Genomic DNA, 57,339 nt, shown 5'->3' with positions numbered 1-57,339 from the left:
TCGCCGATGCCGCCACCGGCGCGCGCTCGCCGGCGCTCGTCCACCAGGGCAAGATCGGCGAGATCATTCAGGCCAAGCCCGAGCAGCGCCGCCGCGTGCTGGAAGATGCCGCCGGCGTCGCCGGTCTGCACGCCCGCCGCCATGAGGCCGAGTTGCGGCTGAAGGCCGCCGAAACCAACCTCACCCGCGTCGAGGACGTGATCGGCCAGCTCTCCGGCCAGATGGAAGGTTTGAAGAAGCAGGCCCGCCAGGCCGTGCGCTATCGCGAGGTTGCCGCCAAGGTGCGCAAGGCCGAGGCGACGCTGTTCCATCTGCGCTGGATCGGCGCGCATGCCGAGGTCAATGAGTCCGGCCGCACCCATGATCTCGCCGTGCGCGAGATGGCCGAGCGCACCCAGCACCAAGCCGAGGCCGCCCGCATCCAGGCGATCCGCGCCGCCGGCATGCCGGCGCTGCGCGATGCCGAAGCGCGCGCCGCGGCAGGCCTGCAACGGCTGACCAACGCACGCGAGCTCCTCGACCGCGAGGAAGAGCGCGCCAAGGAGCGCGTCACCGAGCTCGAGCGCCGGTTGGCTCAGTTCGAGGGCGACATCGCCCGCGCGCAGCAGCAGACCATGGATGCCGACGTCGCGCTTCAGCGGCTCGACGCCGAGGATCTGGAGCTGAAGGAAGAAATCAAATCGCGCGTCGAGAAGCGCTCCGGCGTCGATGAGCGCGTGTCCGAGGCCGAGGCGACGCTCACCGAGACCGAACAGCAGTTCTCCGAGCTGACCACGGCGCTTGCCGACCTCACCGCCAAGCGCAATCAACTCGAAGCCAATGTCCGCACCCACCGCGACAAGCTCGCGCGGCTCGATCACGAGATCGCGAATGTCGCGGCGGAAGAGCAGAAGCTTGCGGAGGAGACCGGCGGCTTCGGTGATCTCGACGAGCTGACCGCGGCCGTCGAGAATGCCGAACAGACTCTGGCGGCCTCGGAAGCTGCAGCCCAGGACAGCGAAGCTGCGCATGTCGCGGCTCGCCAGACGCTGGAATCCTCGCGCTCGCCGCTGAACGAAGCCGACAAGCGCGTGCAGCGACTTGAAACCGAGGCGCGCACGATCTCCAAGATCGTGAACGGCGAGACCAAGAATCTGTGGCCGCCGATCATCGACGGCATCACCGTCGACAAGGGTTTTGAAAAGGCGATCGGCGCCGCGCTCGGCGACGACCTCGATGCGCCCGTCGACCCCTCCGCGCCGATGCGCTGGACCAATGCCGGTGTCACCGAAGGCGATCCGGCGCTGCCCGAAGGCATCGTGCCGCTCTCAAACCACGTGCAGGCGCCGATCGAGCTGGCGCGCCGGCTGGCGCAGATCGGCGTGGTGCCGCGCGAGCGCGGCGCCGAGCTTGTCTCGCAGCTCAAGACCGGCCAGCGGCTGGTCTCGCCGGAAGGCGACGTCTGGCGCTGGGACGGTTTTGTCGCGGCGGCTCACGCGCCGACCGGCGCCGCGCGGCGGCTCGCCGAGCGCGCCCGTCTCGTCGACATCGAGAACGAGCTGGAGCAGGCCCGCATCGACGCGCAGATCAAGCGCCAGGCGCTGGAGAACGCGGAAGCCGAGTTGCAGATGGCCGCCAGCACCGAAGGCGCCACACGTGAGGCCTGGCGCGCTGCACAGCGCGAGCTCAATGCCTCGCGCGAGCGCCACGCCACCGCCGAGCGCGAGATCAACCGTCACGCCGCGCGCAAGTCGGCGTTGTCGGAAGCGCACAGCCGCCTCGCCGCCGACCGCGCCGAGGCCGAGGCCGCGCACGAATACGCAGCGGCCGCGATCTCAGAGTTGCCGTCGAGCGAAGACACCGAAGTCCGGCTCGCCGCCGTGCGCAGCGACATCGAGGGTCATCGCCGTATGGCCGCCCAGGTCCGCGCCGAGGCGCAGGCGCTGGCGCGCGAAGCCGAACTCGCCGACCGCCGCGTGCAGGCGATCCTTGCCGAGCGCACCGAATGGCAGAACCGCAAGGAGAGCGCGGCCTCCCATATCGACACCATCCAGGCCCGCATCACCGAGGTCTCGATCGAGCGCAGCGACCTCGAGAATGCGCCCGCCGTGTTCGCGGAGAAGCGCAGCGCGCTGATCAACGAGATCGAATACGCCGAGAATGATCGCCGTGTCGCCGCCGACGCGCTCGCCGAAGCCGAAACGGCGATGGCCGAAACCGATCGCGTCGCGAAGCTGACGCTCGAAGCGCTGTCGAGCGCCCGCGAAGCGACCGCGCGCGCCGAGGAGCGCATGGAAGGCGCACGACGCCGGCTCGAGGATATCGAGCGCGAAATCCGCGACATGCTCGAGGTCGAGCCGCAGGCCGTGGCCGGCCTTGCCGAGATCGAGCCCGGCGCAGAGCTGCCGCCGCTGCACGAGATCGAGGAAGACCTCGAAAAGATGCGCCGCGACCGCGAGCGCCTCGGTGCGGTGAACCTGCGCGCCGAGGAAGAGCTGCGCGAAGTCGAGGGCCAGCATACGGGCCTCACCACCGAGCGCGACGACCTCGTCGAAGCCATCAAGCGGCTGCGCCAGGGCATCCAGAGCCTCAACAAGGAGGCCCGCGAGCGGCTGCTGACCTCGTTCGAGGTCGTCAACAACCACTTCAAGCGGCTGTTCGTCGAGCTGTTCGGCGGCGGCGAGGCGGCCCTGCACCTGATCGAGAGCGACGATCCGCTCGAGGCCGGTCTCGAGATCATCGCCAAGCCGCCGGGCAAGAAGCCGCAGACGTTGTCGCTGCTCTCGGGCGGTGAGCAGGCGCTGACCGCGATGGCCCTGATCTTCGCGGTGTTCCTCACCAATCCTTCGCCGATCTGCGTGCTGGACGAAGTCGACGCGCCGCTCGACGACCACAACGTCGAACGGTACTGCAACCTCCTGCACGAGATGACCAGCTCGACCGACACGCGCTTCATCATCATCACGCACAATCCGATCACGATGGCGCGGATGAACCGGCTGTTCGGCGTCACCATGGCCGAGCGCGGCGTCTCGCAGCTCGTGTCGGTGAGCCTGGCAGAGGCGGTGGACATTCTCGATCAGAACGTGGCGTGAGGCAGAAGTCCTCCAACACCCATTGACGACATCATCCGCGAAGGCGGATGATCCAGTACGCTGCGGCCTCTCGGTTGAACCGCGCTGTCTCGGAGTATTGGATGCCGCGCCTGCACGGGGCATGACGATGGAAGATGATCACTCCCACCCTCCCCGCCGAACTCAAAGCCGCGCTTGACGCCAAGCTCGTCGGGGTCTCGCGCACGGATGCGGCGCGGCGCTCTACGCAAATCTCCACCACCTATCGTGGTGGCGGCGGCTCCGGCATGATCAAGACGGAAGCCGATGCACTGGCTTACGCGCTCGCTCGCATGCCGGCGACCTATGCCGCCGTTGCGGCGAGCCTGAATGCGCTGACGGAGATCGCGCCGGAGCTTGCTCCGGAAAGCCTGCTCGATGTCGGCGCGGGGCCGGGCACCGTGAGCTGGGCGGCCGCGGAAGCCTTTGCCTCGCTGCAATCCTTCACCCTGCTCGACGCAAACCGCACGTTGAGCAGCCTCGCACTCGAGCTGGCGCGGGATAGCACGCGACTGGCCGACATCAGCTATTTGCCGGGCGATGCCGGCGCGAATCTTGCGGAAGCCGCGCCGGCCGATCTCGTCGTCGCGAGCTATGTGATCGGTGAGCTCAGTGAGCACGACCAGCGCGCGCTCGGCGAGGCCATGTGGGCGAAAGCCCGCCACGCGCTCGTCGTGATCGAGCCCGGCACGCCCGCCGGCTACGCGCGCATCCTCGCCCTGCGCCAGCAACTCATCGCTGCGGGCGCACATGTCGCGGCCCCCTGCCCGCACGGCAAATCCTGCCCGCTGACAGCGCCCGACTGGTGTCATTTTTCCCAGCGCCTGCCACGCTCGCAGGCGCACCGGCAGCTCAAGGGCGCCGAGGTCCCCTTCGAGGACGAGAAATTCATCTATGTGGCGCTGACCCGCGCACCGGTCGCTGCGCGCTTTTCGCGCGTGCTGGCAGAGCCAGATATCGGCAAGGCCGAGATCACTGCAAAACTCTGCAGCGAAGAGGGCGTTGAGTTTGCGAAGGTGCCGCGCCGGGACAAGACGGCCTATGCCAGCGCCCGTCGCTGGCGCTGGGGCGATGCCGTCATGGCCGAAAGTTAACCTCGATCAGTGCTTTTCCCTTGAACTGGAATGGGTTCGCACCCGACCAAGCCTTACTTGCCTTTTGCTTGCCTTTTGCCTCCCTTCGCGAGCCGGCCTGCCGCCCGGCATGATTTTGGTCTACGCTACCCGCCTTCTTTCCCCTTCAGGAGTTCTCCATGTCGACCGGCTGGATCGTTCTCGGCGTCATCGTCGTCCTCGTGCTGTTCGCCTTCGGCGCCTACAACCGCCTGGTGGCGCTGAGCCAGCGCGTGGGTCAGGCCTTTGCCGATATCGACGTGCAGCTCAAGCAGCGGCATGACCTGATCCCGAATTTGGTCGAGACCGTGAAAGGCTACGCCGCGCATGAGCGCGGCACGCTCGACGACGTCATCAAGGCGCGCAATTCGGCGATGTCGGCGCAGGGGCCGGCGCAGGTGTCCGCGGCCGAGAACCAGCTTTCGGGCGCGCTCGGCCGGCTGATCGCGCTGTCGGAGGCCTATCCCGACCTCAAGGCCAACGCCAATTTCCAGCAGCTCGCGAGCGAGCTCTCCGACCTCGAAAACAAGATCGCGGCGAGCCGCCGTTTCTTCAACAACGCGGTCCAGGAATACAACACCGGCATCCAGCAGATGCCTGCCGCCTTGTTCGCCGGCATGTTCGGCTTCACGCGCAAGGAGTTCTTCGATCTCGGCGCGAGCCGCACCGAGGTCGAGGCGGCACCACAGGTCAAGTTCTGATCTGAAACGATAGACCGGCAGGACAGCGCGCCATGGCCGCGTATGGTCTCTACACGCATATCGCCTCGAACAAGTTTCGTTCGATGGTGCTGCTCGCGGGGCTGTTCCTGCTCATCTACGTGCTGGTCTATGCCGGCGCGCTGGTCGCCGAGGTCGTCATCAACGGCAATCAGTCCGTCGCCTATTACCTGACCCGCGCCTTGGCTGACCTGATCAAGGCATCGCCCTTCGCGACGATTGCCGCGATCGCCTGGATCGTGATCGCCTATTTCTTCCACCAGTCGATGATCGACGCCGTCACCGGCGGCCACGACGTGACAAGGCAGGAAGAACCCCGGCTCTACAATCTTCTCGAAAATCTCTGTATCTCGCGCGGCATCACCATGCCGAAGCTGAAGATCATGGAAAGCCCGGCGCTGAACGCATTCGCGACCGGCCTCAATCCACGGCAATATGCGATCACCGTCACCACGGGCCTGATGAAAGCGCTGAACGACCAGGAGATCGAGGCGGTGCTGGGCCACGAGCTGACCCACATCAGGAACGGCGACGTGCAGCTGATGGTGGTCGCCGTGATCATCGCCGGCGTCGTCGGCTTCTTCGGCGAATTGTTCTTCCGCATGTTCACGAGCTTCCGCTGGAGTTCCGGCTCCGGCGGCTCGTGGTCGTCGGGCTCGTCCTCCTCGTCATCCTCCCGCTCCTCCTCGTCCGGCGACAGCAAGAGCTCGGGCGGCGGCGCGGTGGTGGTCATCATCATCGCGGTGGTGCTGATCGTGGTGGCCTGGCTGGTGTCGCAGGTGGTCAAGCTGGCGCTGTCGCGCTCGCGCGAATTCCTGGCCGATGCCGGCTCGGTCGAGCTCACCAAGAATCCCGACGCGATGATCTCGGCGCTGCGCAAGATCGACGGCCGCGGCGAGCTGCCGGGCGCGACCTCTGCCGTGATGGAGCTCTGTGTCGACAATCCCCGCGAGGGCTTTGCCGATTTGTTCGCGACCCACCCGTCGGTGGACTCACGGATCAAGGCGCTGGTCAATTTTGCCGGCGGCCATGATCCGGGCCCGCTGCCGCCGCCGGCCGACGACGCCGAGGAATCAGGCACGCAAGCGGAACGGCAGGACAACCCGCCGGCGCTCCCGACCGGCCCGTGGAACGATTCCGGCACGCCGGCTGACGCCACGCAGGATACCGCGCCCAGCCGCTCCGGAACCCCCGTTGGCAATCCAATAGGGCCGTGGGGCCATCACTGATCGCACAATTTGCCGCCTCTACGAGGCCGGTCGTGGACAGATTTTGCTGCGATTGGGAAAAACCGCGAGAATTGCCGCAACGAGGCGCGGAGGAATTGAATTCTCCCTTGTTTCTGCCATGTTCGCGCCCAACAGCAGACTTGGGCAAGTCGGCTGGGAAAGTCGATTTGGGACCTGACCGATCGTGCATCGCGATCGGGGGCGCGCGTTTAGGGGACGTCAATGGCAAAGCCGGCAGTGGTTGTGGTGGGCGCGGACAAGGGCGGGGTCGGCAAGACCACGGTATCGCGCACCTTGCTCGATTATTTTTCCGCCAACAACGTGCCGACCCGCGCGTTCGACACGGAATCGCCGCGCGGAACCCTGAAGCGCTTCCATCCTGACATCACCGAGATCGTCGACATGACGACGACGGCCGATCAGATGAAGATCTTCGACACGCTCAATGCGGTGAGCCCGTCGGTGACCGTGATCGACGTCCGCGCCGGCCTGCTCTCGCCGGCGCTCGCCTCGCTGCGCGACATCGGCTTCCTCGACGCCGCCAAGGCCGGCCAGATCACCTTCGCCGTGTTCCACATCCTCGGGCCCTCGATCGCCTCGCTGGAGGAGATCGCCGAGACCGCAGGCTTCATGACCGGCGCGAAATATTTCCTGGTGAAGAACTTCATCAACGACACCCAGTTCTTCCAGTGGGACCAGGCGACCTACAATTCCTACTTCCACCGCATCAAGGACGCGACCGAGCTGACGATCCCCAAGCTCAACGAAATGGCCTATGAGCAGGTCGAAGTCTCGTCCGTCCCGTTCCTGAAGTTCGTCGCCAACAAGGGCACCCACGACGAAGCCGCGAACTATTCGTTCGTGCTGCGCGGCTATGTCCGGCACTGGCTGGCGAACGTCTGGAGCGAGTACGATCGCATCCGGCTGACCGACATCGTCGGCTCCAAGCCCACCGCCCGCAGCAGCGAAAAATAGTTGCGGGCAAGCCGCGGATGCGGCTGGATTGGGCGCCGGACCCGCCTGATATAGCTGCTCATGGCCGTCACGCCCGTCTACATCATCTGCTCACCCCGACCGCAGGTCGGCAAGACGCTGCTCGCGCGCCTGCTGACCGAATTCCTGCTGCTCAAGAACGGCGATGTCGCGGCCTTCGACGTCAATCTGAAAGAGCCGACACTGCTCGACTATCTGCCGAAGGTCACCGAGACGGCCGACGTCATCGACACCTTCGGCAAGATGCAGCTCATGGACCGCGTCATCGTCGATGACGGGCTTGCCAAGGTGATCGACCTCGGCTTCCACGCTTTCGACGAGTTCTTCAAGATGGCCGATGAGATTGGCCTCTTGAAAGAAGCCGCCCGCCGCCACGTGGCGCCGATGATCCTGTTCGTCGCCGACACCGACCGCGTCTCCGCGCGCGCTCACGAGATGCTGCGCGACCAGATCCCGCGGATCAACCTGATCACCGTGGACAACGAATACGTCGTACGCGGCGAACTGCCGCCGGCCATGGCCGGCGGCCGGCTGTTCCGCCTGCCGGCGCTGCCGGGCTTCCTGAAGACCTATATCGACCGGCTGACCTTCTCCTTCACCGGCTATCTGCGCCAGGAGAAAGACTCGTCGACCGAGCTGCACCAGTGGATCCGGCGGAACTACCTCGCCTTCCGTGAGCTCGAGCTCAGCCTGATCCTGCAGCGCTCCTGATTTATTTTACCCGGATAATATTGACCGGCCGGCTGGCCGCTTGTATGACCTCGCGCGACACCCTCCCCTCGCGAGACCCAAGCCCATGAGCATCGACCGCAAGGCCGCAATCGCCGCTTACAAGGAGCGCAAGACCGTCGTCGGCATCTACGCCGTCCGTTGCGCGGCGACAGGCGAAGCCTGGGTCGGCCACGCGCTGGATCTTGAGAAAGTCCCCAATCGGATCTGGTTCACGCTGCGCCAGGGCGGGCATCGCTGCCGTAGCCTTCAGGCCGCGTGGAACGCGCATGGCCAGGCGGGCCTCAGCTTCGCCGAATGCGAACGATTGGAAGAGGACGAGACGGAGGCGGCCTATATCCGCGATGCGCTTTTGAAGGAGCGCATGCTGCAGTGGCTGTCAGAGCTGAGGGCCGAGGCGATCTGAGCGCGGCGCGACGGCCGCTCAATGCCCCTCGAACGTCATCAGCGTGCGGACCGGCACGTCCATGGCGCGCAGCTTGGCAGCGCCGCCGAGTTCGGGCAGGTCGATGATGAAGCAGGCCGCGATCAGGTTGGCGCCGATCTGCCTGAGCAGCTTCACCGCGCCCTCCGCGGTGCCTCCTGTCGCAATGAGGTCGTCAACCAGGATGACGCGCTCGCCGGGCGCGACCGCATCCACATGCATCTCCATCTCGTCGATGCCATATTCGAGGGAGTAAGCGATGCGCACGGTTGTGTGCGGCAGCTTGCCCTTCTTGCGGATCGGCACGAAGCCGGCCGAGAGCTGGTGCGCCACGGCGCCGCCCAGGATGAAGCCGCGCGCCTCCATGCCGGCGACCTTGTCGATCTTGTTGCCGGCCCAGGGATGCACGAGTTCGTCGACCGCACGGCGGAAGGCGCGCGCATCCGCGAGCAGGGTCGTGATGTCGCGGAACATGATCCCGGGCTTTGGATAGTCCGGGATGCTGCGGACGCTCGCCTTCAGATCGTAGTCAAAAGTCATTGGTGCCTCTCAATCGACGCCCGCATTCAACCGAAATGCGTTCTCGACAATTCTTAAACCCACCTCGCCGCCGAGCGACATCAGCGATTCCGGGTGGAACTGCACGCCGGCGACCGGCAACGACTTGTGCTCGAGCGCCATGGCGACGCCATCCTCGGTGCTCGCCGTCACGGATAGAACATCCGGCATGCTGTCGCGTTCAACATACAGCGAATGATAGCGGCCGATCACGATCTCGTTCGGCAGGTTGCGCATCAGGCGCCCGCCCCGCACCTGCACCCGCGAGGGCCGGCCGTGGGCGGGATGCGTCAGTTGCCCAAGCTCGCCGCCAAAATATTCGCCGATCGCCTGCACGCCGAGGCAGACGCCGAACACCGGCAGCTTCTTCGCAAGCGCCGCGTCGATGGTCTTTTTGATCCCGAAATCTTCGGGCCTGCCCGGTCCAGGCGACAGCACCAGCAAATCCCATGTCTTCTGCTTGAGCATGTCGAGCGCATGCACATAGCGGACCACCGTCACGCTGGCGCCGACCTGACGGAAGTAATCCGCGAGCATGTGCACGAAACTGTCGTCATGGTCGATCAGCAGCACGTTCTTGCCCGAACCGGTCGCATCGGGCGCGAACGTCGACAGCGGCTTCGGCGGATCGCCGCGCAGCGCCTGAAACAGCGCAGCCGCCTTCACCTGGCATTCGCGGTCTTCCGCGGCGGGATCGGAGTCGAACAGGCAGGTGGCGCCGACGCGAACTTCGGCGAGCCCATCCTTCATGCGGATGGTGCGGATGGTCAGCCCGGTGTTGATGCTGCCATCGAAATTCACCGCGCCGATCGCACCCGCATACCAGCGGCGCGGCGAGCGCTCGTGATCCTCGACGAACTGCATCGCCCAAAGCTTTGGCGCGCCGGTGACGGTGACGGCCCAGGCATGGGTGAGGAACGCATCGAGCGCATCGAAGCCGGGACGCAGCATGCCTTCGACGTGGTCGACGGTATGGAAGAGTTTCGAGTAGGTCTCGATCTGGCGCCGTGCCAGCACCTTGATGGTGCCGGGCACGCACACGCGCGCCTTGTCGTTGCGATCGACGTCGGTGCACATGTTGAGCTCGAACTCGTCCTTCTCAGAGTTCAGGAGCTGGCGGATCTGCTCGGCATCGCCGATCGCATCGGTACCGCGTGCGATGGTGCCCGAGATCGGGCAGGTCTCGACGCGACGGCCGTCGGAGCGCACGAACATCTCGGGCGAAGCCGACACCAAAAATTCGCCCTCACCGAGGTTCATCAGCGCGCCGTAGGGCGACGGGTTGATGACGCAAAGACGCTGGAACACTTCAGCCGGCGAGCGCTCGCAGGGCTCGGCGAAGAGCTGTCCCGGCACGGCTTCGAAGAGGTCGCCGCGGGCAAACGCCGCGCGGGCGGTCTCCACCGTCGCCTGATATTCGCCAGGCGCATGATCGGCAAAGCCCTGCCGCGGCGTCTTGAGATACGGGCTATCAGCGGTCTCGCGCGGCAGGCCCTCGGTCGACCGGCCCTTCCAGGCGAAGTCGTAGCTCAGCACCACGCCGCGGCCGGTGGCGCGGTCATAGGCGAGCAGGCGATCGGGCACATAGAGCACGATGTCGCGCTGGTCCTTTTCGCGCGCGCGCTTCTGCACGAGGTCCTCGATCTGGAAGACGAGGTCGTAGGCAAAAGCCCCGAACAAGCCGAGCAGGCCATCGTCATTGGCGGAGAAGGCGGCGATGAGATCGCGCACCAGCGACATCACGCTGGCGCGCCGCGTGCGCTGGTCCTCCTCGACCGGTGCATCGCCGCGGACGATGTGGCCGGCAAGCCGCGAGGCCGTCTTCTCGGAGATCACCACGCAGGGCTCGCGGAGAACATCGGCAAGGAAGGCGATCAGCACCTGCCCGCGCGCGTTCAGCGCTTCCAGCTTGAAATTGACGCCCACGGTCTCGAGCTTGAGCGGCGGATCGGAGAAGCCGAGGTCGAAACTCTCGTAGCGGCCAGGCACGGTCGTACCCGACGACAGCACGACGCCGCGCCGACGGTCGAGCAGGTTGACGAGATCGTCGAGCCTGCTGGCGCCGCCGCTGAACTGCTCCGCCACGCGCGTGATCGCAAGACCCGCGCGGGTCACATAGTCGCTTCTGGCCGGGAGGGCAAAGACTGTCCTGTTCATGTGATCCTCTTGGGCTCCTCTTACGAGACTTGCCGAGGGAACGCCACACAGGACAAACGATCAGGCCGCCGCACTGCGTTGGCGACCTTCGACGATTTGGGAAAAAGAAATCGCACCGGCCACCTCTTAGGAGGTGCGCCACCAACGACGGGATGGGCGGACGACGGTGCTCATGGGGGAACTACAGACCATGGTGTGGGGGCGGCGTCAAGGGTGGCGAGGCCACCTTCGATCGCCAAAATGGGGAGGTGGCGCCGCGAAAATGCATCATGCCGGGGTCTGAATGCTGTCGCGGCCAGCGGTCGCCTCTGCTGCATGACGCTCGATTTCGGCGCGTGTTACGGTGAGCGCGGCGTTGCCGTCGGATCCGACGATGTCGGCGCGGTCGCGTAACGTCGCAACCATAGTGGCGGTCGTTCCGGAGACTACGAACCATGCCGCCCATTCATCGCCCACCTCAACTGCCGTGATCATCGCGGCTGGACCTAGATCCGACCTTCGCAGGAGCAAATCGATGGCTTCGGCGGCCAGGTTATGGTCTGCAATCCTAGAGAAATTCCCGACAGTGTCCGCACCCACGACAGATAGTCGCGCACCGACGACTGGTGGCTGGAATTTCTTCAAATTCTCAAGCTTCACTTCCTCAAGCTTCGGAATCGGGCTGCGCACGGAATATTCATAGAGTCGTCCCCCCGTGTCTTCAAAAACGCATATCCGCGATCCCTTGTCGGTGTTGACTCCGAAGGCCATACATTGCTGCCCCTCCACGTCCATGTAGCTGCCCGCCCCGACCCCGAGTTTAAGCTCCGCTGCTGCTCCGCATGCCGCGGCGATCGTGATTTGTAAGCGATCAGTCATCTGAACGCGTATCTGATGCACGCTTTGCCAAATCCGGCGCCGCGCCAGATGTGGTTGGAGTTGCGCAAGCCGGTCGATTTCGGAAGCATACTGCTCTTGCGTTACGGCGCGCAGTTCCGGCCAGCTCGTGATCCATTTGGCCGCGAGTGCGGTCATCGGCTGCTGTTGTTCCGCCGCATAGAAGCGCCTATCAAGTTCATCGAGGGGTGCAGCGCGCTCGGAGAATCCGTCCTGCGCTGCGGCCTCGCCGGGGTTTGCTTCCACCCAGGCGACCATTTCTTGCAAGATCTGATATTGCGCGCTCGCCCCCATTGCCTTCAGTGCCGCGAGCGCATCTCCAGACGTCGTTGGAAGCTGCTGGACGCCCGTGTTGCCGATGAACTGGCTATGACCGCCGTTGTCGACCTGAGCGAGATAATAGTCGGCGTGGTATGCCTGCATGGCCACCGCCGGCATTTCATGCCGCGCGTAGATGCCGACACGTTGAACTGCGTTGACGAAATCGACGACAGCACAGGTCAGATAATAAGCCTTCTCAGGGTTGCCGGCCGCTTCCAGCGCATCGCAAGGCACAACAACAGTCGACAAACGTCCTTCTACAATCATCGCACACTCCATTGCCGGCCCCTGGTCACTCGTCATCTGGCTCCGGTAACCAGTCGAATTTGCGCTTCTTACGGTCCCATTGAAGGACGCCCCTGCCGTCGCAATCCATGCACGACCAGACGACAATCGTGTTGTCCTTCCCCTTCTGGAGGGCGCCAAATTGATGATCGGCCTGCGCGGCACTCAAAAATCTGATCTTGGCCTTCCCGTCGGCAGGTTGGTCGAGGATCAGGACAAAGCTGCCCTTCTTGCCAGCACACTCCTCATAGACGCCCACCAGGGCGATCTGCTTCGTGGTCGAGCCGTCGAAACGACCCTCCACCGCGAAGGACATTTCGGCAGCCTGCATTGCATCGACGCCGCTTTCGTCGATGAGCAGCTCCTTCGGAATGAGGTCCTTGCGAAACTCCGTTGCCTTGCACCAACTCTTCCGGATCTGGCTTACGGGAATGCCGCGAACCTCCGTTGTGAACGGATGGAAGTCGGCAAGGACCCACCAAGCGGTGCTCTTGAGATCACCCTCAATCGTCACGAATGCCGGCTCAGCCCCAGCGTGGGCGATCGCAAGCAGAAAAAGGCTGGCCAGAACAACGATCCATCGCGACGCGACACCACATACGTCACGCGCAATACTTAAGACTCCAAGCATGGCCGTCCGATGCCTTTCTCGATCAGAAGATGAGGGCACACTTATCCAGCGCCCTTCAGGTCGTCAACGCGCGTCCCGCAAGGCCCGCGTACTCCCCACCCTAATACGCCCCGACCTCATATCCGATGGCCTTGAATCCGGTGTCGGGGACATAGCGGAATTCGAAGGTGAACTCGGAATTCGTGTCGTGCCAGGTCAGCGCACAGCGGCCATCGGGCAGCGACAGGAGCTTTGCGGTGTGCAGATGCTTGCGCATGAAGGGGGTGAACAGCGTGTCGTAGCGCTGCAGGAATTCAGCCTCGCTCTTGACCGGGCCGCTCTGAACGTCGTGCTTGCCTTCACCCGACCAGTACTCGACGGGAAAAGCAATCAGCTTGACGATGCGGCTCTTGTCGTTCGCATTCGCCGCGCCTTCGAAGTCGGTTCGGAAAGTCCCGAATTCCGGTCCGTCACAGGCGGGATCCTTGGCCCAGCAAGGCGCCACAAGGCAGCTGGTGAACAATGATGCGATCAGGAAGGCTTTCATGGGGGTGCCCGGCGCCAATGCGTTGGCTCCGACGCGGCAAAGTACGTGACCGCGCCAAAGCAGCTGCCCGATAGCGGGCGGCTTGCCTTGTGTCGCATCAGCGCGCCGCTGCGTTCATCCCAGATGCTCCTTAAGACTCCGTGGCCCGATTTTAGGCAAGCCCGGCGGCTTCGTGTCGGGCATCAGGACAATCATGTCAGCTCATCCGGTCCGGGCGTGTCCCGACGCGCATGACGAACGTGAACAATCACCCAGTTCGTCACCGACCACGCGGTGGTAGATCAGATATGGAAATCTTACGATCGGAAGCACCCGCACGCCCGGGATATCGGTCTCGCGCCCCAGGCCGGGATACTGCGAGAGCAACTTACTGGTCGACCGAATCCGCTGAACGACGGCTTTGCTGCGCGTTGATCGTGTCGCGCGAGATAGTCATGTATGTCGTCGATATCAATGTACGCACGCCGAGCGTACCGCAGCTTCATAGGCCGCACTTCTTCCAAAGCGCCGCCATTTCCTCGTCGCTCGCGAATTCACCCCGCTCGGCCTGTTCAACACCTTCGAGCACCGCTGCGCGATGCTCCGCGGGCACGGCAAACAGACCGCCGTCGGCTGCGACGATCTGCTCCAGCACCTCGGCAACGTAGGCCTGCCGATCCTCCGGCAGTTGCCGCACCTTTTCGATAACGTCTTCCAGGCTCTTCATCATAGGCGGAATATGTATGATAACCCGTGCCGCAAACGCCCCTACCCCAGACGCTTTTTGAAAAATTCCGTCGCGCGGCCCCAGGCGAGTTCGGCGGCTTCGCGGTCGTGCACGGCCTGGCGCTGCTCGTTGACGAAGGCGTGCTCGGCGTCATAGCGGAATAGCTCGAGCGACTTGCCGGCCGCCTTCATGGCCTTCTCGAACGCGTCGACCACCTGCGGCGTGCACCAATCGTCCTTGTTGGCGAAATGTGCCTGGAGGGGGATTTTTACGTCGGCCGGCTTGGCCGCCTGCTCCGGTGGAATGCCGTAGAACACGACACCGGCCGCAAGCTCCGGGATCTTGGTGGCGCCGATGATGGTCACGGCACCGCCGAGGCAGAAGCCGGTCAGGCCGACCTTGGCGCCGTTGCGCGCCAGGAATTGCGCGGCGCCGCGCACGGTCTGGGTGGTAGCGTCCATGAAATCGAGCGAGTTCATCTCGCGGCCGGCGGCGTCCGTGTCGTGGTAGGGCACCACCTTGCCCTTGTAGAGATCAGGCGCCAGCGCATCGAAGCCGGCGAGCGCGAAGCGGTCGCACAGGCCCTTGATCTGGTCCTGCAGGCCCCACCATTCCTGGATCACGACCACGCCCGGCGCGTTGCCGCGTGCGGCATTGGCGAGATAGCCCGAGGCATCCTTGCCGTCCGGACGCTTGAAGCTGATGACGGTGCCCATGTTTTCCTCCGACGAGTTTCTGGGGTCGTTGCGGGTATTTTGGCTGTTGTATGCGCGGGGCGCAATCCACACTCCCGTCATTCCGGGGTACGCAAAGCGCGAACCCGGAATGACGCCAACATTAAAAAAGCCCCCTTGCGGGGGCTTTTTCGTTTCTCGCGCTATCCGGCCGCTCAATGCGCGGCGGCCCAGACCTTCTTCTTGGTGAAGTACATCAGACCCGCAAAGATGATCAGGAACACGAACACCTGGAAACCAAGCTGCTTGCGCGCCTCCATGTGCGGCTCCGCGGTCCACATCAGGAACGTGGTGACATCCTTGGCGTATTGCGCGACGGTGGTCGGCGAGCCGTCGTCATAGCTGACCTGGCCGTCATTCAACGGCTTCGGCATCTTGATCGCGTGGCCCGGGAAGTACTTGTTGAAGTAGGAGCCTTCGGGGATGGTCACGCCTTCCGGCACCTTGTCCTCGAAGCCCTGAAGCACCGCCGCAACGTAGTCCGGGCCCTGCTCCTGGTACTGGGTGAAGAAGTCGAAGATGAACCAGGGGAAGCCACGGCCGTAGGAGCGCGCCTTGGTAATCAGCGACAGGTCGGGGGGCGCCGCACCGCCGTTCGCCGCGCGAGCCGCCTGCTCGTTCGGGAAGGGCGACGGGAAGTAGTCCGCCGGCCGGCCCGGCCGCTCGAACATCTCGCCCTGGTCGTTCGGACCGTCCTTGATCTTGTACTCGGAGGCAAAGGCCGACGCCTGCGCCGCGGAATAGCCGGGGCCGCCGGCTTCCGCGAGGTTGCGGAAGGCGACATAGGACAGGCTGTGACAGTTGGAGCAGACCTCCTTGTAGACCTTCAGGCCACGCTGGAGCGCGCCGCGGTCGAACTTGCCGAAGGGTCCGGCGAACGACCACTTGATGCCCGGCGGCTTGTCGCCGCCTTCGGCAGCGCGGGCATCGCCGAGCGTGCCGACCAGCAGCGCGCCGGCCGCAACCAGCGCGACCACGACGGAGGCCACGACCTTGCCACCCTTCGCCAGCACCGCGTCCGCGATCGAGTTCGGCACCGTCCGCGGGGTCTCGATGCGCGAGAGCAGCGGCAGCACGATCAGGAAGTAGGCGAAATAGCAGACCGTCAGGATACGGCCGGCGATCACGTAGATGCCCTCCGGCGGCTGCGCGCCGAGATAGCCGAGCAGGACGCAGACCACGACGAAGATCCAGAAGAACTGCTTTGCGAGCGGACGATACTTCGACGACCTCGTCTTGGCGCTGTCGAGCCAGGGCAGGAAGCACAGGATGATGATCGCCGAGAACATCGCGATGACGCCTGCGAGCTTGTTCGGGATCGAGCGCAGGATCGCGTAGAACGGCAGGTAGTACCATTCCGGCACGATGTGCGGCGGCGTCACGCCCGGGTTCGCCGGGATGTAGTTGTCGGCGTCGCCGAGATAGTTCGGCATGTAGAAGATGAACCAGGAATAGAAGATCACGAAGCAGGAGACGCCGAACAGGTCCTTGATCGTCGCATACGGCGTGAACGCCACCGTGTCCTTTTCCGTCTTGGCTTCGACACCATCCGGATTGTTCTGGCCGGCAACATGCAGCGCCCAGACGTGCAGGACGACGACGCCGGCGATCACGAACGGCAGCAGATAGTGCAACGAGAAGAAGCGGTTCAGCGTCGGGTTGCCAACGGAGTAGCCGCCCCACAGAAGCGTCACGATGCTCTCGCCGAAATAGGGAATGGCGGAGAACAGGTTGGTGATCACGGTGGCGCCCCAGAAGCTCATCTGGCCCCACGGCAGCACGTAGCCCATGAAGCCGGTCGCCATCATCAGCAGATAGATGATGACGCCGAGGATCCACAGCACCTCGCGCGGCTCCTTGTAGGAGCCGTAGTACAGGCCGCGCAGCATGTGGACGTAGACGGCGAAGAAGAACATCGATGCGCCGCAGGCATGCATGTTGCGGAGCAGCCAGCCGTAGTTCACGTCGCGCACGATCAGCTCGACCGAGCGGAAGGCGAGATCGGCATGCGGCGTATAGTGCATCGCCAGGATCACGCCGGTGACGATCTGCATCCCGAGCATGAAGGACAGGATGGCGCCGAAGGTCCACCAGTAGTTCAGGTTACGCGGCGTCGGATAGGCGACGAACGAGGAGTGCATAAGACCAAAGATCGGCAGCCGCCGCTCGATCCATTTCAGGGCTGGATTGCTCGGCTGGTAGTCGGAGGGTCCGCTCATGATGCGATCCTGAGGAAATAAACGACGCGACGGCTCGAAGCTTCGGGCGCGGGGTCCGAAGCTCAGCCGATCTGGATTTTGGTGTCGGAGACGAACTGATACGGCGGCACCGTCAGGTTCGCGGGCGCCGGCCCCTGGCGGATGCGGCCCGAGGAGTCGTACTGCGAGCCGTGGCAGGGGCAGAAGAATCCGTCGTAATTGCCTTCATGGGCGATCGGAATGCAGCCGAGATGGGTGCAGATGCCGATCACGACCAGCCACTGCTCGTGGCCGGATTTGACCCGCGCCTCGTCGGATTGCGGATCGGGCAGGCTCGCGACGTTGACCGCGCGCGCCTCTTCGATCTGCTTCTTGGTGCGGTGGCTGATGTAGATCGGCTTGCCGCGCCAGAACACCTTGATGTCCTGGCCCTCGGCGACCGGGGTCAGATCGACCTCGATCGGCGCGCCGGCGGCAATCGTCGAGGCGTCCGGATTCATCTGGGAAATGAACGGCCAGAGCGTCGCAACGCCCCCCACTGCCGCAGCTGCCCCCGTTGCAACGAAAAGGAAATCACGGCGTGTCGGATGGTCCGCCGAAGACGCTGTCGTCACGATTCCAACCCTTTCTTCTTATGCGACCGGCGGAACCGCCCCAGGGGGCGCCCAAAGGTCCCCCGAACAGGCTGCCGGCGCCCGCGGCCCCCCGCGGCGGCAGAACTTTGCTTGATCCGCGCCAAAACGAGCGAAACAGCAGTCCAGAATCGTTCTATTGGCACCCTTGCCGGGCGAGCGCAAGCCCGCTATCGGCGCGGAAGCGTGCAATGCACGAATTCCGGGCCCACCGATGTTTTGTTGAGACAATTCCAAACGCAACCGACGCGCCGTCACGCCATGCAGATCGCACTTTTCCAGCCCGACATCCCCCAGAACACCGGCACGATTCTCAGGCTCTGTGCCTGCCTGGACATGGCCGCCCATATTATCGAGCCGGCGGGGTTTCCGGTCTCCGACCGAGCGTTCCGCCGGGCGGGAATGGACTATCTGGACCAGGTCAGCGTGACCCGTCACGACTCCTGGTCGAAATTCGAGGGCTGGCGCAGGGAACAAGGGTTCCGCCTGCTGCTGTTCACCACCAAGGGCGCAACCAATTATCTTGATTTTCGCTACCAGCCGTCGGACATCCTGCTGCTCGGGCGCGAGAGCGCAGGGGTCACCGACGAGGTGGTCGCGGCCGCCGACGCGCGGCTCGTCATCCCGATCAAGCCGGGCCTGCGCTCGCTCAATGTGGCGATGACTGCGGCAATGGCCGCAGGCGAAGCGCTGCGGCAGGTCCGCGATATTCCAATCTAGCGTTTCAAGGAGAGCATGGTGAGTTACGCGGTCAAGGAAATCTTCCTGACCCTGCAAGGTGAAGGCGCCCATGCCGGGCGGGCCTCCGTGTTCTGCCGCTTTGCCGGCTGCAATCTCTGGAGCGGCCGCGAGGCCGACCGGGCCGGCGCCGTCTGCCAGTTCTGCGACACCGACTTCGTCGGCACCGATGGCACGCTGGGCGGACGCTACGCCACCGCCGAGGACCTTGCGGCCACGATTGCCGCGCAATGGACGGGAACTGACGGTAACCGTTATGTCGTGCTGACCGGCGGCGAGCCGCTGTTGCAGGTAGACGCCCCGCTGGTTGATGCGCTACACGCGAACGGCTTCGAGATCGGGGTCGAAACCAACGGTACGATCCTCCCGCCTGACGGACTCGACTGGATCTGCGTCAGTCCGAAAGCGGGAAGCGATCTCGTCGTACGGCGCGGGCACGAGCTGAAGCTGGTCTATCCGCAGGCACAGGCGCTGCCGGACGCTTTCGAAGACCTCGCCTTCGAGCGGTTCTCGCTGCAACCGATGGACGGGCCGGACGTGGCCGAGAACACCGTCCGCGCCATCGACTATTGCCTGCGCCACCCGCAATGGCGGCTCAGCGTGCAAACACACAAGACGCTCGGCATCAGGTAGCTCGGCATCAGACAGGACTGACGTTCACAAGATGTGGGAATTGACCAAATCATTTCGCTTCGAGGCGGCGCATACGCTGTCGGGCACGACCTTTGGCGAGGCCAGCGAAGAGATTCACGGCCACTCCTTCCGCGCCGAGGTGAGCTTGCGCGGCATGCCGGATCCCAAGACCGGCATGGTGGTCGATCTCGGCCTGCTCCAGCGCGCGATCGAAGACGTGCGGCTGACGCTCGACCACAAGTTTCTCAACAAGATCGAGGCGCTTGGCACCCCGACGCTGGAAAACCTCTCGCGCTTCGTCTGGGAGCGCCTCGAGCATCTCGGCGGACTGACCCGCGTCAGCATCCACCGCGACAGTTGCAACGAGAGCTGCACCTATTACGGTCCGCAGGGTTGAAAATACGTAGGGTGGACAAAGCGAAAGCGTGCCCACCTCTTCGGCGCCGCAATGACGGTTGCAGAAGTGGTGGGCACGGCGCAAGAGCGCCTTTGCCCCCTACGCGACACTCCGCTTGGCTAGCGACGGGAATTGCATATGGACGTTTCGCTGATCGAGGATCGCAAGGCACGCGCGCGGAGCTGGTTTGAGTCTCTGCGCGACGACATCTGCGCAAGCTTCGAGCGGCTCGAGGACGACGCGCCGCAAGAGCTCCATCCCGGCGAAGCCGGCCGCTTCAAACGCACGCCCTGGCAGCGCACGGACCACTCCGGCGCGCCCGGCGGCGGCGGCGTGATGTCGATGATGTACGGCCGCCTGTTCGAAAAGGTCGGCGTGCACTGCTCGACCGTGCATGGCGAGTTCGCCCCCGAGTTTCGCGCGCAGATCCCGGGCGCGGCGGAGGATCCGCGGTTCTGGGCGTCGGGCATCTCGCTGATCGCGCATATGCGCAATCCGAACGTCCCCGCCGTGCACATGAACACGCGCTTCGTCGTCACGACCAAAGCCTGGTTCGGCGGCGGCGCCGATCTGACGCCGGTGCTCGACCGGAGGCGCACGCAGGAGGATGCTGACGCGATCGCCTTCCACGGCGCGATGCGGGAAGCCTGCACCGGGCCGAACGGCGTTGCCGACTACGACAAGTACAAGAAATGGTGCGACGAGTATTTCTATCTGCCGCATCGAAAAGAGGCCCGCGGCATCGGCGGCATCTTCTACGACTGGCACGACAGCGGCGACTGGGAAGCCGATCTCGCCTTCACCCAGGACGTCGGCCGTGCCTTCCTGAAGATCTATCCGGAGCTCGTGCGGCGCAATTTCGCGACCGCCTGGACGCAAGCCGATCGCGAGGAGCAGCTGGTCCGGCGCGGACGTTATGTCGAGTTCAACCTGCTCTACGACCGCGGCACCATCTTCGGGCTGAAGACCGGCGGCAATGTGGATTCGATCCTGTCCTCGCTGCCGCCGGAAGTGAAATGGCCATGATTTCGATGAAGACCGCAAAGCCCCTCCCCCGCGCCATGCTGATCGACATGGACGACACCATCCTCTCGGCCTATGGCCGTCCCGAGATCGCCTGGAACACGATCGCAACCGAGTTCGCCGCCGAGCTTGCACCGCTGCAGCCGGAAGAGGTCGCCGCAGCCGTTCTGACGTTCGCGCGGAATTTCTGGGCCAATGCAGAGGCCGCCTGGCGGCTCAAGCTCGGCGAGGCACGGCGGCTGTCGGTGAAGGGCGGCTTCGCCGCGCTCGCCGCGAGCGGGCATCGCGCCCTGCCGGACGACCTCGCCATTCGCCTCGCCGACCGCTTCACCACCTATCGCGAGGAGGAGATGTTCGTCTTTCCCGGCGCGCACGAGGCGATCGACCGGCTGAAGGCGCTTGGCGTCAAGCTCGCGCTGGTGACCAATGGGGCTGCCGACATGCAGCGCGCCAAGGTCGAGCGTTTCGAGTTGACCCACCGCTTCGATCACATCCAGATCGAGGGCGAGCACGGTTTCGGCAAGCCCGAGGAGCGCGCCTATCTGCACGCGATGGATGCGCTCGGCGTCATCGCCGATGATACCTGGATGATCGGCGACAATCTGGAATGGGAAGTCGTGACGCCGCAGCGCCTCGGCATCTATTCGATCTGGATGGACGTGCATGGCGAGGGCCTGCCCGAAGACTCGACGGTGAAGCCCGACCGCATCATCCGCTCGCTGACCGAGCTGGTCCCGCACGCGGACTAACTGCGGCGAGATCGCGACAATCCACAGGAGTTAATGAGCGCCATGCTCGCGGGCAGCCGCCCGTGATCGGCATGTCATGACGGCTTGCTAGCCTCACGCCCGCGTCGATCAACTCGGAGGACAAATCCATGGAACTGAAAGCCGGCGATGTCGTGATGCTGAAATCCGGCGGCCATCCGCTGACCGTCGTCGATGTCAAGGAGGAGGACGTGCTCTGCCTCTGGATGGGCATGGAAGGCAACCTGTTTCGCGAGACGCTGCCGCTCGCCGTGCTCGAACAGGCCGGCCCCGAAGAGGACGACGACGAGGATGAGGAAGAGGACGACGACGAGGAGTAGGCGCAGCGGCCTGATGAGCTCAAGTTCAGCCGATCGCCTCAAGTCCACCTCTCCCCAGCGGGGAGAGGTGATCTGAATCCTCGGCTCACTTTCGCCCCGTCAGACAAAAAGCTCGAAAACAACCCCAGGCAAGGCCACCATTGCGGAACATGGGATGGCCGCCTGCTCAGGCGAGGAGCTGCTTCACCGCCGCCGAGATCATCACCAGCCCGCCCGTGATGACAGCGACGTCGAGGATCGCGGCGTGGATGTGCACCGGCATCCGCTCGACGAAGGCCTTGGCCAGGAATGCGCCCGGCACCGCCATCCCGCCGATCAAGAGCGCGAATGCCAGCACCTGCGCGGTCACAGCGCCAGCGAGGCCGAACACCGAGATCTTGATGAGGCCGGTGCCGAGCGAGATCATCGCGTCGGTCGCGATCACGGCTGCGCCTTCGAGGCCGGCCGCCATCAGCAGCGAGAGCAGGATGACGCCGGAGCCCGAGGTACCGCCGACCAGCACGCCATAACCGACCGAGCCTGCCGCAAGGCCGGTATTGCCGATCTTGACCTGGCGGCTGCGCAGCACGCGGCGCAGCGGCACGCTCAGGATCAGCATGCTGCCGATCACCAGCGCCGCGCCGGCATTGGTGAGGCGCGTGTAGCCGTAGGCGCCGAGCGCTGTCGTCAGCGCCGCGCAGGCGAGCACGACGAGAGCGCGGCGGCGATCGGCGTAGGAGACATAGGCAACGGCGCGGCTGAGATTGGTGAAGATCGCGGAGATCGCGATGATCGGCACCACGGGCTCGGCGCCGACCATCGGCACCAGCACCAGCGGCATCAAGGCGCCGGTGCCGTAGCCTGCGAGACCACCGATGATCGAAGCAAACAACGCCATCAACGCGACCAGCAGGAGCTGCAAAATCGAGATATCGGCGAAGGCTGAGACGATGGTCAATTTTTCCCGTCGCGGCTGACGCGAGCCGCAGCTTGATCGGCGATGGAAGCGAGCGCCGCCTCCTCTAGGGGAAAATCCGCGGCAAGCCAAGCGTCCTCGGCGAGCGTCAACACATGTCCGAGCGCGGGGCCTTCCGCCATGCCGCGCGCAATGAAGTCGGCGGCTTTCAGCGGGAATTTTGGCGGCATCCAGCGTTGCGGCAGTTCGGCAAGCTCGCGCCAGCGCGCCGAATTCGCCTCGCCGGCGTCCCTTGCCCAGGCCAGCAACACGCGATCGTGATAGCGCTCGACGCCGAGCCGATAGAGCAGCCGCCGCGCCTTGGCTTCGTCCGTACCCGCGAATCGCCACCAGCGGTGCCCCATCGAATCCAGCGCCTTGGCTTCCGCGTTGCTGAGCCGGAGCCGCGACGCGACGCGCTTGGCATCCTCGGTGACGGCGACGGTCAACCCGGCGAGACGCCGCGTCGCGCTCGCCGGCAGGCCGAGCTCGTGCTCGATCGCGATCATCCTCGCCAGCGGGCCGGTATAGGCGACGCCGCCGATCAGCGACTGCAAGAGGCCGCCGTCGGCCATGGCGACCGCCGCGGGCGCAGCTCCGCCTGCGACCAGCAGCTTCAGCATTTCCATGCGCACCCGCTCGGCCGAGAGACCCGCAAGCCCGGCGCGGCCGCGGATGCAGGCGAGATAGCCGTCACGATCCGGCTCACCGGCGCCGAAGGCGGCATGGATGCGAAAGAAGCGCAGGATACGCAGGTAATCTTCCGCGATGCGCTGATCGGGATTGCCGATGAAGCGCACGCGCCGCGCGGCAACGTCGGCAAGCCCGCCGACATAGTCGTGCACCGTGCCTTTCGCGTCGACCGAGAGCCCATTCATGGTGAAGTCGCGCCGCTCGGCGTCTCTCACCCAGTCACGGCCGAATGCAACCTTGGCCTTGCGGCCGAAGGTCTCCGTGTCCTCGCGCAGCGTGGTGACCTCATACGGGTGCCCGTCGATGACCAGGGTGATGGTGCCGTGGTCGATGCCGGTCGGCACGCTCTTGATGCCGGCGCTTTTGGCACGCCGCATCACCTCCTCCGGCAATGCGGTGGTCGCGATATCCATGTCGCCCGGCGGCAACTTGAGGAGCGCGTTGCGCACAGCGCCGCCGACCACGCGCGCCTCCTCGCCGTCCGCGTTCAGGAGTTGCAGGACGCGCGCGGTCCCGCCGGAGGTCAGCCAGGAGGCATCGGCAAGCAGGGGTTCCGCGCTCATCGGCCAGCCCCTATTTCTCGACGCCCGGCACGAGCCTGCCGTTCTCGACATGCGCGGGGACATAGGTCGAGTTCGGCGAGGCGCCGGTGAAGTGCGCAAGTCCGACCAGGCTTGCGATCACCAGCACCAGCGCGACCAAGAGGAGGCGGGCGATGGTGTAGACCGGCCAGGACGATTGCACGAACAGGGCCGAGCGCGTCGCGACCAGGAACAGGGCATAGACCGCGAAGGGAACGAGGAAGATTCCGATCTCGGTCAGCGCCGGCCGGATCATGGCAAATAGATCCGCTCATACAGCACACGCAATATCCCGGCTGTCGCGCCCCAGATGTACCGCTCGGCAAACGGCATTGCGTAGTAGAAGCGCTCCATGCCGCGGAATTCCTTGCTGTGCAACTGGTGGTTCGCCGGATTCATCAGGAAGGATAGCGGCACCTCGAAGGCGTCATCAACCTCGGAATGGTTGATCACCAGCTCAAATCCCGGACGGACCCTTGCAACCGTCGGCAGGATGCGGAAGCCGAAGGCGGTGCCATAGAGATCGAGATAGCCGACCGGCTCGACGAAGTCGCGGAGCAGGCCGACCTCTTCCTCGGCCTCGCGCAGCGCCGCATCGCGCGGAGAGGCGTCCATTGCGTCGATCTTGCCGCCGGGAAAGGCGATCTGACCGGCATGGTCGTTCAAATGCACCGAGCGCTGCGTGAGGAGCACGGTCGGCTCGGACCGATCGATCACCGGGATCAGAACCGCCGCGGGGCGGACCGGCTGCTCGCGCGCGATGATCTGAAGCATCTTGTCGGTACCGGGATCACCCGACATCGGCACGATGTTGGGATCATAGAGGGCGGGCGGCACGTCGAAGGTCAGCCGCGCCTTGGAGCGGGCGAAAAAATCCGCCGCTCCCAACCGGGCAGGTTCGTCCTTCGGAAACGGCTTGGTCAAAGCGCGGCCCTCACCTGCTCGGCATCCGCCATGGCGAAGAATTCGCCGGCCGACTCGACACCGAACATTGGCTGGCCATCGACCATCCGCTCCTCGCCCATGTCAACCAGATCGTAATAGAGCGCGCGTGTCACCTTGGCCCAAAGGTCAGAGCGCACGTGCAGATAGGGTGTCAGCCCGCCGTCCGCCGCCTGCTCGAAGCGCAAGCGATGCGCCACATCGCACCTCACCCAGTCGTCGACATTGGTTCGGAAGCTCAGCACGCGATGGCTGCCCTCGCCCTCCTTCTGCATCTCGACCGCCATGAACGGCGCGTCATCGACGCGAATCCCGACCTTCTCCACGGGCGTGACGAGAAAGTGCTTGTCCCCTTCGCGTTTCAGGATGGTCGAGAACAGGCGGACCAGCGCGTGGCGGCCGATTGGCGTGCCCATGTAGAACCACGTACCATCGGAGGCGATTCGAATGTCGAGATCGCCGCAGAACGGCGGATTCCAAAGATGTACCGGGGGCAGACCCTTCTGGGCAGCGCCGGCGTTCTTGGCGGCGGCGGTCAGCCCGTCAAGACCCGGATTGTTGCTCTGCCCTTGGTTCGCCATGGTTTGCCCTGACTTTGTCTTTGGCACGATTGGTGCAGGTCTACGTTGTACCTCGGTGAGCGGTTCCACACCGGAATCATCCGGTGTGCAAGGTCGCCACTTCGTGATGCCGTACATATCCCGAAGCCGATAAGGTGGGGATAGGTTAATTCAGCGAATACAGGGCCTTCGCGCAAGTCTAGCATAGGCCCAGGACCAATGTGATGAGCTGACATGTCATGAGCTAGCATGTCGCGAGCTTACATGACGTGAGATGACGACGCAGGCAGGCCGCATGAACGGCTTAAGGAGCTGACGGATGGCGGAAAGTGTCGAAAAACTCGAAGACGTGATCGTCCGCTCGGCCGAGCAGGTGTCGGGGCAGATTCGCGCCGCCAAGGAGGCGATCGCAACCGTCATCTTCGGCCAGGATCGCGTGATCGAGAACACGCTGGTGACGATCCTCTCCGGCGGCCATGCACTGCTGATCGGCGTACCGGGCCTCGCCAAGACCAAGCTGGTCGAGACGCTCGGCGTCACCCTCGGTCTCGATGCCAAGCGCATCCAGTTCACCCCCGACCTGATGCCGTCCGATATTCTCGGCGCCGAAGTGCTCGACGAGAGCACCGCCGGAAAGCGCTCCTTCCGCTTCATATCCGGCCCGGTCTTCGCGCAGCTGCTGATGGCCGACGAAATCAACCGCGCCAGCCCGCGCACGCAGTCCGCGCTGCTGCAAGCGATGCAGGAGCAGCACATCACGGTCGCCGGCGCGCGTCATGACTTGCCGAAGCCCTTCCACGTGCTGGCCACGCAAAACCCGCTGGAGCAGGAAGGCACCTATCCGCTGCCGGAAGCGCAGCTCGACCGCTTCCTGATGGAGATCGATGTCGACTATCCCGATCGCGACGCAGAACGACGCATCCTGTTCGAGACCACCGGCGCCGAAGAGACGCTGGCAAAGGGATCGATGACGGCGGATGCGCTGATCGCGGCCCAGCGGCTGGTGCGGCGCCTGCCGGTCGGCGATTCCGTGGTGGAGGCCATCCTGTCGCTGGTGCGCTCGGCGCGTCCCGGCCCCGACGGCGGCGAAACCGGCAAGCTGATCGCCTGGGGACCAGGTCCCCGCGCCAGCCAGTCGCTGATGCTGGCGGCGCGCGCACGCGCGCTGCTCGACGGTCGCCTCGCGCCATCGATCGACGACGTGCTCGACCTCGCCGAGCCGGTGCTGAAGCACCGCATGGCACTGACGTTCCAGGCGCGCGCCGAAGGCCGCACGATTCCGGACGTGATCCGGCAGTTGAAGACACGGATCGGTTGATGGCCGCAGACAACGGGCACACAGCGAAGGAGATCATTGCGATCCGACGTGCCGATGGCGAGAGCCGCACGCTCGCCGCTTCACTGCCGCGCCTGGTGCTCGAGGCCCGCCGCATTGCCGCCAACGTCATCCACGGCCTGCATGGCCGCCGTCGCGCCGGCTCCGGCGAAAGTTTCTGGCAATATCGCCGTTTCGTCTCCGGCGAGCCGTCGCAGAACGTCGACTGGCGCCGCTCGGCGCGTGACGACCATCTTTATGTCCGCGAGCAGGAATGGGAGGCTGCGCACACGGTGTGGGTCTGGCCGGACCGTTCGCCCTCGATGGCATTCGCCTCGAAGAATGCGCGTGACTCCAAGCTCGAGCGTACGCTGATCGTGGCATTCGCGCTGGCCGAGCTGCTCGTCTCCGGCGGCGAGCGCGTCGGCATTCCCGGCCTGATGGCGCCGACCGCGAGCCGCAGCGTCATCGACAAGATGGCGCAGGCGATGCTGCATGACGACGCCGAACGGCCGAGCCTGCCGCCGTCCTTCGTACCTTCGGCGCTCGCCGAGACGGTGGTGCTGTCCGATTTCTGGTCGCCGATCGCGGAGATCAGGAGCACGCTCGCGAGCCTCTCCGGCTCCGGCGCCCATGGCACGCTGGTGCAGATCGTCGATCCCGCCGAGGAGACCTTCCCCTATTCCGGCCGCGTCGAATTCGTCGAGCCCGAGGGCTTTGGCGTGATCACGGCGGGGCGCGCCGAGAGCTGGGCGCAGGACTACACCGCGCGGCTTGCGCTGCATCGCGACCAGATCCGCGACGAGACCGGCAAGCTCGACTGGCTGTTCGCCACCCATGTCACCGATCGCTCCGCCGCCGAACTGCTGCTGTTCCTGCATGCCGGCATGCAGGTCAGCAAATCGGGCGCGCGCTCGACCACCGTCAAAGCGGGACCCGCCGCATGATCGGAAGCCTGCCGCTCGCCTTCACCGAACCGCTGCTCCTGATCGGGCTCGTCAGCCTGCCGGTGCTGTGGTGGTTGCTCCGCGTGATGCCGCCGCGGCCGCGCCGCATCGAATTCCCGCCGACACGCCTGCTGTTCGACATCGCGCCGAAGGAAGAGACGCCCTCGCGCACGCCCTGGTGGCTCACTGCGCTGCGCCTGCTCGCCGCCGCGCTGGTAATCTTCGCCGCAGCCGGCCCGATCTGGAATCCGCAGACCGGCCTTGCCGGCAGCAAGTCACCCTTGATGATCATGTTCGACGACGGCTGGAGCGCGGCCTCGAACTGGGACACGCGGATCAAGGCCGCCGACGAGCTGATCGCCAATGCCGACAGCGACCGCCGCGCCATCGCACTGGTGCCGCTGTCCGAGCCGAACCGCGACATCACGTTGATGCCGGCAGGCGCGGCACGCGTTGCGCTGCGGCAGCTCACGCCAAAACCCTATTCCATCGAGCGCGTTGAAACTCTCACCGCGATTGATCGTTTCCTGAAAGCCACCGGTGATTGCGAGATCGCCTGGCTGTCCGACGGCGTCGACACCGGCCGCGGCGAGGAATTCCTGCAGGGCCTGACCAAGACGATTGGAGACCGCACCTTGACGGTGTTTGAAGGCGGCACGCCCTCTCCGCTGGCGCTGGTCGCGGCTGAGAACGCGGCTGCCAAGATGGTGGTGAAGGTGCTGCGCACCGACAGCGGCATTGCCGCCGGCACCGTGCGGGCGCTGGACCAGAAGGGATCGCCGATCGGCGAAGCCCGCTACGCGTTCGCCCCGCAGGACAGGGAGACCGAGGCATCGTTCGACCTTCCGGTCGAGCTGCGCAACGACATCACGCGGCTCGAGATCTCCGGGGAGCGTTCCGCGGGCGCCGTGCAATTGCTCGACAAGCGCTGGCGGCGCCGCGCCATCGGCATCGTTTCCGGCGCAACCAGCGAGACCGCGCAGCCGCTGCTGGCACCGACCTTCTATCTCACCCGCGCGCTGGCGCCTTTCGCCGACGTCCGCCTCGCCGACAAGGGCGCGCCGCAGCAGGGCATCACGCAATTCCTCGACCAGAAGCTGCCGATGATCATCCTGGCCGATGTCGGCACCATCGCCCCCGAAATCCGCGAGCGCCTCAACGCCTGGGTCGAGCAGGGTGGCGTGCTGGTGCGCTTCGCGGGTCCCCGCCTTGCACAGGCCGAGGACGACCTCGTGCCGGTGAAGCTGCGCAAGGGCGGCCGCACGCTCGGCGGCAGCCTGACCTGGGAGAAGCCGCAGCACCTCGCCGCCTTCACCGCGGACGGTCCGTTCGCCGGCGTCCCCGTCCCCAAGGACGTCACCGTGAGCCGCCAAGTGCTGGCCGAGCCCGATGCGGTGCTCGCGACCAAGAGCTGGGCCTCGCTCGAGGACGGCACGCCGCTCGTCACCGGCGAGCATCGCGGCAAGGGTCTGGTCAGCCTGTTCCACGTTTCTGCCGACATGCGCTGGTCGGACCTGCCAATGTCCGGCACCTTTGTCGAAATGCTGAGGCGGATCGTCGACATGTCCGGCTACACTTCCAAACCCGGCGCCGGCGTTGCCGGCGAAGCAACCGCCGAGACGGTGGCGCCACTGCACATCCTCGACGGCTTTGGCGCCTTCGGCCCGCCGCCGGCAACCGCCAAGCCGCTGTCGGCCGACTACCGTGACCGCGCCACATCAGATCATCCGCCCGGCTTCTACGGCCCGGCCGAGGGACCGCTGGCCGTGAACACGCTTGCCGCCGCCGACCGCATCGCACCGCTCAACACTGCGAGCCTGCGCGCCCGTCATGCGACCTACACCAACGCCGAACCGCGCGACTTGCGCGGCTGGCTGCTCTCGACCTCGCTGGCGCTGTTCCTGATCGACGCCATCATCGTTGCGCTGCTCGGCGGCGGCCTTGCCGCGCTCTTGCGCCGGCGCGCCGCGCCCGCCGTGCTCGCGATCGGACTGGTGCTCGCCAGCCTGGCCTCGCCCGCACCGTCACGCGCCGACAGCGCGACCGACGATTTTGCGATGAAGGCGGTGTCGCAGACCCGCCTTGCCTACGTCGTCACCGGCAATGCCGACGTCGATTCCATCGTCAAAGCCGGCATGTCCGGGCTGACGCTGTTCCTGGCGCAGCGCACCGCGCTCGAGGCCGGCGATCCCGTCGGCGTCGATCCTTCGCGCGACGAGCTCGCCTTCTTCCCGCTGATCTACTGGCCAATCGTTCCCGGCGCGCCGAAGCCGCCGCAGGACGCCATCAACAAGATCGACGCCTACATGAAGCAAGGCGGCACGGTGATCTTCGACACCCGCGACGCCGTCGAAGCATCGCCCGGCGAGAATGGCGCCTCGCAGACGCCGGGCATGCAGGCGCTGCGCGAAATCCTCTCCTCGCTCGACGTGCCCGAGCTCGAGCCTGTGCCGCGCGAGCACGTGCTGACCAAGACGTTCTATCTGCTGCGCGACTTCCCCGGCCGCTTCAACACCGGACAGACCTGGGTCGAGACCCTGCCGCGCGAGGAAGAGGACGACAGCGCGCAGCGCCCGGCACGCGGCGGCGACGGCGTCTCGCCGATCATCATCACCTCGAACGATCTTGCGGGAGCCTGGGCGATCCGACCCGACGGCCAGCCGATGCTGCCGATGACGCCGGGCGAGCCGCGCCAGCGCGAATTCGCCTTCCGCGCCGGCGTCAACATCGTGATGTACACGCTGACCGGCAACTACAAGGCCGACCAGGTGCACGCGCCGGCGCTGATCGAGCGATTGGGGCAATAGGACGGATATGAATTACGGCATCGCGTTCACGCCGCTTGTCCCTGCGATGGTTTTGTGGATCGCGCTCGGCGCGATCGTGGTCATCGCTATCCTCCTGCTGCTGGCCCGCGCACGTGGCGCAGCGGTGCGCGTCGCGGCGCTGGCGCTGTTCCTGCTTGCGCTCGCAAACCCCTCCTTCACCCGCGAGGACCGCGATCCCCTCTCCTCGGTCGCTGCCGTCGTCGTCGACAAGAGCCCGAGCCAGAACTTCGGCAATCGCACAAAGGAAGCCGCGCAGGCGCAGGAGGCACTGGTCGACAGCCTGAAGCGGATCAAGGGCCTCGAAGTCCGCGTCGTCGAGGCCGGACAGGCCGACGGCGAGACCGACGGCACAAAACTGTTCGGCGCACTGACCTCCGCGCTCTCCGACGTGCCGGTCGATCGCGTCGCCGGCGCCTTCCTGATCACCGACGGCCGCGTGCATGACATCCCCGCCAATGCCGCAGCGATCGGCTTCCAGGCGCCGGTGCATGCGCTGATCACCGGCCAGAAGAACGAGCGCGACCGCCGCATCGCGATAACAGCCGCGCCGCGTTTCGGCATCGTCGGCCAGACCCAGACCATCACCTACCGCCTCGACGACCAGGGCGTGACCGGCGATCGCGCCAAGGTGACCATCCGCCGCGACGGCGAGACGATCAGCGAACGCACATTGTCGAGTGGCCAGACCGCAAGCGTCGACGTCGACATCAAGCATGCCGGCCCGAACATCGTCGAGATCGAGGCCTCGCCGCTCGAGAACGAGCTGACGCCGGTCAACAACCGCGCCGTCGTCGCGATCGACGGCGTGCGCGACAAGCTGCGCGTGCTGCTGGTCTCCGGCGAGCCGCACTCCGGCGAGCGCACCTGGCGCAACCTGCTCAAGTCCGACGCCAGCGTCGACCTCGTGCATTTCACCATTCTGCGGCCACCGGAGAAACAGGACGGCACGCCGATCAACGAATTGTCGCTGATCGCGTTTCCGACCCGCGAATTGTTCCAGCAGAAGATCAACGAATTCCAGTTGATCATCTTCGATCGTTACGCCCGCCAGGGTGTGCTGCCGATCGCCTATTTCGACAACATCGCGCGCTATGTCCGCTCGGGCGGCGCGGTGCTGGTCTCGGCAGGTCCCGACTACGCGTCGAACACCAGCATCTGGCGCACGCCGCTCGATTCGGTGCTGCCGGCCGAGCCGGTCGGCGTCACCGAGAAGCCGTTCTACGCGCATCTCTCCGACACCGGTAAGCGCCATCCGGTGACGCGGGGGCTCGAAGGCTCCAACTCCGAGCCGCCGCGTTGGGCTCGATTCTTCCGTACCGTCGACACACGAAACGCGACCGGCTCGCCGGTGATGACCGGCGCCGACGGCAAGCCGCTGTTGTTCCTGTCGCGTTACGGCGAAGGGCGCGTCGCACTTCTCCTCTCCGACCACATCTGGCTGTGGGCGCGCGGCTATGAGGGCGGCGGCCCACATCTAGATCTCTTGCGGCGGATGTCGCACTGGCTGATGAAGCAACCGGATCTCGACGAGGAGGCGTTGCGCCTTCAGGTGCAAGGCAAGGATCTGGTGGTGGTGCGCCAGACCATGGCCGACACCGTGCAGCCGGTGACGGTGACCTCGCCCTCCGGCGTGACGCGCGATCTCACGCTCAATGCCGGCGATCCCGGCGAATGGCGCGCGAGCCTGCCCGCTGGCGAGCTCGGTCTCTGGCAGGCCACTGACGGCACGCTGAAGGCGCTGATCAATGTCGGCCCGACCAATCCGAAGGAGTTTTCGGAGGTTACCTCCACCACGGACACCTTGAGGCCGCTGACGCAGGCAACCGGCGGCGACGCCGTGCGCGTCGTCGACGGATCTAGCGTCGAGCTGCCGCGTGTCGTGCCGGTGCGCTCGGCAAGCGTCTTCCACGGCGACGGCTGGATGGGGGTCAGGATGCGCGATGCCAGCGTGGTGAAGGGCGTCGGCGTGCTGCCGATCTTCGCCGGGCTGATCGGGCTGCTCTTGCTGCTCGGTGCATTCGCCGCGACCTGGGTACGCGAAGGGCGCTGAGCCGAACGAATTCCGTTGCATGAAGATCACAGCGGGAAGCCGGCCATCGCGGCCGCGCCTCCTGCGGTTGACATCCGCACAATGATCCTGCGATGTTACATTGTAACATCGTGATCGCCGTGGGATTGGTCTTCGCGATGTGCGGGTGCGTTTGCAAATGAAGTGGTTCCGATCGAACATCCGGCACGGCGCCCGCCTCGCGATCTTCGCGATGCTGGTGCAGTTCGCGCTGACCTTCGGCCACAGCCACTGGTTCGCGCAGGCTGCGCCGCTGCTCCAGTCGTCGCAGCAGGCGGGCGGCATCGCGTCCATCGATCGTGCAGCGCTGCAGAAGCAGTCGCCGGCAAGCCCCGACCACGACCAGCAGGGCGACGACAATTGCGCGATCTGCGCCGTGGTCTCGATGGCGAGCACCGTCGTGTTCGCGACGCCGCCGCTGCTGCATCTGCCGCAGGCGGTCGAATTCCTCTACCGCACCACCGACGCCGAGTTCATCCATCTGAAGTCGGCGAGCCACGCGTTCCAGCCACGCGCCCCTCCCGCTTCCTGATCTCTCCAGCATAGAGCACGCCTGGACTCGCTCGCTTCTGACGCGCGGACGAGCACCCGGGAGCAGTTGAGGTCGAATTCCGTCGGATCAAGACGGCAGGTCGCCGCCTGTCAACACACAGCCGTTGCCGGCACCTGATTGGAAGCAAGACAATGACATCTTATCCAAGGCGTGCGCAGCGCCTGAGCGGAGCAAGCTGGCTCGTGCTCGGCCTTGCCGCCACACCCGCCATCGCACAGGACAAATCCTCCACAGAGCTGCCCGCGGTCGAGGTGACCGCACCAAGCCCGATCGTCCGCAGGGCGATCGTGCCGGCGCGCCCGACGACGCGCGTTGCGCGCAGCACGGCCGCCCGCCACCGCGAGCATCCGCCCGAGCCGGCCCAAGCCGAGGCCCAAGCACAAGCGACGCCCCAACAGGGCGTGCTGCCGATCGTCACCAACCAGTTCGCAACCGTCACCGTCGTGCCGAACGAGGAGATCCGCCGCGACGGCGGCGGGCAGCTCGGCGACCTCCTGTTCGCAAAGCCCGGCATCACCGGCTCGAGCTTCGCGCCCGGTGCGTCGAGCCGGCCGATCATCCGGGGGCTCGACGTCAACCGCGTCGGCATCGTCGAGAACGGCACCAATGCGGGCGGCGCGTCCGATCTTGGCGAAGATCACTTCGTTCCGATCGATCCGCTGGCGACCAATCAGATCGAGGTGGTGCGCGGCCCCGCTGCCTTGCGCTACGGCTCGACCTCGATCGGCGGCGTGGTGAGCGCGACCAACAATCGCATCCCCGATGCTCTGCCCTCCTGCGCGCCCTCGTTCCAGACCTACGGCATGCCGGCCAAGGCGCCCCTCGCCACCGCTGAAACCTCGCCTTGCGTGACGGCCGAGACCCGCACCTCCCTCAGCTCGGTCGATCGCGGCGTCGAGAGCGGTCTGCTGCTCGATACCGGCGGCGGCAATTTCGCATTCCATGCCGATGTCTACGGCCGCAAGACCTCCGACTATTCGATCCCGAGCTATCCCTATCTGTTCGACCAGACACGCCCGGTCGGCAGCCATCAACCGAACTCGGCGACGCAAGGCGACGGCGCATCGATCGGCGGGTCCTATTTCTTCACGGGCGGCTATATCGGCGCGTCGATCACCGAGAACGATGCGCTCTATCATATCCCCGGCATCGATGGTGCCGATCACCAGACCCGCATCGACGCGCATCAGACCAAGATCAACGTCAAGGGCGAGTACCGTCCGGATGCCGCCGCGATCGACACCATCCGCTTGTGGATGGGCGCCACCAACTACCGCCACAACGAGCTCGGACTCGCTGATCCCACTGACCCGGCGACGGACGGCGTGCGGCAGACGTTCACCAACCGCGAGGAGGAGATGCGCATCGAGACCCAGCTGATGCCGTTCAATGCCCGCTTTGCGGAGGTGACGACCGCGTTCGGCTTCCAGGCCGGCCATCAGGAGCTGACCGCGCCGAGCCCGGATAATCCGGGCACACTGTTCAACGGCCTGTGGGACCCGAACCGAAACTATCGCGTCGCCGGTTACGTCTTCAACGAGTTCAAATTCGGCGACCACACCCGGGCGCAGATCGCCGGCCGGATCGAGCATGTCGAGCTGCACGGCTCGACGCCGGATTTCCCGGCGGATTTCCTGCCCGACGGCACCCCGCAGACGAGCATCGTCCGCAATCCGTCCTTTACGCCCAAGAGCGGCAGCATCGGGCTGTTGCAGGACCTTCCCGGCGGCACGGTCGGCAGCATCACCGCGCAATATGTCGAGCGCGCGCCGAAACCCGCCGAGCTGTTTTCGCGCGGCGCGCATGATGCGACCGCGACCTTCGACATCGGCAATCCGAACCTCACCATCGAGACGGCAGAATCCGTCGAGATCGGCCTGCGCAAGGCCACCGGCCCGTTCCGCTTCGAGGCCACCGCCTACTACACCCACTTCGACAATTTCATTTATCGCCGGCTCACCGGCGTGATGTGCGGCGACGACTTTGCCTCCTGCGGCACGCCGGGTGCCGAAGTGAACCAGGCCGTCTATTCGCAAGCGAACGCGAACTTCCGCGGCGGCGAGTTCCAGTCGCAGCTCGACGTCGGAGCTATCAAGGGCGGGATCTGGGGCATCGAGACCCAGGGCGACGTGGTCCGCGCCACTTTCACCGACGGCACCAACGTGCCACGGATACCACCTTTAAGGATGGGCGGCGGCCTGTTCTGGCGCGACGACAACTGGCTGATGCGTGTCAACCTGTTGCACGCCTTCCCGCAGAACAACATCGCAGCAATCGCGGAGACGCCGACGCCGGGCTACAATCTCCTCAAGGCGGAGGTCAGCTACAAGACAAAGCTCAATCCGAACGCCTTCGGCGCGCGCGAGATGCTGGTCGGTCTCGTCGGCAACAATCTTCTGAACGAGAACATCCGCAACTCGGTCTCCTACACCAAGGACGAGGTGCTGCTGCCCGGGATCGGCGTGCGCGCGTTCGCGAACTTCAAGTTCTGAAGCGCGACGAGATGAGGTTCGGCATGCGAGGCACGAGGGAGTAATCCCTCGCTGCTTGCGGGATGATGGAAAGATTATCGCCCGAAATCGGTGTGCCGGCCGTTGAAAGATGGAGGAGCAGGACGCGGAGCTAATGACGAGCAAGGGCAGCCCTGACGTTGGCAATGTCAAGGCGGCCTTCGAGACCGCCGTACACCATCACGCGTGCGGCCGTCTTGCCGAGGCGGGAGCGCTGTGCCGTGCTATCCTGGCGAAAGACCGTCGCTTTCGCGATGCCATGGTGTTGCTGGCCGTGGTGCTGTGTCTCGACGGCGCGACGGAAGCGCGCGCGGAGGCGGTCGAGTTGCTGCAGCGTGCCCTGGCGATCCGCGGGGACGATGCCCAGGCTTTCGAGATCCTCGGCGATGCCTTTACGATCGACGGCCGCTGCAACGATGCCATTGCGTGCTATCGGCGTGCCATCCGGTTGGCGCCTGCGCGTGCGAGGCTCCACTCCAAGCTCGGCATTTCCTTCAACGACAGCGGCAGACACGCCGAGGCGATCGAGGCCCTGCAGCGGGCGATCGCCCATGATCCGAACTCGGCCACGGTTCACTTCAATTTGGGCGTGGCGCTCAAGGATGCCGGGCGGCTGGACGCCGCCGTCGATGCCTATCGGCGGGCAATCGAACTGAACCCCGACGGTTCCGGCGCCTACGCCAATCTCGGCGTCGCGCTCGAGGAGCTCGACCGCCGCGACGAGGCGATTGCCTGCTACCGCCAGGCGCTGCTGCTCGATTCTGCGAATGTCGAAGCCCACATCAATCTCGGCGCCATCCTCGAAGACCTCGGGCGCCGTGATGAGGCGGTCACGGCGTGTCGACAAGCGCTGGCGCTGGATCCAGCGCACGTCGACGCCCATATCAATCTCGGTGTCGCTCTCCAGGGACAGGACCAGCTCGATGCTGCGATCGCCTGCTACCGGCAAGCGCTGGTGCTGGATCCAGAGAACGCCAAGGCAATGTCCAATCTCGGTGTCGCCATCGAGCAACAAGGTCTTGGCGACGTTGCGCTCGATGTCCAGCAACGGGCCGCGGCACTCGCACCGAATTCCGGCACGATCCGCTTCAACCTGGCGGTCAGCCTCCTTCGGCGCGGCGAACTCGCCAGGGGCTGGGAGGACTACGAGTGGCGCTGGCGCGGCGGCGTTCGCAACCTCAAGGCGCCTGATTGGCCGCAGCCGCTCTGGCAGGGCGAGGATCTCGCCGGCCGCACCCTGCTCGTTCGCTCCGAGCAGGGACTCGGTGACGTGCTGCAGTTCGTCCGTTATCTGCCGCTGCTGGCACGCGCCGGTGACCGCGTGATCCTGCGTGCCCCCGCGGCGCTCGAACGGCTGCTCCGTTCATCGCTCGCCGGCGTGACGGTGATCGGGCCCGAGGCGCCGCAGCCGCAGTTCGATTTTCATGTCCCGCTCATGAGCCTGCCGCGGTTGTTCGGGACCGATCTCGGCAACATCCCTGCCGATGTCCCCTATCTGACCGCCGATCCGGCTGCCGTCGTCGCGTGGCGCCGGCGCCTCGGCACTGACGATAACTTCCGGGTGGGCGTCGTCTGGTCCGGCAATCCCAACCACAGGGGCGATCGCCAGCGCTCGATCGCGGCGGCCGTGCTGCTGCCCGCCTTGATCACCCCCGGCGTACGACTCTACAGCCTGCAGAAAGATGTTCGGCCAGCGGATCATACCGCGTTGTTCCAGCTCTCGCAGACGGTGACCGACCTGTCGCCGCAGCTCAACGATTTCGCAGACACCGCCGCGGCCTTGTGCGCCCTCGATCTGCTGATCTCGGTCGACACCTCCGTCGTGCACCTTGCCGGCGCGCTTGGTCGCCCGGCGTGGACCATGCTGCCGTTCTCTCCCGATTGGCGCTGGCTCCTCGAGCGTGAGGACAGCCCATGGTATCCGACTTTGCGACTGTACCGTCAGGTACGACGAAGCGACTGGAACGGCGTCATCGAGCAGCTGCGCGCCAACCTGCGGCATGCAGCGTGCGCTGGTCTTGCCGGTCGCGGGATCGCGGCCTCGAAGGCTCGTTCAAGCCCGAATGACCATGCGATGAATCTTCGAGCGGTCATGTCTGAGCGCGAAAACAGATAGCGACAGGCGATCGCGGCACGCCCTCGTGAGCAGTTCGCCGACCTGTCGCTCGCGCGTCTTGAAGGAATGCGCGGTGCAACAGTCCGCCAGCACGAAGCCCTCGAGCTCGCCGAAACAGTCGAAGAAGATTTCGGCAACCTTGCCCGTATATTCGACGACGTCGAGGCAGGGACTTGGGACTTCGACCGGCGCACCGTTGGGCGAAGGTGGAATGGCATTCGGATCGCCGCCAAGCCCGGCGACACGATCCGACAGGAATGCAACGTACCGCTGCAGCACGGCAAACCACCGGTTCGACGGCGCAGTCTGCTGCAATCGCCATTTCATGATTGCCAGCGTGTCTTCCTCGGGACGCAACATCACGGCAGCGGTCGAGACCGGAATCTTGATCTGAAACGTTCCGATGACATACCGCCAGGAAAACGGCTGGCGCGGAACTGCGACGTCCGGATTGGCATTCTTCTCGCGAGAAGGCTTTTGAATTGGAGCGCCGCGCTTCGAGACCTGCCGCCCCACGCGCCTGACGATCACGTTGAACTCCTCGCCGGTGACGACGGTGGTGGGAAGATCCACCGTGAGGAGACCTGCGAAATTTTCGCCTGCATTCATCGGTATCGGCACGTAGGTGACGCCGCCAGTGATCTTGCACTGGATCGTATTCGTGTCTCCTGCCGTCAGGGAATGCGCGGGATAAAGCTGTGAGGCAAGCGCAAGCACGTCCGCGGCTTGAACCTGCGGCCAATAGATCGAGGCGACGCTCCCGTGTGGAATGCGGCCCCAATCGATCATCAGCTCGTCGACGTCCGTCTTCCGGCTGACCATGGCGCTCGGCCGGATATCGAAGGTCTGCGGAATCCGGTGTGTCGAGGCGGGCCCGGGATTGTCCGAGACCGTTACCTGGAGATTGCGCTGGGCCAGCTTGTCCGACGCCTCGGGACGCGCCCCGATGAAGATCGGGGCGTCGTCGAACGCGATCTGGGCCACCAGACAATGGTGCGTACCGGCGAGCCACGCCAACACCTGCTCGCCGTCGATCACGTTGGCAGAATCATAAAGGTTCAGGAAGCACCCGTAGTAGACCCAGATGCTGTCCTTCCCGTTCGCGATCTCGATATCGCGGTTGTTGACGCCGCCATTGTCGTAATCGGTGTTACCGGCAAGGTTTCCGGTCGCAAAGAACGGTAGCGTGACGTGGCCGGCGCCGACCTGCGGCGAACCAGGCAGGCCCGCCGCATCCGGATTGAAGGGATAGGTCGTTCCCGTTTGATAGTCCGTATCGGGGCTCTGCGTTACGAACAGCCTGAAGAACACGCGGGCATTGCTGGCTTCGCCCGCCGGCCCCGCGGTGCCGCGCATCCGGACTCGCGCTACCGCGAAATTGTAGTTGTTGAGAATCCTGAACGTCGGCGGGAACGTGGGAGTGAGCTGGATCGTGAATGGAGTCACGGAGGAATCGGCCTGCAACGCCGCCCCTTGGCTTGGGAGAATCGAGTTGAAGGGGTCGGCCCCGGTCGGGTCGCTGAAATTGTTGTTCAGGAACGTGAGCAGGTCCTGGATATAGGTGAATGCGCCGTTGACGCTGTCGCTTGCAAACGCCGGCGCACCCGCAACCGGATGTTGGGACAGCCCGGGCGTCGCAGTGAAGACCCTGAGATCCTGACTGAGATAAAAGACATTGTTCTGGGTCGGATCGACATTGGTGAAATAAGGGTCCGCACCCGCGACGAGTTCAAACAACGTCGAAACGTTGGTGCCCGGCACCCGGTTGCCGTCGGTTGCAAGGAAGGCATCGAGCTCGAAGGTCTGGCTGCCGGACGCCGGAAAATTCGCGAGCGCCGCACTCGAGAAGGTGATGTCGAATGGAACGCGAATTCGCTGCTGCGCTCCGGGATCTGCACCGTTCTCGAAATCGATGTTCGGGTTCTGGGTGATCGTGACGCCGTTCAGGTTGGCAAACGCTCCCGTCGGCACCGGCACCGTGACGTTGAGAGAGCTGAACGTATCCTTGCTGAAACCATCGACGACGAGCCAGAACGCCTGCTCGAAAACCCCACCGCTCGTGTTGATGACATCCTGCACTTCATCCTTGCCGAAGGTGTCCTTGTCCACCAGGAACGTCAGCGTTCCAGTTGGAAGGATGCAGGCATTGTCCGCCTTGCTCCAGTATGCCTGCACGGAGCAACTGACGCCGTTGACGTCGATCGTCGCGAACTGGTTGTTGCAGGTGTCGCCGATCTCGTCGTTGGTGACCGTCGTTCCGTCGGCATTGGTGCCGTTGACGAGGATGCTGTTGTTCGAGGTGTCGACGTCGGGATTGGTGCATGCCTCGATCAGCTCATGGGAAAAGACCTTGGTGACGCAATTGTGCCCCGTCAGCGAACCCGTATTGTCGACCCACGCGTAGTATCCCGTGACGCCCTTGTAGGTGAAACTCTGGTGCTGGCCCACGAAGCCGTTGGTCGTCGTCAGCTTGTTGCTGATGCCGGGCGGCACGATCACCGCGTAGAAGCGGTTGTGGCCTGATGCGGGAGGCGGCATGCTGGTGTGGTCGAGCCTGTCCTTGAGCATCGTCTTCACGTCATCGTCGGTATACTGATCCGCCGGGCTGGTGCTGTCGTTGAGGTCGGTGAAGATCAGCGTGCCCTGCGCGACGCCGCGATATTGGCGCAGGCCGCCCATATAGGGGCCCGTGAGAATGCCAATGATTGCCTGCTTGTACTCGTCGCTGGAAGGAGTCGGAGCAGGCGACGTGGTCCAGAAGCTGCCCCAGAAGACCAGGATTACCTCGACGTCGGTCAGCACGCGGCCGCCGCCGTCGGTCGTGCTCGTCACCGTGTAGTCTGCGGAAAACTGCTCATCGCCAGCTCTCGGTTGGCTATCCGGACGTGCGCGCTCGACGATCCCGCTCAATTTCTTTGATCGGCTGGCCTTCCTGGGCATCTCTCCCTCCGCTCCACTGGCCACCCCGTTTGAGATTACTACCTATACGGGAGTTCCAGTGTGAACTGGCTCACCAGCCATCAGGCGTCGGCCAAATCAGCGCTGGGATGCGATCATCGCGCGAAAGGCAACCGATGGTGTTGCTTCTTCGCGTCCGCGCCCATCAATCCTTTCTGACGTAACGCCAGAGCAGGTCGGCGATCTCGGCGCGACGCTTGGCTCTCGTCTTTGGCGACGACATGTCGAAGGCGAACTGCGCCTCGAAGGTGTGGCGGTTGGCGACCGAGAAGATGCTCAGCGCGTTCAGCGTCATGTGCAGCTCGATCGGATCGATGCCGGGGCGGATCACGCCGCCGGCAACGCCGCGCTCGAGCAGCATGGCGATCTGGCTGATGCTCGGCTGCGTCATCTCCTTGAGCTTCCGGCTGCTGGCGATGTGCCGTCCGCGATGGATGTTCTCGATCGAAACGAGACGGACGAATTGCGGATGGTTCTGGTGGAAGTCGAAGGTGAATTCGGCCAGCCTTCGTATCGCCGCTTCCGGCGCCAGCGACTCGAGATGCAGGTCCTCCTCGGCGGCGCGCATCCTGGCATAGGCCATCTCGAGCACTGCGATGAACAGCTCTTCCTTCGAGTTGAAATAGTAGAAGATCAGCCGCTTGGTGATGTCCGCGCGGGCGGCGATGGCGTCGGTGTTGCCGCCGGACAGCCCATTCTCGGCGAATTCCTCAAAGGCGATATCGAGGATCTCCTGCCGCGTTCGCTCGCGATCGCGCCGCTTGATCGGCGCAGGCTTGGCCCCCCGCGCGGGCTGCTTCTTCACGCTTGGCATCTGGCAGTTCGGTCCTCGCCGGCGGCCGCAACCGGCCTCGCCGCCATCCATAGCTCAATCGGGCACCCTTGACATCAATTATCCCGTCGATTAATTATTAATTATCCTCCCGATTAATTATATGGGCAACGACGATCCTGCTCGCCTTGCCCGCGGAGCGACCGCCGAAGCCCGCGGCTCGGCCTAACCAACGGAACGCATCACATGACGACAATCAGGATTGGCGTGATCGGCGCGGGATTGATCGGGCGCAAGCATCTGCGCAAGCTGGCCGAGCACAGCGACTATGAGCTCGTCGGCATCGCCGATGTAAATGCCCAGCAGGTTGCAGCCGAGCAGCCCTGCGCGCGTGTGTTCGCCGATTATCGCGAGCTGCTCGACGACGCCCGGCCCGAGGCCGTGATCATCGCCTCCCCCAATCAGCTTCACGCCGAGATCGGCATCGCTTGTGCGAGGCGCGGCATCCACATCCTGATCGAAAAGCCGGTCACCGATACGCTGCAGACCGCCGCCGACCTGATCGCCGAGGTCCGCAAGGCCGGCATCAAGTCCCTGGTCGGCCATCACCGCCGCCATCATGAGCAGGTGAAGACGTTGAAGGCGCTGCTCGGGCAAGACCGGATCGGCGATGTCGTCGGCGTCTCCGCGATCTGGGCGACGCACAAACCCGCGGAGTATTTCAAGATCGCGCCATGGCGCTCGCAGGCCGGTGGCGGCCCGATCCTGATCAACCTCATCCACGAGATCGATTTCATGCGCTTTGCGATCGGCGAGATCGTCGCCGTCTCGGCGATCGCCGCGAACCGCCAGCGCAGCTTTGCAGTGGAGGACACCGCGGCAGCGTTGGTGGAATTCGAGAACGGCGCGCTCGGCACGTTCTTCCTCAGCGACTGCTCGGTCAGCCCCTGGACGATGGAGCAAGGGCTCGGCGAGTCGCCGGAGTTTCCCTATAGCGGACAGAGCAGTTACCGCGTGATGGGCCGTCGCGGCACGCTCGAATTTCCGAGCCTGGACCAATGGGTGCAGGAAGGCGACGTGCAGAACTGGAACAAGCCGATCCAGTCCCGGGCCAACCATGCCGGCTCGATCGATCCTTACGTCGCCCAGCTCGATCACTTCCGCGATGTCATTCGCGGCGTGACGCAGTCGCTGCAACCGGTCGAGGACGGCGCGCGAAGTCTGCTGGTGACACTTGCCATCGCTGAGGCCGCCACGTCGGGACGGCGCATCGATCTGCGCGAGCGTTACGGGGCGCTCTCGACGTCGTAGCCCGAGCCGCATGGACGAGCCATTCGCGGCGGCGCCGTCATCCGGCGATCAGGGCCCGGCCCGGACGCGCGAAGGTACTGCGTCCGTCCGCGACCACGGCCTCGCCCGCGACGAATACCGAACGAATGCCCGCGGGCATTTCCGTCGGCGCCTCGAAAGTCGCCTTGTCCATGATGGTATCGTCGAACAGAGTCATATCCGCGATCATGCCCGGTCGCAGGATGCCGCGGTCGGACAAGCCGAAGCGCTGGGCGGGCATCGCGGTCATCCGCCGGACGGCATCTTCCAAAGTCAGCCAGCCCTGCTCATGCGTCAGCCGGCCGGCGACGCGCGGAAAACTGCCATAAGCGCGCGGATGCGGCTTGGTGCCCGGGCGCGGAATGCCGTCGGAGCCGACCATGTGCAGGCGATGAGTGAAGGCCGCGCGCAGGTCGGCTTCATCGAGCTGGAACATGATGATGCCGGTCTGGCCCTGGTCTTCCTCGATACAGCGAACCATGAGGTCGAACGGCGAGATGCCGAGCCCGCGCGCGGCGTCGACCATCGACTTGCCCTCGAGCGGCTTCAGCGCGGGATTGCCGGTGCCGGAAATGCGCACATTGTGCCAGCCGATCAGCACGATCTTGGACTGCGCGGCATGCGGATCGGGATCACCCTCCTCGACCAGCACGCGAAGCGCCTCGCGCTTTGCGGGATCACGCAGCCGCACGCGCAGCGCGTCGATGCCGCCTTCGAGCGCGGCCGGCGGCAGCAATTGCAGCATGTAGGAGCTGCCGGCAGGATACGGATACATGTCGAAGGAGATATCGATCCCCTCCGCTCGCGCGGCCTCGAGCCGATCGAGCGCCTTTGGAATGGCGCCCCAGTTCGGCTTTCCCGCCGACTGCAGATGCGACAGCAGCCCCGCCGCGCCGGAGGCGCGCAGGATCGCAATGAACTCGTCGATGGATTGCAGCAGGCCGGCCTCATAGCTGCGGATATGCGCCGTGAGCAGCTTGCCGTGAGCGCGCACGGTCGCTGCCAGCGCGCACAATTCATTGGTGTCGGCATAGGCGCTCGGCGGATAGACAAGACCGAGCGACAGGCCGGCGGCGCCCTGGCTGAGCTGTTGCGCCAGCAGCGCCTGCATGGCCGCGATCTCTCGGACCGTCGCAGCGCGGCGTTCGTAACCGAGCACGGCGAGCCGGATCGCGGCATGCCCGACCAGCGAGACGAGGTTGAGCGCCACGCCCGGCCTTTCCAGCGCGCGCCGGTAGCCATCGAAACTGTCGAAGACTTCGTTCGGTCGGGTTTCACCGGCGAGCCCAGAGAAATGCAGGCGCAGCATCTCGGCGGAGTTTGCGGTCGCAGGATAGAGCGAGAAGCAGCAATTGCCGACCACGAGCGTGGTCACGCCTTGCAGCACCTTCTCGGGCCTGTCAGGCTCACGCAGGCAGATCAGATCATCATGGCAGTGGGCGTCGATGAAGCCCGGCGCGAGATAGCATCCGCGCGCGTCGATCACCTCTGTCCCGTCCGCGGGCAGGGCGGCGCCGATCGCCGCGATGCGGCTCCCGCTGATGCGCAGATCGGCTTCGAACCACGGCGCACCAGTGCCGTCGATCAGCCGGGCATTGCGGATCAGGGTGTCCTTGTTCGGACCTTGGGGCATGTCCCCCTCCTCAGTGGGCGGCCACGGCGTCTCGCGGCAGCTCCTCGGCGAAATCGGGAATGGATTCGATCCGTCCCAGCACCACGACATAGAAGAAGATGCCGATCAGCAGCACGACGCCGGCGATCATGAAGGCGCCGGCAAACGATTGAGTCCAATCGACCACGACGCCGGTCACGATCGGCGCGAGCACGCCCATCATGTTGTTGGTGAAATTGAGAATGCCGCCGACCGTTCCCGCGCCGCCTTTGGGCGCGATCAGCGACACGATCGAGGAGCCGACGGGCGCCGCGGCGGATAATCCCGATATCGCGATCGACAGCCACAGCAGCGCCCAGCCCGGCTTCACGGTGAACGCGGCGCCGATCACGGCGAGCCCCATCAGCATGCCGACGATGATCACCGACTGGCGCACCCTCGTGCTGTCATAGCCACGCGCAATCAAATGATCCACCAGGAACCCGCCGATCAGGAGGTCCGACAAAGTCGCGAAAATCCAAGGAATCGTCGAATAGCCCGCGGCCGACATCAGGTTCATATGCATGGTCTGGGCAAGATAGCCCGGGAGCCAGGTGAGGAAGAGATAAAAGGTGTAGCCATAGGCCGAGAACCCGATGGTCAACCCCCAGACCTTACGGTTGCGCAGGAGGTAGCCGAGCATGCGGCTCTGCCCCGCCGTGGCCGGCCCTTCGGGCGTGCCGCCGCCCGCGACGATATAGTCATGCTCCGCCCTGGAGAGCTTCGGATCCTCGCTCGGATTTCGATAGATGACGTAGTAGGCGATGAAATACGCAAAGCTCAGGAACGCCGTGACGCCAAAGCCCCAGCGCCAGCCGTAGAGAAAGATCACGTAGGCGACGAGCGGCACGCCGATCACGTTGGAGAATTTGGCCGCGGAATCGAAGATCGCGGTCGAACGCGCACGCTCGTCGAGCGGAAACCAGTGGCCGGTCGCTTTCTGACTTGCCGGAAACGCCGGCGCTTCCGCGACCCCGAGCAACAGCCGCGCGGCGGCGATACCCCAAAGCCCGCTGGCAAGCGCGGTGATGGTGGCGGCGACCGCCCAGAGGAAGCTAGAGGCGCGGCCAACCGTGGTGACGCCGAAGCGGTCGAGCACCATGCCGCCCGGGACTTGCAGCAGCGAATAGGTCCAGAAGAACGCGCTGCCGAGCAGGCCGATGTCGGTGGCGGTGAGGCCAAGCTCCTTGGTGAGCTCGGGCGTCGCGGCGGAGAGCCCGACACGATCGATGTAGTTGATGAGGATCCCGACGCCGAGGAGACAACCGATCAGCCAGCGTCGCCCGGGTACCTGTCGGCTTGCGTTCGCCATTTTGAATCCTCCTCTCGAAAACGCGGAATGGTGACCTTCGTGCCGTCGCAACACGGAATTGCCGGCGGCGGGCATTGTCTCTTATAATGGACAACTTTACCTTATAGTGTCACGTTAGATATTCCCAAGCCGCGCTGTCAAGCCCGGACATTCCGGCGCACCTCAACCGAATGCATCGCGCACACGACTAGGACCGCGCCAACGACAAGCGCGAAGGCAGCGCAAAACGCGATGCGGGTGCATCGCGCGGGAGCCTGGCCAGTCGGCTCGGCTCAGTGACGATCTGAAAGTTCAGTTGCGGTGGCGACGAGGTCGTCGAGCAGCGCGGTCCTGCGTTCCTTCAGCGAGTCCGCTGGAACGACGAAGCAGAGCGTCGCGACCGCGATCCCCTTCTTGTCGCGGATGGGGGCGGCAAGACACGACGTAAACCGATCGGACAATGCCGTCGTCACGCATCTGCCTTCGCGCCTTGCGCGTGCGACATCCTTGATGAAATCACCGATATCGAGCAGGCGTCCGTCCGGAAGACGAAAATCCTCCTTCGGAACGAACGCGCGAATCTCCGCAGGACTCATGTGATCCAGCAGCAACCTGCCGGATGCGGTCCACGGCAGTGGCACCTCGATGCCGACATCCGTCGTGATCCGAAACAAGCCGGACCCGTCCCTTGTATCGACCACCACGTATTTGCGGCCGCGCAGCGCGCAGAGTTGCGCGGTCGCGCTATGCTGGGTCGCGAGCCGGTCGAGGGCTTCGCGGCATCGGCGATGCAGGGGATTGGCCTCCGCATAGGCCCGGCCGTAGAGATGCACCGCCTTGCCGAAATAGACCTGGCCGCCCTCGCCGACATTCTCCAGCAGGTCCGCCTCGATCAGGCGGCTGGCGATGGCATAGACCGTCGAACGCGGAGCGCCCATTTGCTTCGCGAGGTCGCTGAGTCTCGAGGGCGTGCGCAGATGCAGTAGCGCTTCCAGGAGATCGATAGTCCGATCAATCCCGTTCTGGCGTTCTGCGGGCTCGGCGCCCTTCTTGGATGCGGCCAAACTTCACACGTCCTTTCGTCAGCTTCGCGTCCACGGTTTTTGGCACAAACCGCACCGACAGTATAGCGTATCCGGCTTTCGCATTCAGGGTCGGCGTTGGATGAGCGCACGCCCTCCTCTACGCCCGCGCCTTGCTCCAGTCGGGGCCGACGTGGCCCGATACCCCCTCGAACGCGCCGTCGACGAGTTCGAACACCAGGATGCGGCTGGCGTCGACCGGGCCGGGCATGGTGACGCGGCCCTTGGCTACCGGCTTGAAGCCGGCGCGGCTGTAATAGGGCTCATCGCCGACCAGCAGCACGATGGCGTGACCCTGCGCCTTTGCATCCCGGAGCGCGCGCTCGAGCAGGAGACGGCCGACACCGCGGCCGCGGAACGGCGGCTCGACGGTGAGCGGACCGAGCAGCAGCGCCTTGGTATCGCCGATCGTGATCGGCAATTGGCGCACCGAGCCCACCATCAGCGTGCCGATGTGGGCGGTGAAGGAGAGTTCGAGCAAATGATCGACGTGCTCGCGGACCCTGTAGGCGCTCAGCACGAAGCGGCCGGGGCCGAAGGTGCGCTCGTGCAACCGCTCGATCGCCTGGGCGTCGCCTGCGGCCTCGGGAAGGATGGTGACTGAGAGATCGTTCATCTGAGCACAGCGTTTTCGAGCGAAGTAGGCGCCGGTTCGCGTTGGGAAAACGCGTCAACACGGAGAGCGGGTTAGCATTTGGGAGTACGAAGGTCTATCCGCGCGGCGCTCAACTTCCGTTCCTTTTCAGTGCCGGTTGGGCCAAATAAGCGAGCATCTTCATTTCCCGTCGCCCACGCGTGACCGTGTCGAGCACGAGCCCCGACGACACCGACAACAGCGCCATGATCATCAAGCCCATCGAGAGCACGGCGGTCGGCAGGCGCGGCACGAGGCCGGTCTCGATGAAGGTGATCACAACCGGGATCGCCAGAATGATCGACGCCAGCGCCAGCAGGATCCCGATCACCGTGAAGAAGCGCAACGGCCTCTCCGAGCGGTAGAGTTTCAACATGGTGCCGAGGATGCGAAAACCGTCGCGCCAGGTGTTGAGCTTGGAGAACGAGCCCTCGGGGCGAGCGTAATAGGGCGTCTCGACCTCGGCGACCGGCAGCGACAGTTCGAGCGCATAGACCGCAAGCTCGGTCTCGATCTCGAAACCGCCGGACAGCACGGGGAAGGATTTGACGTAGCGACGCGAGAACACGCGGTAGCCCGACAGGATGTCCTTGAAGGATTGGCCGAAGCTCGACGACAAGAAGCCCGTCAGCATGCGGTTGCCAGTGCGGTGGCCGAGCCGATAGGCGGCCTCTGCCTGATCGACGCGAAGGCCGACGACCATGTCGAGATGCTCGTCGAGGAGCTTGTCGATCATGCGCGATGCGCTCGGCGTATCATAGGTCGCATCGCCATCGACCAGCACATAGATGTCGGCCTCGACGTCGGCAAACATGCGGCGCACCACATGGCCCTTGCCCTGCCGCCGCTCGCTGCGCACGATCGCGCCGGCCTCGCGCGCGACGGTTGCGGTGCGATCGCGCGAATTGTTGTCGTAGACGTAGATCTCGGCCGAGGGCAGCGCCTTGCGGAAATCTGCGACGACGGTCGCGACTGTCGCCTCCTCGTTGTAGCAGGGCACCAGCACGGCGATGCGGAGCTCCGACGCCGTCATTGCGGGAGCTCCCGCGCATCATCGATCGCCTCGCGCATGATGTATGACGGTTCGTTCATTTCGCGTCGGCGATTGCCATCTCTGAAAGCTGCGGTCCATCGGAGACCGGCACGCGGTCGGGCTGCGTCCGCCCAGGCATGAAGACCACGGCAAACAGCAGCGTCCAGAGCGAAAGCATGACGATCGGGATGACATAATACTGGGTGAAGACCGGATGCGTGGCGAAAAACGCCAGGTTCAATGCGAGATTGCCCGCGACGAGAAGCGCCAGTCGCCTCACGCCCGGTTGTTTCGCAAAATGCCACAACAGGACGGTCCAGGCGCACACGATGACGATCAGCGGAAACTGCACGTCCGCCAGATAGGCGCGCAGCACGGCCGGATCGAGACGCGGCGGTGCCGTATCCTGGCCGCCATAGGCAGAGACCAGCGGGTTTCCTGAATTGACGATGTTGGCGGCGAGCACCGGCAGGATCCCCAGGAGGAATGCCAGACCGAACGAGAGCCCCTGCAGGAAGCTCGCGCGACTGCGCTGGATCAGAAAGAACAATCCGAAATACATGAAATAGCCAGCCGCAAGGAGCACGTTGGCGATCCTGAAGCTCGCCGACAGGCCGAGCACGATGCCGATTGCCACTACCACGAGGAGATGACGCCGGCTTTCGCCGACGAACAGCCTGGCCGTCAGCAAGCCTGCGAGAGCGCAGACGATCATCGTCGGCGCCATCGAGTAGCTCGCCTTTGTCGGGTTGATCATGAAGTAGATCGAAATCGCGCCGAAGGTTGCCGCGAGAGCCAGCGCAGGCGGTTGTCGTGCCCGCCACAGCGCGCAGAGAGCGAAAATCGCGATCGCGGCATTCGCCAGCGCATATAGCGGGATGACCTGGAACCCTTCGGGGAACAGCGACAGGACGAAACCGGTCCCCGGGGGCGGCGTCATCACCCATTTGCCGCCATCGGCGGTTGGGGTGTGGCACGGCGCGCGCGTCGGATCGTTCCAATTCGGATAATCGATGCTGCGCAGCTTGCCCGCAAGATAGCCGTCGTCCTCCCGGGCGAGGCTGGTATCAAGGCCATGCCAGCCGAAGCGCTGAAACAGATGCGCCTGCCGAAGGTAGCAGATGTCGTCGTAGACGCCGCGGCTCTCACTCCAATGCGAGATCAGCCGGACATTGCTGGCCAGCATAACGAGAAAAATGATCGAGAAACATATCTTTACGGCTCTCATCGGGCTTTCACCGGGCGAATGCCAATCCAGCATGAGGACAAGGACCAGCCGCCCTGTACAGGAAATGCATCGGCAAGTATAGCAATGCACGAGGAAGGTGGGCTCTTGCCACAGCAGGTGCGCTGCGGCATGCGGAGACTTGGATATTGGGGCAATCGTGATCACGACCGACCTGGACGCGGCAGATTCGCGCCCAAGCAGCGCAGCTACGCAGGTCGGCGGAGCGCGGATCCTGCTCATCATTCCTTGCTACAACGAGGAAGCATCGATCGGGGATGTCCTGGCGGACATCGCCCGGACCGGCCGCGGCTACCATACGCTGGTCGTCGATGACGGCTCCAGGGATGCCACGTCCGCGGTTGCGAGCGATCGCTCGCCGGTCGCCCGGCTCCCGCAAAACCTCGGGATCGGGGGCGCCGTGCAGACGGGCATCAAATATGCCGCACGCAACGCCTACGATTTCTGCATTCAGATCGACGGCGACGGGCAGCACAATCCACGGGAGATCGAGCTCCTGCTCGATGCCTATCAGAAGCGGCCCTCAAATATCGTCATCGGAAGCCGCTTCATCGACAATGCCGGCTTCCGTTCCACGCGACTGCGACGCCTTGGGAGCCGGCTGATCGGGTTCGCGCTGAACAGCCTCTTTGCAGACGACCACATTACCGATCCGACCAGCGGCATGCGCCTGCTCGACCGCCGCGCCATCGCATTTTTCGCGCAGCGCTATCCGGTGGATTTCCCGGAGCCGATCTCACTGGCATGGGCCATGCGCGCCGGACTGAGGGTTAGCGAAGCGCCTGTGGAGATGCGGGCGCGGGAGACCGGGGTCAGTTCGATCGACGGTCTCAAGACGGTGAATTACATGGTCCGCGTGCTTGGCTACATCCTGCTCGCGCGCCTGGCGAGACAATCGTGACGCTTCGGGCCGGCCCGGATTCGCCGGCGCCGAAATAAGACATCGGGGGACAGCCGTGACCAACGTTATTCCAAGCGCAGAGACGGTTGCGATCATATCGGCCTTTGCGTTCTTCTACATGCTGGGACTGCTGCGCAAGACGCTGCAGGGCAAATTCGATCTTTATGATTTTCTGATGCTGTCGATGGTCGCGATCCTGCCAGCCGGCTTTGCGCTGTTTCCAAGACTCGCCTACCTGGTCAGTCACCTGACCGGCGTCGTGTTTCCTTTCGTGGTGATGTTTGGTGCTCTGTTCCTGGTGGTCTTCGTGTTCATGCACAATGTCACGGAGCGCCTGCACAAGCTCGAGCGGCAGAACTGGGCTTTGATCCAGGAGCAGAGCCTGCTTGCGCTCGAACTGGAACGACAGAAAGGCGCGGACGCGTGAGCTGACTTAACTCAGCGCCACGTTGTGATGCTCGGTTTCCCCTCCAGTACCTCCGCGATCCGCAGCCGCGTGCCGGGCGTGGTGCCCTCGGGGAGGGCCGAGCTTGCGAAGAACCCGCATTCGACGATCTCGCGGTTGGGCTCCGGCAGGCGCTCCTGGCTGAACTGCCTGACCACATAGACCGCGACATGATCGCGGCGCGAGACGTGGCTGTTGAGGAAGATGCCGTGCAGCACCGCCTCACCGGTGAGGTCAATGTCGCCCTCCTCCTTCAATTCGCGCCGCATCGCGGCTTCCATGGTCTCACCGAGATCGACACCGCCGCCCGGCAGATACCAGCCGTCGACATAGCTGTGCCTGACCAGGAAGACGCGATTGTCCCGATCCAGTACCACGGCACGGACACCGAGCGTCATGCCGCGGGCAAGCAGGAAGTAGGAGTGAAAGACACGCCGCAGCAGGTACTCGTATTTCCGTCGCAGCCGGTTCAGACGTCCTGCCATCAGGCTTCCTATAAAACTCCTCGCAAGCTTTCCTTGCGTCGCACGGCAGACCTTGCCATTACAGCACGGGAATAGCGAGGCAATCGCGCATCTGATGGCACCGTTCATACTCGCGCATCTATCCGACCCGCATCTCGCGCCGCTGCCGAAGCCCCGGTTGGTCGAGCTCGCAGGCAAGCGTGCGCTCGGCTACGTCAACTGGGTGCGCAACCGTCACAAGTACCAGCGCCGCGAGGTGCTCGATGCGCTGGTCACGGACATGAAGGCGCAAGACCCCGGCCACATCGCGGTGACGGGAGACCTCGTCAACCTGGCGCTGGAGGCGGAGTTCGCGCCGGCGCTGGCCTGGCTCGAAGGCGTCGGTCCGCCGAATCGCGTCACCGCGATCCCCGGCAATCACGACGCCTATGTCAGCGCGACCCGCCAGCGTTTTGGCGAAACCTTCCTGAATTACATTGCCGGCGACGAGCCTGCGGCGAGCTTCTTTCCCGCCCTGCGCCGGCGCGGACCGGCAGCACTGATCAGCCTGTCGACGGCGGTGCCGACCGCGCCCCTGATGGCGACGGGCACGCTCGGCCGCGACCAGCTCGCCGCGCTCGCAGAGCTGCTGGTGCGGCTTTCGAGCGAAGACGTGTTTCGAGTTCTGCTCGTGCATCATCCCCTGCGGTCGAAAGCGCGCCACAAGCGGCTGACCGATTCGGATGCGTTGCTCGCACTGATCAGGCAGTACGGCGTCGAGCTGATCCTGCACGGCCACGATCACATGCATTCGACGATGTGGTTCGAAGGCCCCAACGGCAACGTGCCCGCGGTGGGCGTGCCGTCGGCCTCGGCGCTGGCACATGGGCACTATCCTGCGGCGGCGTATAATCTGTTCGCCATCGAAAAGGACAATACCGGCTGGCGCTGCGATCAGACCGTGCGCAGCCTGGACCATGGATTGCAGGTCCGGCAGATCAAGCACGTGCGGCTGGTTTGATGATGCAGTGTCATTCCGGGGCGGCAGGAAGAGCCGAACCCGGAATGACGGTGCTGTGGATCACCAGCTCTGCAAGACCGCAAGCACGGCGACGCCGAACAAAGCGGCGGCGCCGAGGATGAAGCCGAGCAGGAACGGCCAGATGCGCGAACGGCGCGGCTTCTCCGGTTCCGCCGCCTTGGGCTCGGGCGGCACGACCATCGCGTGCTCGCGCTCGATCATGCGGCGGGCGACGTAATCCGTCACCGCATCGACGATGTCTGCCGTGTCGTGCGACTCGGCGAGCACGATCCGGCCGAAACGCGTGTCCTGGACGAAGCGGTACATCCGCTTGTCGCGTCCCATCATGACGTGGGCGACGACATCGATCCACAGCCGCGGCGTATCGCCCTGGCTGATGCCGCGGTCGAACAGGTCGATCTGCCCCGGGACCTGCGCGAACAGGGGATCGAGGGCGTCGTTGAGGATCTCCAGCCGCGCCACCTCGGCATCGCGCAGGTCGACGACGACACCGGTCCGGTCCGCGGCCTCGATCCGCGCCTTCAGAAGCGCATCGCGCAACCGCACCGGGCGCGGCTGGCTGGAATTGGTCCCGCTGATCTCGGGCTCTGACATGGTTCGGCTCCTGGACGAGGTCCGTTAACCTATCAGCAACCATGATCGCCGCAAAGGCCGTACAATTCCAGACACTTAAGGCGCCAGAGGGCGGTTTTCCCTGTCCCAAAAACAGACGATCCCACCCGGGGCAGAGCCCGGATGGGACCGACCGTCCTTGGACGTCTTCTTAATTAGGCTGCCGGAGCGCGGTGCGGCTCTTCCACGATGGAGAAGCGGACGCCGGCCTTGTGGCGGTTCTCTTCCGACACTTCACGCCAGCAGTCCTCGGCTTCCTTGCGGGACTTGAAGGGGCCTTTGACCTGGGCCGAACCTTCCACGAGCTTGTGGAAGTTCATCGAACCGAATTCGCCGCCGATCACCCAAAAATTGCTGCCTTTGGTCATTGTCAGTCTCCTCAATTCCACCGTTAGCCGAACTGGTTCATCGTGTTGTGGGCGCCGCCCGCCTTCAGGGCAGCCTCGCCGGCGAAATACTCCTTGTGTTCGTCGCCGATGTCGGAGCCCGCCATGTTCTGATGCTTCACGCAGGCGATCCCCTGGCGGATCTCGGCGCGCTGGACGTTCTTCACGTAGCCGAGCATGCCCTGCTCGCCGAAATATTCCCTGGCGAGATTGTCGGTGGACAGAGCGGCCGTGTGATAGGTCGGCAGCGTGATCAGATGATGGAAGATGCCGGCGCGCTTGGCCGAGTCAGCCTGGAAGGTGCGGATCCGTTCGTCGGCCTCGATCGCCAGCGGCGTGTTGTCGTATTCCGCCTTCATCAGCTCCGCACGGTTGTACTTGCTGACATCCTTGCCGGCTTCCTTCATCGCGTCGTAGACCTGCCAACGGAAGTTGAGCGTCCAGTTGAAGGACGGCGAGTTGTTGTAGGCCAGCTTCGCGTTCGGGATCACCTTGCGGATGCGATCGACCATGCTGGCGATCTGCTCGATATGAGGCTTCTCGGTCTCGATCCACAACAGGTCAGCGCCGTTCTGCAGCGAGGTGATGCAGTCGAGCACGCAGCGATCAGCACCGGTGCCGGGGCGGAACTGGTAGAGGTTGGAAGGCAGCCGCTTCGGACGCATCATCTTGCCGTTCTGGTTGATGATGACATCGCCGTTGCGGGCGTTCGCCGCCGTGACTTCCTCGCAATCGAGGAAGCTGTTGTACTGATCGCCGATGTCGCCGGGCTTGTGGCTGACGGCGATCTGCTGCGTGAGGCCTGCGCCGAGCGAGTCGGTGCGGGTCACAATGATGCCGTCCTCGACCCCGAGTTCGAGGAAGGCGTGGCGGCAGGCGCGGATCTTCGCGATGAACACCTCGTGCGGCACGGTGACCTTGCCGTCCTGATGGCCGCACTGCTTCTCGTCCGAGACCTGGTTCTCGATCTGGAGCGCGCAGGCGCCCGCCTCGATCATCTTCTTGGCGAGCAGATAGGTCGCCTCGGCATTGCCGAAGCCGGCATCGATGTCGGCGATGACGGGCACGACATGGGTCTGGAAGTTGTCGATCTTCCCGATCAACTCCTTCTCCCTGGTCTTGTCGCCTTCCTTGCGCGCCTTGTCGAGGGCGCGGAAGATGTCATTGAGCTCACGCGAATCGGCCTGGCGCAGGAAGGTGTAGAGCTCCTCGATGAGGGCCGGCACCGAGGTCTTCTCGTGCATCGACTGGTCGGGCAGCGGGCCGAATTCGGAGCGCAGCGCCGCGATCATCCAGCCGGAGAGGTAGAGGTAGCGGCGATCGGTGTTGCCGAAGTGCTTCTTGACCGAGATCAGCTTCTGCTGGGCGATGAAGCCATGCCAGCAGCCGAGCGACTGTGTGTACTTGGTCGGATCGCCGTCATAGGCGGCCATGTCGGCTCGCATCAGCGCCGCGGTGTAGCGGGCGACGTCGAGGCCGGTCTTGAAGCGGTTCTGCAGGCGCATGCGCGCGACGGCTTCGGCCGTCACCCCGTTCCAGGTCGGCTTGGTCTTGAGGAGCGCCTCGGCCGCTTCGACTTCGCTCTGATACGAAGCCGGGCTCTGGAGGGTGCTGATGCCGCGTGGCTGGTAGTTCATGTGCCTGATCCTTTCGTCGACGATGGCTGTGGCTAGCCATCGACAATCTTGACAGTGCATTGCGAAATGCGTCTCAGGAGCTAAACGCCAAAACGGAAACTTCGTATAGATGGCTTGTTTTTTATTGGTGATGTCATGTAACATCAGAACATGTAATAGATGTTATTTTGTCAATTTTGTAAAATACACAGGTCAGCAAGGCTGCCCTTAACGGCTCTGGAGATCCGAAATGCCCGCCGGTTCCGGGAAGAAACTGTTCGTCGGCCCACGCTTCCGGCGGATCCGGCAGCAATTGGGGCTGTCGCAGACCCAGATCGCCGAGGGGCTGGGGATCTCGCCGAGCTATGTCAATTTGATCGAGCGTAACCAGCGGCCGGTGACCGCACAGATCCTGTTGCGGCTGGCCGAGGCCTACGATCTCGACCTGCGCGACCTCGCGACCGCCGACGAGGACCGCTTCTTCGCAGAGCTGAACGAGATCTTTTCCGATCCGCTGTTCCGCCAGATCGACATCCCCAAGCAGGAGCTGCGCGACCTCGCTGAACTCTGCCCCGGCGTCACCCACGCACTGCAACGGCTCTACGCCGCCTATACCGAGGCGCGCCAGGGCGAGACACTGGCCGCGGCGCAGATGGCCGACCGCGACGTCGGCACCCGCTATGAGGCCAATCCGGTCGAGCGCGTGCGCGAGCTGATCGAGGCCAACCGCAATTATTTTCCGGAGCTCGAGCAGGTCGCCGAAGCCCTGCGCGACGAATTGAACGTGCCGGCCGAAGGGCTTTACGCCGCCCTCGTGATGCGGTTGCGCGAGAAGCATTCGGTTCAGACCCGGATCATGCCGGTTGACGTGATGCGCGAGACTTTGCGGCGCTTCGACCGCCATCGCCGCCAGCTCCTGATCTCCGAGCTCGTCGATCCTCCCGGCCGCGCATTCCAGCTTGCGTTCCAGCTTGGCTTGGTCGAATGCGCCCAGCACCTCGAAACCATCATCGGCCGCGCCGGGCCGCTGGACGATGCGCCGCGGCGCCTGTTCCGCATCACGCTCGGCAATTATTTCGCCGCCGCCGTGATGATGCCCTACCAGCCGTTCCTCGCGGCGGCCGATGCGCTGAACTACGATATCCACGTGCTGGCGCAGCGCTTCAATTCCGGCTTCGAGCAGGTCTGCCACCGCCTGACGACGCTGCAGAGGCCGAACGCGCGCGGCATCCCGTTCTTCCTGCTCCGTGTCGATAACGCCGGCAACGTCTCAAAACGCTTTTCCTCCGGCACCTTCCCGTTCTCGAAGTTCGGCGGCACGTGCCCCTTGTGGAACGTGCATTCGACTTTCGACACGCCGGACCGGCTTCTGAAGCAGGTGATCGAGCTGCCGGACGGCACGCGCTACTTCTCGATCGCGCAGATGGTGCGCCGGCCCGTTGCGCCCCACCCTCTGCCGCAGCCGCGCTTTGCCATCGGTCTCGGCTGCGAGATCCGCCACGCCTCACGCCTGGTTTACGCCGCCGGCATGGATCTTGAGAAGGCCGAGGGCACGCCGATCGGCGTCAACTGCCGCCTCTGCGAGCGAGAGAACTGCGCGCAGCGCGCCGAGCCGCCGATCACGCGCACGCTGATCCTGGACGAGACGACGCGGCGGGTGTCGAGCTTCGCGTTCTCGAATGCACGGGAGTTGTGAGGCGGCGGCGAGCGCTTGTGCCAAGGCACACGCCGACACATTCCGCTGTCGTCCTGGACAAGCGAAGCGCAGATCCAGGACCCATCACCCGGATCGAGTTTGGCGAAGACTCGCAACTACGATCTCGCGCCACAACTTCTCCCTGGGGTGATGGTGTGGACGGCCCCCTACGGCATCAGTGTGCCAGAATGAGGTTGTCAGAAACTCATTCACAGGAGCCGTCCGTGGGCCAGATTATCCGTATTGGGATGGATACGTCGAAGTATATTTTTCAACTCCATGGCGTTGATGCGTCGGAGCAGGTGGTGCTGCGCAAGCGGCTGAGCCGCAAGGCGATGCTGGAGTTTTTTGCCAA

General features: G+C 64.6%; 51 protein-coding genes and 1 pseudogene (1 of these 52 only partly in view). 26 read left to right on the top strand and 26 right to left on the bottom strand.

Annotated elements, in window-relative coordinates:
• From ACV1FX_RS36655 to ACV1FX_RS36625, 7 genes are all read left to right on the top strand, one after another.
• A protein-coding gene (locus tag ACV1FX_RS36655; protein WP_473122403.1) for a chromosome segregation SMC family protein crosses the window boundary here: on the top strand, positions 1–3,074 show its 3' portion. 391 nt of this gene lie to the left of the window's left edge; only the last 3,074 of its 3,465 coding nucleotides appear in the window; the start codon falls outside the window, past its left edge; the stop codon is at positions 3,072–3,074.
• Between the two features lie 134 nt (positions 3,075–3,208).
• Entirely contained in the window at positions 3,209–4,186 is a 978-nt protein-coding gene (locus tag ACV1FX_RS36650; RefSeq protein ID WP_473122402.1) for a small ribosomal subunit Rsm22 family protein, read from the top strand.
• Between the two features lie 158 nt (positions 4,187–4,344).
• Positions 4,345–4,905, top strand: a complete 561-nt coding sequence (locus ACV1FX_RS36645) for a LemA family protein (protein ID WP_027524255.1) — start codon at positions 4,345–4,347, stop codon at positions 4,903–4,905.
• A gap of 32 nt (positions 4,906–4,937) precedes the next feature.
• Positions 4,938–6,152, top strand: a complete 1,215-nt coding sequence (locus tag ACV1FX_RS36640) for a M48 family metallopeptidase (RefSeq protein ID WP_473122401.1) — start codon at positions 4,938–4,940, stop codon at positions 6,150–6,152.
• Between the two features lie 222 nt (positions 6,153–6,374).
• Complete coding sequence (locus tag ACV1FX_RS36635) at positions 6,375–7,127, top strand: P-loop NTPase family protein (RefSeq protein WP_473122400.1); 753 nt, start codon at positions 6,375–6,377, stop codon at positions 7,125–7,127.
• 60 nt (positions 7,128–7,187) lie between these two features.
• On the top strand, positions 7,188–7,856 hold the full coding sequence (locus ACV1FX_RS36630) for a hypothetical protein (RefSeq protein WP_473122399.1): 669 nt from the start codon (positions 7,188–7,190) through the stop codon (positions 7,854–7,856).
• A gap of 85 nt (positions 7,857–7,941) precedes the next feature.
• Positions 7,942–8,280, top strand: a complete 339-nt coding sequence (locus ACV1FX_RS36625) for a GIY-YIG nuclease family protein (protein ID WP_473122398.1) — start codon at positions 7,942–7,944, stop codon at positions 8,278–8,280.
• A gap of 18 nt (positions 8,281–8,298) precedes the next feature.
• Here ACV1FX_RS36625 and ACV1FX_RS36620 read toward each other — a convergent pair whose 3' ends face one another.
• From ACV1FX_RS36620 to petA, 9 genes are all read right to left on the bottom strand, one after another.
• The gene (locus tag ACV1FX_RS36620; protein ID WP_473122397.1) at positions 8,299–8,838 is read right to left on the bottom strand and encodes an adenine phosphoribosyltransferase; all 540 of its coding nucleotides are present in this window, start codon (positions 8,836–8,838) and stop codon (positions 8,299–8,301) included.
• A 9-nt stretch (positions 8,839–8,847) separates the two neighbouring features.
• Complete coding sequence (locus ACV1FX_RS36615) at positions 8,848–11,013, bottom strand: anthranilate synthase component I (RefSeq protein WP_473122396.1); 2,166 nt, start codon at positions 11,011–11,013, stop codon at positions 8,848–8,850.
• Between the two features lie 267 nt (positions 11,014–11,280).
• Positions 11,281–12,477: a DMP19 family protein gene (locus ACV1FX_RS36610; RefSeq protein WP_473122395.1), complete on the bottom strand. Its 1,197-nt coding sequence runs from the start codon at positions 12,475–12,477 to the stop codon at positions 11,281–11,283.
• 25 nt (positions 12,478–12,502) lie between these two features.
• On the bottom strand, positions 12,503–13,126 hold the full coding sequence (locus ACV1FX_RS36605) for a hypothetical protein (protein WP_473122394.1): 624 nt from the start codon (positions 13,124–13,126) through the stop codon (positions 12,503–12,505).
• 100 nt (positions 13,127–13,226) lie between these two features.
• Complete coding sequence (locus ACV1FX_RS36600) at positions 13,227–13,652, bottom strand: hypothetical protein (RefSeq protein ID WP_473122393.1); 426 nt, start codon at positions 13,650–13,652, stop codon at positions 13,227–13,229.
• Between the two features lie 481 nt (positions 13,653–14,133).
• Positions 14,134–14,361, bottom strand: coding sequence for a hypothetical protein (locus ACV1FX_RS36595; RefSeq protein ID WP_473122392.1), 228 nt, complete (start codon positions 14,359–14,361; stop codon positions 14,134–14,136).
• A 38-nt stretch (positions 14,362–14,399) separates the two neighbouring features.
• Positions 14,400–15,074 carry a dienelactone hydrolase family protein gene (locus ACV1FX_RS36590; RefSeq protein WP_473122391.1) on the bottom strand — a complete coding sequence of 225 codons (675 nt, stop codon included), beginning with the start codon at positions 15,072–15,074 and terminating at the stop codon, positions 14,400–14,402.
• Positions 15,075–15,247: 173 nt separating this feature from the next.
• Positions 15,248–17,311 (bottom strand): cytochrome b/c1, encoded by a 2,064-nt coding sequence (fbcH, locus tag ACV1FX_RS36585; RefSeq protein WP_473122390.1) that lies wholly within the window; start codon positions 17,309–17,311, stop codon positions 15,248–15,250.
• Positions 17,312–17,373: 62 nt separating this feature from the next.
• The gene (petA, locus tag ACV1FX_RS36580) at positions 17,374–17,904 is read right to left on the bottom strand and encodes a ubiquinol-cytochrome c reductase iron-sulfur subunit (RefSeq protein ID WP_473122389.1); all 531 of its coding nucleotides are present in this window, start codon (positions 17,902–17,904) and stop codon (positions 17,374–17,376) included.
• A gap of 279 nt (positions 17,905–18,183) precedes the next feature.
• Here petA and ACV1FX_RS36575 point away from each other — a divergent pair, with 279 nt between their 5' ends.
• The 6 genes from ACV1FX_RS36575 to ACV1FX_RS36550 all read left to right on the top strand — a co-directional run bounded on the left by ACV1FX_RS36575 (position 18,184) and on the right by ACV1FX_RS36550 (position 21,800).
• Positions 18,184–18,642: a tRNA (cytidine(34)-2'-O)-methyltransferase gene (locus ACV1FX_RS36575; RefSeq protein WP_473122406.1), complete on the top strand. Its 459-nt coding sequence runs from the start codon at positions 18,184–18,186 to the stop codon at positions 18,640–18,642.
• A gap of 18 nt (positions 18,643–18,660) precedes the next feature.
• Positions 18,661–19,293, top strand: coding sequence for a 7-carboxy-7-deazaguanine synthase (gene queE / locus ACV1FX_RS36570; RefSeq protein ID WP_473122388.1), 633 nt, complete (start codon positions 18,661–18,663; stop codon positions 19,291–19,293).
• 31 nt (positions 19,294–19,324) lie between these two features.
• Entirely contained in the window at positions 19,325–19,690 is a 366-nt protein-coding gene (locus ACV1FX_RS36565) for a 6-pyruvoyl trahydropterin synthase family protein (protein ID WP_473122387.1), read from the top strand.
• Between the two features lie 138 nt (positions 19,691–19,828).
• The gene (hemF, locus tag ACV1FX_RS36560; protein WP_473122386.1) at positions 19,829–20,716 is read left to right on the top strand and encodes an oxygen-dependent coproporphyrinogen oxidase; all 888 of its coding nucleotides are present in this window, start codon (positions 19,829–19,831) and stop codon (positions 20,714–20,716) included.
• Positions 20,713–21,462 (top strand): HAD family hydrolase, encoded by a 750-nt coding sequence (locus ACV1FX_RS36555; RefSeq protein ID WP_473122405.1) that lies wholly within the window; start codon positions 20,713–20,715, stop codon positions 21,460–21,462. The genes hemF and ACV1FX_RS36555 overlap by 4 nt, the downstream gene beginning before the upstream one ends.
• Positions 21,463–21,590: 128 nt before the next feature.
• Positions 21,591–21,800: a DUF2158 domain-containing protein gene (locus ACV1FX_RS36550; RefSeq protein ID WP_473122385.1), complete on the top strand. Its 210-nt coding sequence runs from the start codon at positions 21,591–21,593 to the stop codon at positions 21,798–21,800.
• A 166-nt stretch (positions 21,801–21,966) separates the two neighbouring features.
• Here the strand turns inward: ACV1FX_RS36550 and ACV1FX_RS36545 are convergent, their stop codons facing one another.
• Genes ACV1FX_RS36545 through ACV1FX_RS36525 form a run of 5 tightly spaced genes read right to left on the bottom strand, consistent with a single transcriptional unit; the run spans position 21,967 to position 25,531 of the window.
• A complete protein-coding gene (locus ACV1FX_RS36545) occupies positions 21,967–22,737 on the bottom strand; it encodes a TSUP family transporter (protein ID WP_473122384.1) in 771 nt (256 codons plus the stop codon).
• Positions 22,734–23,990: a CCA tRNA nucleotidyltransferase gene (locus tag ACV1FX_RS36540; protein WP_473122383.1), complete on the bottom strand. Its 1,257-nt coding sequence runs from the start codon at positions 23,988–23,990 to the stop codon at positions 22,734–22,736. Before ACV1FX_RS36540 ends, ACV1FX_RS36545 begins: the two co-directional genes overlap by 4 nt.
• A 10-nt stretch (positions 23,991–24,000) precedes the next feature.
• Positions 24,001–24,264 (bottom strand): DUF6111 family protein, encoded by a 264-nt coding sequence (locus tag ACV1FX_RS36535; protein WP_473122382.1) that lies wholly within the window; start codon positions 24,262–24,264, stop codon positions 24,001–24,003.
• On the bottom strand, positions 24,261–24,932 hold the full coding sequence (locus ACV1FX_RS36530; RefSeq protein ID WP_473122381.1) for a CoA pyrophosphatase: 672 nt from the start codon (positions 24,930–24,932) through the stop codon (positions 24,261–24,263). The genes ACV1FX_RS36535 and ACV1FX_RS36530 overlap by 4 nt, the downstream gene beginning before the upstream one ends.
• On the bottom strand, positions 24,929–25,531 hold the full coding sequence (locus tag ACV1FX_RS36525) for a DUF1285 domain-containing protein (protein ID WP_473122380.1): 603 nt from the start codon (positions 25,529–25,531) through the stop codon (positions 24,929–24,931). Before ACV1FX_RS36525 ends, ACV1FX_RS36530 begins: the two co-directional genes overlap by 4 nt.
• Positions 25,532–25,829: 298 nt before the next feature.
• On the opposite strand from ACV1FX_RS36525, the gene ACV1FX_RS36520 reads away from it, so the two are divergent.
• The 7 genes from ACV1FX_RS36520 (at position 25,830) to ACV1FX_RS36490 (ending at position 37,847) form a co-directional block, all read left to right on the top strand.
• A complete protein-coding gene (locus tag ACV1FX_RS36520) occupies positions 25,830–26,828 on the top strand; it encodes an AAA family ATPase (protein WP_473122379.1) in 999 nt (332 codons plus the stop codon).
• Positions 26,828–27,772 (top strand): DUF58 domain-containing protein, encoded by a 945-nt coding sequence (locus ACV1FX_RS36515; RefSeq protein ID WP_473122378.1) that lies wholly within the window; start codon positions 26,828–26,830, stop codon positions 27,770–27,772. The genes ACV1FX_RS36520 and ACV1FX_RS36515 overlap by 1 nt, the downstream gene beginning before the upstream one ends.
• Complete coding sequence (locus ACV1FX_RS36510) at positions 27,769–30,579, top strand: DUF4159 domain-containing protein (RefSeq protein WP_473122377.1); 2,811 nt, start codon at positions 27,769–27,771, stop codon at positions 30,577–30,579. Before ACV1FX_RS36515 ends, ACV1FX_RS36510 begins: the two co-directional genes overlap by 4 nt.
• Positions 30,580–30,586: 7 nt before the next feature.
• Positions 30,587–32,650: a hypothetical protein gene (locus ACV1FX_RS36505; protein ID WP_473122376.1), complete on the top strand. Its 2,064-nt coding sequence runs from the start codon at positions 30,587–30,589 to the stop codon at positions 32,648–32,650.
• Positions 32,651–32,807: 157 nt separating this feature from the next.
• The gene (locus ACV1FX_RS36500) at positions 32,808–33,200 is read left to right on the top strand and encodes a DUF2946 domain-containing protein (protein ID WP_473122375.1); all 393 of its coding nucleotides are present in this window, start codon (positions 32,808–32,810) and stop codon (positions 33,198–33,200) included.
• 152 nt (positions 33,201–33,352) lie between these two features.
• Entirely contained in the window at positions 33,353–35,713 is a 2,361-nt protein-coding gene (locus ACV1FX_RS36495; RefSeq protein ID WP_473122374.1) for a TonB-dependent receptor, read from the top strand.
• Between the two features lie 133 nt (positions 35,714–35,846).
• On the top strand, positions 35,847–37,847 hold the full coding sequence (locus ACV1FX_RS36490) for a tetratricopeptide repeat protein (RefSeq protein ID WP_473122373.1): 2,001 nt from the start codon (positions 35,847–35,849) through the stop codon (positions 37,845–37,847).
• On the opposite strand, the gene ACV1FX_RS36485 is transcribed toward ACV1FX_RS36490, so the two are convergent.
• Entirely contained in the window at positions 37,785–40,787 is a 3,003-nt protein-coding gene (locus tag ACV1FX_RS36485; RefSeq protein WP_473122372.1) for a hypothetical protein, read from the bottom strand. The two genes, ACV1FX_RS36490 and ACV1FX_RS36485, sit on opposite strands and share 63 nt — an antisense overlap.
• A 163-nt stretch (positions 40,788–40,950) precedes the next feature.
• The gene (locus ACV1FX_RS36480; RefSeq protein ID WP_473122371.1) at positions 40,951–41,619 is read right to left on the bottom strand and encodes a TetR/AcrR family transcriptional regulator; all 669 of its coding nucleotides are present in this window, start codon (positions 41,617–41,619) and stop codon (positions 40,951–40,953) included.
• 204 nt (positions 41,620–41,823) lie between these two features.
• Here ACV1FX_RS36480 and ACV1FX_RS36475 point away from each other — a divergent pair, with 204 nt between their 5' ends.
• On the top strand, positions 41,824–42,888 hold the full coding sequence (locus ACV1FX_RS36475) for a Gfo/Idh/MocA family protein (RefSeq protein WP_473122370.1): 1,065 nt from the start codon (positions 41,824–41,826) through the stop codon (positions 42,886–42,888).
• Between the two features lie 37 nt (positions 42,889–42,925).
• Here the strand turns inward: ACV1FX_RS36475 and ACV1FX_RS36470 are convergent, their stop codons facing one another.
• The 6 genes from ACV1FX_RS36470 to ACV1FX_RS36445 all read right to left on the bottom strand — a co-directional run bounded on the left by ACV1FX_RS36470 (position 42,926) and on the right by ACV1FX_RS36445 (position 49,825).
• Positions 42,926–44,539 (bottom strand): N-acyl-D-amino-acid deacylase family protein, encoded by a 1,614-nt coding sequence (locus tag ACV1FX_RS36470; RefSeq protein ID WP_473122369.1) that lies wholly within the window; start codon positions 44,537–44,539, stop codon positions 42,926–42,928.
• A 10-nt stretch (positions 44,540–44,549) separates the two neighbouring features.
• A complete protein-coding gene (locus ACV1FX_RS36465; RefSeq protein ID WP_473122368.1) occupies positions 44,550–45,869 on the bottom strand; it encodes an MFS transporter in 1,320 nt (439 codons plus the stop codon).
• A gap of 272 nt (positions 45,870–46,141) precedes the next feature.
• A complete protein-coding gene (locus ACV1FX_RS36460) occupies positions 46,142–46,912 on the bottom strand; it encodes an IclR family transcriptional regulator (protein WP_473122367.1) in 771 nt (256 codons plus the stop codon).
• A gap of 118 nt (positions 46,913–47,030) precedes the next feature.
• The gene (locus ACV1FX_RS36455; RefSeq protein WP_473122366.1) at positions 47,031–47,546 is read right to left on the bottom strand and encodes a GNAT family N-acetyltransferase; all 516 of its coding nucleotides are present in this window, start codon (positions 47,544–47,546) and stop codon (positions 47,031–47,033) included.
• Between the two features lie 109 nt (positions 47,547–47,655).
• Complete coding sequence (locus tag ACV1FX_RS36450; RefSeq protein ID WP_473122365.1) at positions 47,656–48,597, bottom strand: glycosyltransferase family 2 protein; 942 nt, start codon at positions 48,595–48,597, stop codon at positions 47,656–47,658.
• A gap of 55 nt (positions 48,598–48,652) precedes the next feature.
• A complete protein-coding gene (locus ACV1FX_RS36445; RefSeq protein WP_473122364.1) occupies positions 48,653–49,825 on the bottom strand; it encodes a hypothetical protein in 1,173 nt (390 codons plus the stop codon).
• Between the two features lie 157 nt (positions 49,826–49,982).
• On the opposite strand from ACV1FX_RS36445, the gene ACV1FX_RS36440 reads away from it, so the two are divergent.
• The gene (locus tag ACV1FX_RS36440; RefSeq protein WP_473122363.1) at positions 49,983–50,744 is read left to right on the top strand and encodes a glycosyltransferase family 2 protein; all 762 of its coding nucleotides are present in this window, start codon (positions 49,983–49,985) and stop codon (positions 50,742–50,744) included.
• Between the two features lie 55 nt (positions 50,745–50,799).
• Positions 50,800–51,171, top strand: coding sequence for a DUF2304 domain-containing protein (locus ACV1FX_RS36435; RefSeq protein ID WP_473122362.1), 372 nt, complete (start codon positions 50,800–50,802; stop codon positions 51,169–51,171).
• Between the two features lie 11 nt (positions 51,172–51,182).
• Here ACV1FX_RS36435 and ACV1FX_RS36430 read toward each other — a convergent pair whose 3' ends face one another.
• Complete coding sequence (locus tag ACV1FX_RS36430) at positions 51,183–51,674, bottom strand: NUDIX domain-containing protein (protein WP_473122361.1); 492 nt, start codon at positions 51,672–51,674, stop codon at positions 51,183–51,185.
• 94 nt (positions 51,675–51,768) lie between these two features.
• Between ACV1FX_RS36430 and ACV1FX_RS36425 the strand changes: the two genes are divergently transcribed.
• Entirely contained in the window at positions 51,769–52,653 is an 885-nt protein-coding gene (locus tag ACV1FX_RS36425; protein WP_473122360.1) for a metallophosphoesterase family protein, read from the top strand.
• 60 nt (positions 52,654–52,713) lie between these two features.
• On the opposite strand, the gene ACV1FX_RS36420 is transcribed toward ACV1FX_RS36425, so the two are convergent.
• The 3 genes from ACV1FX_RS36420 to ACV1FX_RS36410 all read right to left on the bottom strand — a co-directional run bounded on the left by ACV1FX_RS36420 (position 52,714) and on the right by ACV1FX_RS36410 (position 55,309).
• The gene (locus ACV1FX_RS36420; RefSeq protein ID WP_473122359.1) at positions 52,714–53,268 is read right to left on the bottom strand and encodes a hypothetical protein; all 555 of its coding nucleotides are present in this window, start codon (positions 53,266–53,268) and stop codon (positions 52,714–52,716) included.
• Positions 53,269–53,441: 173 nt separating this feature from the next.
• Complete coding sequence (locus tag ACV1FX_RS36415) at positions 53,442–53,654, bottom strand: DUF4170 domain-containing protein (RefSeq protein WP_283037129.1); 213 nt, start codon at positions 53,652–53,654, stop codon at positions 53,442–53,444.
• A gap of 23 nt (positions 53,655–53,677) precedes the next feature.
• Positions 53,678–55,309, bottom strand: a complete 1,632-nt coding sequence (locus tag ACV1FX_RS36410; RefSeq protein ID WP_473122358.1) for an isocitrate lyase — start codon at positions 55,307–55,309, stop codon at positions 53,678–53,680.
• 229 nt (positions 55,310–55,538) lie between these two features.
• Between ACV1FX_RS36410 and ACV1FX_RS36405 the strand changes: the two genes are divergently transcribed.
• Together ACV1FX_RS36405 and ACV1FX_RS36400 are read left to right on the top strand one after the other, a co-directional pair.
• On the top strand, positions 55,539–56,984 hold the full coding sequence (locus ACV1FX_RS36405; protein ID WP_473122357.1) for a helix-turn-helix domain-containing protein: 1,446 nt from the start codon (positions 55,539–55,541) through the stop codon (positions 56,982–56,984).
• A gap of 224 nt (positions 56,985–57,208) precedes the next feature.
• Positions 57,209–57,339: pseudogene (locus ACV1FX_RS36400) on the top strand (IS110 family transposase); the annotation flags it as partial.

Source organism: Bradyrhizobium ingae, assembly GCF_055791185.1.
The sequence above is the reverse complement of the archived record's forward strand: the minus strand, read 5'-3'. Positions and strand labels throughout refer to the sequence as shown.

Excerpts from the sequence above, each read along its gene's own strand:
- ACV1FX_RS36455 (WP_473122366.1), bottom strand. The coding sequence starts at position 47,546 with ATGAACGATCTCTCAGTCACCATCCTTCCCGAGGCCGCAGGCGACGCC.
- ACV1FX_RS36420 (WP_473122359.1), bottom strand. The coding sequence starts at position 53,268 with ATGTCAGAGCCCGAGATCAGCGGGACCAATTCCAGCCAGCCGCGCCCG.
- ACV1FX_RS36495 (WP_473122374.1), top strand. The coding sequence starts at position 33,353 with ATGACATCTTATCCAAGGCGTGCGCAGCGCCTGAGCGGAGCAAGCTGG.
- ACV1FX_RS36505 (WP_473122376.1), top strand. The coding sequence starts at position 30,587 with ATGAATTACGGCATCGCGTTCACGCCGCTTGTCCCTGCGATGGTTTTG.
- fbcH (WP_473122390.1), bottom strand. The coding sequence starts at position 17,311 with ATGAGCGGACCCTCCGACTACCAGCCGAGCAATCCAGCCCTGAAATGG.
- ACV1FX_RS36500 (WP_473122375.1), top strand. The coding sequence starts at position 32,808 with ATGAAGTGGTTCCGATCGAACATCCGGCACGGCGCCCGCCTCGCGATC.
- ACV1FX_RS36615 (WP_473122396.1), bottom strand. The coding sequence starts at position 11,013 with ATGAACAGGACAGTCTTTGCCCTCCCGGCCAGAAGCGACTATGTGACC.
- ACV1FX_RS36620 (WP_473122397.1), bottom strand. The coding sequence starts at position 8,838 with ATGACTTTTGACTACGATCTGAAGGCGAGCGTCCGCAGCATCCCGGAC.
- ACV1FX_RS36590 (WP_473122391.1), bottom strand. The coding sequence starts at position 15,074 with ATGGGCACCGTCATCAGCTTCAAGCGTCCGGACGGCAAGGATGCCTCG.
- ACV1FX_RS36610 (WP_473122395.1), bottom strand. The coding sequence starts at position 12,477 with ATGATTGTAGAAGGACGTTTGTCGACTGTTGTTGTGCCTTGCGATGCG.
- ACV1FX_RS36635 (WP_473122400.1), top strand. The coding sequence starts at position 6,375 with ATGGCAAAGCCGGCAGTGGTTGTGGTGGGCGCGGACAAGGGCGGGGTC.
- hemF (WP_473122386.1), top strand. The coding sequence starts at position 19,829 with ATGGACGTTTCGCTGATCGAGGATCGCAAGGCACGCGCGCGGAGCTGG.
- ACV1FX_RS36550 (WP_473122385.1), top strand. The coding sequence starts at position 21,591 with ATGGAACTGAAAGCCGGCGATGTCGTGATGCTGAAATCCGGCGGCCAT.
- ACV1FX_RS36410 (WP_473122358.1), bottom strand. The coding sequence starts at position 55,309 with ATGAACTACCAGCCACGCGGCATCAGCACCCTCCAGAGCCCGGCTTCG.
- ACV1FX_RS36625 (WP_473122398.1), top strand. The coding sequence starts at position 7,942 with ATGAGCATCGACCGCAAGGCCGCAATCGCCGCTTACAAGGAGCGCAAG.
- ACV1FX_RS36515 (WP_473122378.1), top strand. The coding sequence starts at position 26,828 with ATGGCCGCAGACAACGGGCACACAGCGAAGGAGATCATTGCGATCCGA.
- ACV1FX_RS36650 (WP_473122402.1), top strand. The coding sequence starts at position 3,209 with ATGATCACTCCCACCCTCCCCGCCGAACTCAAAGCCGCGCTTGACGCC.
- ACV1FX_RS36430 (WP_473122361.1), bottom strand. The coding sequence starts at position 51,674 with ATGGCAGGACGTCTGAACCGGCTGCGACGGAAATACGAGTACCTGCTG.
- ACV1FX_RS36450 (WP_473122365.1), bottom strand. The coding sequence starts at position 48,597 with ATGACGGCGTCGGAGCTCCGCATCGCCGTGCTGGTGCCCTGCTACAAC.
- ACV1FX_RS36600 (WP_473122393.1), bottom strand. The coding sequence starts at position 13,652 with ATGAAAGCCTTCCTGATCGCATCATTGTTCACCAGCTGCCTTGTGGCG.
- ACV1FX_RS36555 (WP_473122405.1), top strand. The coding sequence starts at position 20,713 with ATGATTTCGATGAAGACCGCAAAGCCCCTCCCCCGCGCCATGCTGATC.
- ACV1FX_RS36575 (WP_473122406.1), top strand. The coding sequence starts at position 18,184 with ATGCAGATCGCACTTTTCCAGCCCGACATCCCCCAGAACACCGGCACG.
- ACV1FX_RS36595 (WP_473122392.1), bottom strand. The coding sequence starts at position 14,361 with ATGATGAAGAGCCTGGAAGACGTTATCGAAAAGGTGCGGCAACTGCCG.
- ACV1FX_RS36540 (WP_473122383.1), bottom strand. The coding sequence starts at position 23,990 with ATGAGCGCGGAACCCCTGCTTGCCGATGCCTCCTGGCTGACCTCCGGC.
- ACV1FX_RS36415 (WP_283037129.1), bottom strand. The coding sequence starts at position 53,654 with ATGACCAAAGGCAGCAATTTTTGGGTGATCGGCGGCGAATTCGGTTCG.
- ACV1FX_RS36475 (WP_473122370.1), top strand. The coding sequence starts at position 41,824 with ATGACGACAATCAGGATTGGCGTGATCGGCGCGGGATTGATCGGGCGC.
- ACV1FX_RS36565 (WP_473122387.1), top strand. The coding sequence starts at position 19,325 with ATGTGGGAATTGACCAAATCATTTCGCTTCGAGGCGGCGCATACGCTG.
- ACV1FX_RS36485 (WP_473122372.1), bottom strand. The coding sequence starts at position 40,787 with ATGCCCAGGAAGGCCAGCCGATCAAAGAAATTGAGCGGGATCGTCGAG.
- ACV1FX_RS36520 (WP_473122379.1), top strand. The coding sequence starts at position 25,830 with ATGGCGGAAAGTGTCGAAAAACTCGAAGACGTGATCGTCCGCTCGGCC.
- ACV1FX_RS36470 (WP_473122369.1), bottom strand. The coding sequence starts at position 44,539 with ATGCCCCAAGGTCCGAACAAGGACACCCTGATCCGCAATGCCCGGCTG.
- ACV1FX_RS36480 (WP_473122371.1), bottom strand. The coding sequence starts at position 41,619 with ATGCCAAGCGTGAAGAAGCAGCCCGCGCGGGGGGCCAAGCCTGCGCCG.
- ACV1FX_RS36645 (WP_027524255.1), top strand. The coding sequence starts at position 4,345 with ATGTCGACCGGCTGGATCGTTCTCGGCGTCATCGTCGTCCTCGTGCTG.
- ACV1FX_RS36490 (WP_473122373.1), top strand. The coding sequence starts at position 35,847 with ATGACGAGCAAGGGCAGCCCTGACGTTGGCAATGTCAAGGCGGCCTTC.
- ACV1FX_RS36465 (WP_473122368.1), bottom strand. The coding sequence starts at position 45,869 with ATGGCGAACGCAAGCCGACAGGTACCCGGGCGACGCTGGCTGATCGGT.
- ACV1FX_RS36535 (WP_473122382.1), bottom strand. The coding sequence starts at position 24,264 with ATGATCCGGCCGGCGCTGACCGAGATCGGAATCTTCCTCGTTCCCTTC.
- ACV1FX_RS36630 (WP_473122399.1), top strand. The coding sequence starts at position 7,188 with ATGGCCGTCACGCCCGTCTACATCATCTGCTCACCCCGACCGCAGGTC.
- ACV1FX_RS36510 (WP_473122377.1), top strand. The coding sequence starts at position 27,769 with ATGATCGGAAGCCTGCCGCTCGCCTTCACCGAACCGCTGCTCCTGATC.
- ACV1FX_RS36640 (WP_473122401.1), top strand. The coding sequence starts at position 4,938 with ATGGCCGCGTATGGTCTCTACACGCATATCGCCTCGAACAAGTTTCGT.
- ACV1FX_RS36405 (WP_473122357.1), top strand. The coding sequence starts at position 55,539 with ATGCCCGCCGGTTCCGGGAAGAAACTGTTCGTCGGCCCACGCTTCCGG.
- ACV1FX_RS36525 (WP_473122380.1), bottom strand. The coding sequence starts at position 25,531 with ATGGCGAACCAAGGGCAGAGCAACAATCCGGGTCTTGACGGGCTGACC.
- ACV1FX_RS36425 (WP_473122360.1), top strand. The coding sequence starts at position 51,769 with ATGGCACCGTTCATACTCGCGCATCTATCCGACCCGCATCTCGCGCCG.
- ACV1FX_RS36605 (WP_473122394.1), bottom strand. The coding sequence starts at position 13,126 with ATGCTTGGAGTCTTAAGTATTGCGCGTGACGTATGTGGTGTCGCGTCG.
- ACV1FX_RS36445 (WP_473122364.1), bottom strand. The coding sequence starts at position 49,825 with ATGAGAGCCGTAAAGATATGTTTCTCGATCATTTTTCTCGTTATGCTG.